The 55,927-nt window shown below is 69.8% G+C and carries 55 protein-coding genes, 2 tRNA genes and 1 other RNA gene (2 of these 58 only partly in view); 32 read left to right on the plus strand and 26 right to left on the minus strand.

What is annotated here, in order from left to right; translation table 11 throughout:
- The 7 genes from ABH940_RS00495 to ABH940_RS00525 form a co-directional block, all read right to left on the minus strand.
- Positions 1 to 775: the 5' portion of an AAA domain-containing protein gene (locus ABH940_RS00495; RefSeq protein ID WP_370103864.1), read on the minus strand. Its footprint begins 3,818 nt before the window's first position; the window shows 775 of its 4,593 coding nt (coding positions 1-775); its start codon is at positions 773 to 775; the stop codon falls past the left edge of the window.
- Between the two features lie 491 nt (positions 776 to 1,266).
- A complete protein-coding gene (gene ligA, locus ABH940_RS00500) occupies positions 1,267 to 3,369 on the minus strand; it encodes an NAD-dependent DNA ligase LigA (RefSeq protein ID WP_370103866.1) in 2,103 nt (700 codons plus the stop codon).
- Positions 3,370 to 3,422: 53 nt separating this feature from the next.
- The gene (locus ABH940_RS00505) at positions 3,423 to 4,793 is read right to left on the minus strand and encodes a D-arabinono-1,4-lactone oxidase (protein ID WP_370103868.1); all 1,371 of its coding nucleotides are present in this window, start codon (positions 4,791 to 4,793) and stop codon (positions 3,423 to 3,425) included.
- 104 nt (positions 4,794 to 4,897) lie between these two features.
- On the minus strand, positions 4,898 to 5,845 hold the full coding sequence (locus tag ABH940_RS00510; RefSeq protein WP_370103870.1) for a hypothetical protein: 948 nt from the start codon (positions 5,843 to 5,845) through the stop codon (positions 4,898 to 4,900).
- Complete coding sequence (locus tag ABH940_RS00515) at positions 5,842 to 6,669, minus strand: phytanoyl-CoA dioxygenase family protein (protein WP_370103872.1); 828 nt, start codon at positions 6,667 to 6,669, stop codon at positions 5,842 to 5,844. Before ABH940_RS00515 ends, ABH940_RS00510 begins: the two co-directional genes overlap by 4 nt.
- Entirely contained in the window at positions 6,666 to 7,184 is a 519-nt protein-coding gene (locus tag ABH940_RS00520; protein WP_370103874.1) for an HIT family protein, read from the minus strand. Before ABH940_RS00520 ends, ABH940_RS00515 begins: the two co-directional genes overlap by 4 nt.
- Before the next feature lie 148 nt (positions 7,185 to 7,332).
- A complete protein-coding gene (locus ABH940_RS00525; RefSeq protein ID WP_370103875.1) occupies positions 7,333 to 7,824 on the minus strand; it encodes an ATP-binding protein in 492 nt (163 codons plus the stop codon).
- Positions 7,825 to 8,215: 391 nt separating this feature from the next.
- Between ABH940_RS00525 and ABH940_RS00530 the strand changes: the two genes are divergently transcribed.
- The 4 genes from ABH940_RS00530 (at position 8,216) to ABH940_RS00545 (ending at position 12,741) form a co-directional block, all read left to right on the plus strand.
- Positions 8,216 to 9,835: a helix-turn-helix domain-containing protein gene (locus ABH940_RS00530; protein ID WP_370103877.1), complete on the plus strand. Its 1,620-nt coding sequence runs from the start codon at positions 8,216 to 8,218 to the stop codon at positions 9,833 to 9,835.
- A gap of 50 nt (positions 9,836 to 9,885) precedes the next feature.
- Positions 9,886 to 11,067 carry an XRE family transcriptional regulator gene (locus ABH940_RS00535; RefSeq protein ID WP_370103878.1) on the plus strand — a complete coding sequence of 394 codons (1,182 nt, stop codon included), beginning with the start codon at positions 9,886 to 9,888 and terminating at the stop codon, positions 11,065 to 11,067.
- Between the two features lie 367 nt (positions 11,068 to 11,434).
- On the plus strand, positions 11,435 to 11,695 hold the full coding sequence (locus tag ABH940_RS00540) for a DUF397 domain-containing protein (RefSeq protein ID WP_370103879.1): 261 nt from the start codon (positions 11,435 to 11,437) through the stop codon (positions 11,693 to 11,695).
- A gap of 89 nt (positions 11,696 to 11,784) precedes the next feature.
- Positions 11,785 to 12,741 carry a helix-turn-helix transcriptional regulator gene (locus ABH940_RS00545; protein WP_370103881.1) on the plus strand — a complete coding sequence of 319 codons (957 nt, stop codon included), beginning with the start codon at positions 11,785 to 11,787 and terminating at the stop codon, positions 12,739 to 12,741.
- Between the two features lie 12 nt (positions 12,742 to 12,753).
- Here the strand turns inward: ABH940_RS00545 and ABH940_RS00550 are convergent, their stop codons facing one another.
- From ABH940_RS00550 to ABH940_RS00580, 7 genes are all read right to left on the minus strand, one after another.
- Entirely contained in the window at positions 12,754 to 13,536 is a 783-nt protein-coding gene (locus ABH940_RS00550) for an SAM-dependent methyltransferase (RefSeq protein ID WP_370103883.1), read from the minus strand.
- 195 nt (positions 13,537 to 13,731) lie between these two features.
- A complete protein-coding gene (locus tag ABH940_RS00555; protein ID WP_370103885.1) occupies positions 13,732 to 14,235 on the minus strand; it encodes a hypothetical protein in 504 nt (167 codons plus the stop codon).
- 147 nt (positions 14,236 to 14,382) lie between these two features.
- Positions 14,383 to 14,568 (minus strand): hypothetical protein, encoded by a 186-nt coding sequence (locus ABH940_RS00560; protein ID WP_370103886.1) that lies wholly within the window; start codon positions 14,566 to 14,568, stop codon positions 14,383 to 14,385.
- A 407-nt stretch (positions 14,569 to 14,975) separates the two neighbouring features.
- On the minus strand, positions 14,976 to 16,742 hold the full coding sequence (locus ABH940_RS00565) for a mobilization protein (protein ID WP_370103888.1): 1,767 nt from the start codon (positions 16,740 to 16,742) through the stop codon (positions 14,976 to 14,978).
- Entirely contained in the window at positions 16,732 to 17,316 is a 585-nt protein-coding gene (mobC, locus tag ABH940_RS00570; protein WP_370103889.1) for a plasmid mobilization relaxosome protein MobC, read from the minus strand. The genes ABH940_RS00565 and mobC overlap by 11 nt, the downstream gene beginning before the upstream one ends.
- A 403-nt stretch (positions 17,317 to 17,719) precedes the next feature.
- Positions 17,720 to 18,619 carry a DUF2637 domain-containing protein gene (locus tag ABH940_RS00575; protein WP_370103891.1) on the minus strand — a complete coding sequence of 300 codons (900 nt, stop codon included), beginning with the start codon at positions 18,617 to 18,619 and terminating at the stop codon, positions 17,720 to 17,722.
- A 628-nt stretch (positions 18,620 to 19,247) separates the two neighbouring features.
- Positions 19,248 to 20,429, minus strand: a complete 1,182-nt coding sequence (locus tag ABH940_RS00580; protein WP_370103893.1) for a DUF3631 domain-containing protein — start codon at positions 20,427 to 20,429, stop codon at positions 19,248 to 19,250.
- Positions 20,430 to 20,820: 391 nt separating this feature from the next.
- Between ABH940_RS00580 and ABH940_RS00585 the strand changes: the two genes are divergently transcribed.
- The 4 genes from ABH940_RS00585 (at position 20,821) to ABH940_RS00600 (ending at position 23,756) form a co-directional block, all read left to right on the plus strand.
- The gene (locus tag ABH940_RS00585) at positions 20,821 to 21,330 is read left to right on the plus strand and encodes a helix-turn-helix domain-containing protein (RefSeq protein ID WP_370103895.1); all 510 of its coding nucleotides are present in this window, start codon (positions 20,821 to 20,823) and stop codon (positions 21,328 to 21,330) included.
- A gap of 132 nt (positions 21,331 to 21,462) precedes the next feature.
- The gene (locus ABH940_RS00590; RefSeq protein WP_370103897.1) at positions 21,463 to 21,756 is read left to right on the plus strand and encodes a helix-turn-helix domain-containing protein; all 294 of its coding nucleotides are present in this window, start codon (positions 21,463 to 21,465) and stop codon (positions 21,754 to 21,756) included.
- Between the two features lie 11 nt (positions 21,757 to 21,767).
- Positions 21,768 to 23,006 (plus strand): tyrosine-type recombinase/integrase, encoded by a 1,239-nt coding sequence (locus tag ABH940_RS00595; RefSeq protein WP_370103898.1) that lies wholly within the window; start codon positions 21,768 to 21,770, stop codon positions 23,004 to 23,006.
- 204 nt (positions 23,007 to 23,210) lie between these two features.
- Positions 23,211 to 23,756, plus strand: coding sequence for a hypothetical protein (locus tag ABH940_RS00600; RefSeq protein WP_370103900.1), 546 nt, complete (start codon positions 23,211 to 23,213; stop codon positions 23,754 to 23,756).
- Positions 23,757 to 23,840: 84 nt separating this feature from the next.
- Here the strand turns inward: ABH940_RS00600 and ABH940_RS00605 are convergent, their stop codons facing one another.
- On the minus strand, positions 23,841 to 24,365 hold the full coding sequence (locus ABH940_RS00605) for a YrhB domain-containing protein (RefSeq protein WP_370103902.1): 525 nt from the start codon (positions 24,363 to 24,365) through the stop codon (positions 23,841 to 23,843).
- A 190-nt stretch (positions 24,366 to 24,555) separates the two neighbouring features.
- Positions 24,556 to 24,640, minus strand: a tRNA-Ser gene (locus ABH940_RS00610).
- A 123-nt stretch (positions 24,641 to 24,763) separates the two neighbouring features.
- Here ABH940_RS00610 and ffs point away from each other — a divergent pair.
- From ffs to ABH940_RS00660, 10 genes are all read left to right on the plus strand, one after another.
- Positions 24,764 to 24,854: signal recognition particle sRNA small type (gene ffs / locus ABH940_RS00615), an RNA gene on the plus strand.
- A 48-nt stretch (positions 24,855 to 24,902) separates the two neighbouring features.
- Positions 24,903 to 27,140, plus strand: coding sequence for a DNA polymerase III subunit gamma and tau (locus tag ABH940_RS00620; RefSeq protein WP_370103904.1), 2,238 nt, complete (start codon positions 24,903 to 24,905; stop codon positions 27,138 to 27,140).
- Between the two features lie 182 nt (positions 27,141 to 27,322).
- A complete protein-coding gene (locus ABH940_RS00625; RefSeq protein ID WP_196195902.1) occupies positions 27,323 to 27,664 on the plus strand; it encodes a YbaB/EbfC family nucleoid-associated protein in 342 nt (113 codons plus the stop codon).
- A 270-nt stretch (positions 27,665 to 27,934) separates the two neighbouring features.
- Positions 27,935 to 28,534 (plus strand): recombination mediator RecR, encoded by a 600-nt coding sequence (gene recR / locus ABH940_RS00630; RefSeq protein ID WP_370065333.1) that lies wholly within the window; start codon positions 27,935 to 27,937, stop codon positions 28,532 to 28,534.
- Positions 28,527 to 29,231, plus strand: a complete 705-nt coding sequence (locus tag ABH940_RS00635; protein WP_370065331.1) for a DUF5063 domain-containing protein — start codon at positions 28,527 to 28,529, stop codon at positions 29,229 to 29,231. Before recR ends, ABH940_RS00635 begins: the two co-directional genes overlap by 8 nt.
- A 485-nt stretch (positions 29,232 to 29,716) precedes the next feature.
- Positions 29,717 to 31,003, plus strand: a complete 1,287-nt coding sequence (locus ABH940_RS00640) for an aspartate kinase (protein WP_370065329.1) — start codon at positions 29,717 to 29,719, stop codon at positions 31,001 to 31,003.
- Complete coding sequence (locus ABH940_RS00645) at positions 31,000 to 32,085, plus strand: aspartate-semialdehyde dehydrogenase (RefSeq protein ID WP_370065327.1); 1,086 nt, start codon at positions 31,000 to 31,002, stop codon at positions 32,083 to 32,085. Before ABH940_RS00640 ends, ABH940_RS00645 begins: the two co-directional genes overlap by 4 nt.
- Positions 32,086 to 32,397: 312 nt before the next feature.
- A complete protein-coding gene (locus ABH940_RS00650; RefSeq protein WP_370065325.1) occupies positions 32,398 to 33,003 on the plus strand; it encodes a SigE family RNA polymerase sigma factor in 606 nt (201 codons plus the stop codon).
- Positions 33,000 to 34,508 (plus strand): hypothetical protein, encoded by a 1,509-nt coding sequence (locus ABH940_RS00655; protein WP_370065323.1) that lies wholly within the window; start codon positions 33,000 to 33,002, stop codon positions 34,506 to 34,508. The genes ABH940_RS00650 and ABH940_RS00655 overlap by 4 nt, the downstream gene beginning before the upstream one ends.
- Positions 34,509 to 34,528: 20 nt before the next feature.
- On the plus strand, positions 34,529 to 35,329 hold the full coding sequence (locus ABH940_RS00660; protein WP_370103906.1) for an SURF1 family protein: 801 nt from the start codon (positions 34,529 to 34,531) through the stop codon (positions 35,327 to 35,329).
- Positions 35,330 to 35,398: 69 nt separating this feature from the next.
- On the opposite strand, the gene ABH940_RS00665 is transcribed toward ABH940_RS00660, so the two are convergent.
- A complete protein-coding gene (locus ABH940_RS00665) occupies positions 35,399 to 37,267 on the minus strand; it encodes a prolyl oligopeptidase family serine peptidase (protein WP_370103908.1) in 1,869 nt (622 codons plus the stop codon).
- A 265-nt stretch (positions 37,268 to 37,532) separates the two neighbouring features.
- Positions 37,533 to 38,984 (minus strand): MFS transporter, encoded by a 1,452-nt coding sequence (locus ABH940_RS00670; RefSeq protein ID WP_370065317.1) that lies wholly within the window; start codon positions 38,982 to 38,984, stop codon positions 37,533 to 37,535.
- A 185-nt stretch (positions 38,985 to 39,169) separates the two neighbouring features.
- Between ABH940_RS00670 and ABH940_RS00675 the strand changes: the two genes are divergently transcribed.
- From ABH940_RS00675 to ABH940_RS00690, 4 genes are all read left to right on the plus strand, one after another.
- Positions 39,170 to 39,394 carry a hypothetical protein gene (locus ABH940_RS00675; protein WP_370065315.1) on the plus strand — a complete coding sequence of 75 codons (225 nt, stop codon included), beginning with the start codon at positions 39,170 to 39,172 and terminating at the stop codon, positions 39,392 to 39,394.
- Positions 39,395 to 39,546: 152 nt separating this feature from the next.
- Positions 39,547 to 40,734: a hypothetical protein gene (locus tag ABH940_RS00680; protein WP_370103910.1), complete on the plus strand. Its 1,188-nt coding sequence runs from the start codon at positions 39,547 to 39,549 to the stop codon at positions 40,732 to 40,734.
- 15 nt (positions 40,735 to 40,749) lie between these two features.
- Positions 40,750 to 41,046, plus strand: a complete 297-nt coding sequence (locus ABH940_RS00685; RefSeq protein WP_030253738.1) for a type II toxin-antitoxin system VapB family antitoxin — start codon at positions 40,750 to 40,752, stop codon at positions 41,044 to 41,046.
- Between the two features lie 128 nt (positions 41,047 to 41,174).
- Positions 41,175 to 41,915, plus strand: coding sequence for a LytR C-terminal domain-containing protein (locus ABH940_RS00690; RefSeq protein WP_370103912.1), 741 nt, complete (start codon positions 41,175 to 41,177; stop codon positions 41,913 to 41,915).
- 84 nt (positions 41,916 to 41,999) lie between these two features.
- Here ABH940_RS00690 and upp read toward each other — a convergent pair whose 3' ends face one another.
- A complete protein-coding gene (upp, locus tag ABH940_RS00695) occupies positions 42,000 to 42,638 on the minus strand; it encodes a uracil phosphoribosyltransferase (RefSeq protein WP_370065309.1) in 639 nt (212 codons plus the stop codon).
- 115 nt (positions 42,639 to 42,753) lie between these two features.
- Between upp and ABH940_RS00700 the strand changes: the two genes are divergently transcribed.
- The 4 genes from ABH940_RS00700 to ABH940_RS00715 all read left to right on the plus strand — a co-directional run bounded on the left by ABH940_RS00700 (position 42,754) and on the right by ABH940_RS00715 (position 44,711).
- Positions 42,754 to 43,068 carry a hypothetical protein gene (locus ABH940_RS00700; RefSeq protein WP_370065539.1) on the plus strand — a complete coding sequence of 105 codons (315 nt, stop codon included), beginning with the start codon at positions 42,754 to 42,756 and terminating at the stop codon, positions 43,066 to 43,068.
- 148 nt (positions 43,069 to 43,216) lie between these two features.
- Positions 43,217 to 43,867 (plus strand): hypothetical protein, encoded by a 651-nt coding sequence (locus ABH940_RS00705; RefSeq protein WP_370065307.1) that lies wholly within the window; start codon positions 43,217 to 43,219, stop codon positions 43,865 to 43,867.
- 78 nt (positions 43,868 to 43,945) lie between these two features.
- Positions 43,946 to 44,551, plus strand: coding sequence for a nucleoside deaminase (locus ABH940_RS00710; protein ID WP_370065305.1), 606 nt, complete (start codon positions 43,946 to 43,948; stop codon positions 44,549 to 44,551).
- 73 nt (positions 44,552 to 44,624) lie between these two features.
- Positions 44,625 to 44,711, plus strand: a tRNA-Ser gene (locus ABH940_RS00715).
- Positions 44,712 to 44,892: 181 nt separating this feature from the next.
- Here the strand turns inward: ABH940_RS00715 and ABH940_RS00720 are convergent.
- The 3 genes from ABH940_RS00720 to ABH940_RS00730 form a co-directional block, all read right to left on the minus strand.
- The gene (locus ABH940_RS00720; protein WP_370103914.1) at positions 44,893 to 45,135 is read right to left on the minus strand and encodes a hypothetical protein; all 243 of its coding nucleotides are present in this window, start codon (positions 45,133 to 45,135) and stop codon (positions 44,893 to 44,895) included.
- Between the two features lie 415 nt (positions 45,136 to 45,550).
- The gene (locus ABH940_RS00725) at positions 45,551 to 46,879 is read right to left on the minus strand and encodes an acyltransferase family protein (protein ID WP_370065301.1); all 1,329 of its coding nucleotides are present in this window, start codon (positions 46,877 to 46,879) and stop codon (positions 45,551 to 45,553) included.
- A gap of 43 nt (positions 46,880 to 46,922) precedes the next feature.
- On the minus strand, positions 46,923 to 47,822 hold the full coding sequence (locus ABH940_RS00730) for a pentapeptide repeat-containing protein (RefSeq protein ID WP_370103916.1): 900 nt from the start codon (positions 47,820 to 47,822) through the stop codon (positions 46,923 to 46,925).
- 550 nt (positions 47,823 to 48,372) lie between these two features.
- Here ABH940_RS00730 and ABH940_RS00735 point away from each other — a divergent pair.
- From ABH940_RS00735 to ABH940_RS00750, 4 genes are all read left to right on the plus strand, one after another.
- Entirely contained in the window at positions 48,373 to 48,537 is a 165-nt protein-coding gene (locus ABH940_RS00735) for a hypothetical protein (protein WP_370065297.1), read from the plus strand.
- A gap of 133 nt (positions 48,538 to 48,670) precedes the next feature.
- On the plus strand, positions 48,671 to 48,964 hold the full coding sequence (locus ABH940_RS00740; RefSeq protein ID WP_370065295.1) for a Dabb family protein: 294 nt from the start codon (positions 48,671 to 48,673) through the stop codon (positions 48,962 to 48,964).
- Between the two features lie 199 nt (positions 48,965 to 49,163).
- Positions 49,164 to 50,003: an RNA polymerase sigma factor SigF gene (locus tag ABH940_RS00745; protein ID WP_370065537.1), complete on the plus strand. Its 840-nt coding sequence runs from the start codon at positions 49,164 to 49,166 to the stop codon at positions 50,001 to 50,003.
- Positions 50,004 to 50,285: 282 nt separating this feature from the next.
- On the plus strand, positions 50,286 to 51,089 hold the full coding sequence (locus ABH940_RS00750) for an RNA polymerase sigma factor SigF (protein ID WP_370104038.1): 804 nt from the start codon (positions 50,286 to 50,288) through the stop codon (positions 51,087 to 51,089).
- Positions 51,090 to 51,163: 74 nt separating this feature from the next.
- Here the strand turns inward: ABH940_RS00750 and ABH940_RS00755 are convergent, their stop codons facing one another.
- Both ABH940_RS00755 and ABH940_RS00760 read right to left on the minus strand, forming a co-directional pair.
- A complete protein-coding gene (locus ABH940_RS00755) occupies positions 51,164 to 51,982 on the minus strand; it encodes an alpha/beta fold hydrolase (protein WP_370065293.1) in 819 nt (272 codons plus the stop codon).
- A 193-nt stretch (positions 51,983 to 52,175) separates the two neighbouring features.
- The gene (locus ABH940_RS00760; protein WP_370065291.1) at positions 52,176 to 52,841 is read right to left on the minus strand and encodes a DUF4097 family beta strand repeat-containing protein; all 666 of its coding nucleotides are present in this window, start codon (positions 52,839 to 52,841) and stop codon (positions 52,176 to 52,178) included.
- Positions 52,842 to 53,084: 243 nt separating this feature from the next.
- Between ABH940_RS00760 and ABH940_RS00765 the strand changes: the two genes are divergently transcribed.
- Positions 53,085 to 53,816 (plus strand): helix-turn-helix domain-containing protein, encoded by a 732-nt coding sequence (locus ABH940_RS00765; RefSeq protein WP_370065289.1) that lies wholly within the window; start codon positions 53,085 to 53,087, stop codon positions 53,814 to 53,816.
- Positions 53,817 to 53,860: 44 nt separating this feature from the next.
- Here the strand turns inward: ABH940_RS00765 and ABH940_RS00770 are convergent, their stop codons facing one another.
- Positions 53,861 to 54,703: a tyrosine-protein phosphatase gene (locus ABH940_RS00770; RefSeq protein WP_370065287.1), complete on the minus strand. Its 843-nt coding sequence runs from the start codon at positions 54,701 to 54,703 to the stop codon at positions 53,861 to 53,863.
- Between the two features lie 169 nt (positions 54,704 to 54,872).
- Between ABH940_RS00770 and ABH940_RS00775 the strand changes: the two genes are divergently transcribed.
- Positions 54,873 to 55,646 carry a hypothetical protein gene (locus ABH940_RS00775; protein WP_370065285.1) on the plus strand — a complete coding sequence of 258 codons (774 nt, stop codon included), beginning with the start codon at positions 54,873 to 54,875 and terminating at the stop codon, positions 55,644 to 55,646.
- An 87-nt stretch (positions 55,647 to 55,733) separates the two neighbouring features.
- Here the strand turns inward: ABH940_RS00775 and ABH940_RS00780 are convergent, their stop codons facing one another.
- On the minus strand, positions 55,734 to 55,927 hold the 3' portion of the coding sequence (locus tag ABH940_RS00780; protein WP_370065283.1) for a hypothetical protein. Its footprint extends 4 nt past the window's final position; 194 of the gene's 198 nt are visible here — the last part of the coding sequence; its start codon lies beyond the right edge, outside the window; it ends in the stop codon at positions 55,734 to 55,736.

Below are 55,927 nucleotides of genomic sequence, written 5' to 3' on the forward strand. Positions count from 1 at the left end.
AGGTGTCTTCCTCGACCCGGGACCGCAGCGCGTTCAGCAACTGCGCGGTGTAGCCGTGGGTCTCGTCCAGGAAATCCCCGTCCTCCAGCCTCGGGCTGTCACCGTCCGACAGCGAGACGGTGATGTGAACCGTCGTCGGGTCCACAGCCAGCACCAAGGGGACCGTCAGAACATGCCTGTGCACCCGCTCTCTCTTGCTCCCACGGTCCAAGGTCAACAGTCCAGTACTCAGGACTGCCTCGAAGACCTCTCCCTCTCGCTGGATCTGGGTCGCCATGCGGTAGAGGCGGCGGTGTAGCTGCCGATACGGCTCTTCCGCCTGCTCACGCTGCGCCCAGCGCCTCCACTCGGGAAGCCAGCGGCTGTAGGCGTTCAGCACGTCCAGGGCGTCTTCCCTGGCGATCTCGTCGATCTCGTAGGTGTTGCCGTCCTCGTCCTCCGCATAGCCGCGGCCGGGTCCGACCTCAGCCAGAAGCGGGTCCCCGGTTGTCGCGGAGGCCACGTCCTGCGGCTCGATCCAGCCTTGCAACACGTCGGGAACCGTCGGCGCGGGCCGTACCGGATAGTGCTTGACCTTGAACAGCACCCCACTGGCTGCCAGCTTCGCGGGTGCGAACTCGTCGGGGCATTCGGCAAGCCAGAGCACCTGCTTGTACTTCGAACAGTCGCGCACCGGCTTGTAGGAACTGCGCACGAACTCCCGTAGGAACTCGACCAGGTCACGCGTGTGCCTGACAATCTGCGGATCATCCGCGCGCAGCGCTGGCTGCTTCAAGGCTTACCCCTCCAACTGTCGCCTGTAGAAAGCCTTTCAGGATCCGTGGAAGCCGGCCACAGGGCAAACATCGCAAGCTGTCGGCATATGGATCCAGCCATGATCGCGGTGGTGGACTCGGCAGGTAATTGTCCGACCTGACCTTCGGTAGCTTCCTGGACGCACCGAGAAACTTGGGAAGTGCTCGCCACGTCAAGCACCGATCCGCTTGTCCGGGAAGCATCCGACTCATCCAGGTTGTCTGAAGATCGCCCGATGAGAACTCTTGCGACTGCCGGGAACCCCCGAAAATGCCCCCGGGACAGCACGAGACCACGGGTGCACGAGCCTGCCCGTTGACAGGCCCGGCCCTCAATGGGTGCGGTGGAGCGGTTTGCTGGCCGGGTGCTGAGCGGCCCTGGACGGGGGTGAATGCAACCAAGACTGCAGCCAGAGATGACCGGCTTCGCGCTGGGGTCGCCGCTACGTCGGGGAACCGATGATTGTGCCGCTCACGTCAGATGTGCGCCGAGCCGCTCCGCGAGTTCCTCAGCTGAGATGGTCTCAATGCCCAGGGCAAGGGCCTTGTCGAGCTTGCTGCCGGCGTTCTCTCCTGCGACGACAAGGTGGGTGCGTGCGGAGACGCTGGAGGACGCGCGTCCCCCGGCCCTGGTGATGAGTTCGGTCATCTCGGTGCGGGAGCGGCCCGCGAGTGGCCCGGTCATTGTGCCGGTGACGACGACGGTCATCCCGGCCAGCGGCGGTTCACTCGCCGTGCTCTTCGTGTCGGTCTCGTCCGCAGCCCCGGTATTCGTGGGAACCGGCGGGACGAAGCCGGGTTGATCCATGTTCACGCCTGCAGCGATGAGCTTGTCGATGAGCGGCGCGAGGTCCGCGAGTTCCGCCACGATCACCGGGGCCTTCTCGCTGCCGATGCCGTCGACTTGCTCCAGGGCTACGGCGTCGGCGTCGCGGATGGCCTGCATGGAGCCGAAGTGCGCGGCGATGCGCAGCGACATGGAGCGGCCGGTGCCCAGGACGCCGAGGGCGCAGAAGACGCGGTTCAGCGGCTTGGTCTTGGCCGTCTCGATGGCGGCCATGAGGTTGTCGGCGCTCTTCTCGCCCATGCGGTCCAGGGTGAGTAGTTGGTCGCGGGTTAGGGTGAACAGGTCAGCGAAGTCCTCGATCAGGCCCTTGTCGACGAGTTGGACGACGATCTTCTCGCCGAGGCCGTCGATGTCGAGGGCATCGCGGGCGACGGCATATCGGATCGCTTCGATCTGGCCGCAGGCGCGTCCGCGCTCGCAGCGCCACCGTTCCTGGCTGCGGTCGATGCCGGCGCCGCATCGCGGGCAGATCTCGGGGAAGACGATGGGCTGCTCGTCACCGGTGCGCAGGCTCGCGACCGCGCCTTCGACGCGGGGAATGACTTCACCGGCGCGGTAGACGATGACGTGGTCACCGAGCATCAGGCCGCGGCGGGCGATGTCGGCCGGGTTGTGCAGGGTGGCGTAGGTGATCGTGGTGCCCGCGACGTCGACCGGGTCGAGGACGGCGCGCGGGGCGATCACGCCCGTGCGGCCCACGCTCCACTCCACGGCGCGCAGCACGGTGATCTTCTGCGCAGCGGGGAACTTGAAGGCGGTGGCCCAGTGCGGCGTGCGGGAGCCCATCCCGGCGCGGTTCTGGTCGGCGGGGCTGTCTGCCTTAATGACGGCGCCGTCGAGTTCGAAGTCGAGCTCTGCGCGCAAGGCGCCGATCTCCCGCACCCGGTCCATGACTTGGTCAAGGGTCGCGCATGCCGTCGTGGCAACAGGCGTGTCGGCTGTAGTGCCCAGCCCGAGGGCGGCGAGGCGGGCGATGAGCTGGGTGTGGGTGAGCTCGGCGAGGGTCGGGGCGGTGGTGTGCTCGGAGCTGGTCAGTGCGGCGTAAGCCAGGAAGGTCTGCCCGATCCGGTAGGCGCGGTCCTTGGCGCGCAGTGAGCCCGAGGAAGCGTTGCGGCGGTTGGCGAAAGCCGTGGCCCCGTGGGCGGTCCGCAGCTCGTTCGCGGCGGCGAACTGGTCCTCTGTCATGAGGACTTCGCCCCGGACCTCGATCGTGACCGGTTCGGTCAGGGTCGCGGGAAGGCCGGTGATGTCGTTGATGGCGTGGGAGACGTCCTCGCCGGTCGTCCCGTCGCCTCGGGTAACGAGTTGGACCAGGCGGCCGTCGCGGTAGCGGGCGGCCAGGGCCACGCCGTCGAGCTTGGGCTCTACCGCCCAGCCCGCCACCGCCTCCCCGCCAAGTCGCCTCTCCACGGAGGCGGCCCAGGCTGTTAGTTCCGCGTCGGAGAAGACGTTGCCCAGGCTGAGCATCGGCACCGTGTGCTCGACGTCGCCCGTGGTGACGCCTGCCGCGACCTGCTGGGACGGGGAGTCGGCCGCGATCTGCCCGGGGTGGGCGTCCTCCCAAGCTGTGATGCCGCGCAGCAGCCGGTCGTAGGTGTCGTCGTCCAGGTCTGACTCACCAGACCCGTAGTACGCGTCGGCTGCCTTGCGTGCCTGGCTGACGGCTTCGAGGTAGGCGGCCTCGTCAGCAAGGTCGACAGCGGGCGCAGCAGCGGATGGCTTCGTCATGCTGCTCATTCTGGGGATCGCCACTGACAGCGCGGCGGTGGCGCTGCCGTGTGTCACCCGTGGTTCCACGTAGGGACGACCACGCGAGCGCCCATCCGCGGGCGTGGCAGGTGAGGGGCGCGCTGTTGGGGCGTGAGCCCGAGGGTGCGGTAGAAGGTGTCGTTCGTGAAGCGCCGGTGCGGATCGAACCTGCCCACGGCTCCGCAGAAGGCGGGGAAGCCTTCGGTGTTGGTGATAGGCAGGAGTTCCGGGGTGAAGTACTTGCCCCAGTGCGGCCTGCCGCCCAGGCCGTAGAGCAGGCGCTGGATGTCGTCGAACAGCGGGCGGGCGGCGGTGATCTTCCCGTCGGCGGTCATGTAGGAGACGAAGCCGAAGTAGGTGACCGGCCGTGCCTGCGCAGGACTTAGGTGGCCGCGGGCCGGGCCGGTGGTGCGCAGGATGACGGGGTAGTGCAGCTTGTACGCGGAGGCGTGGAGAAGTTCCTTGAGGCCGGCGTATGCCTCGGGGACGGCGTCGAGGGGGACGGCGATCTCCATGTTCAGCTGCGGGGCCGGGATGCCGTTCTTGTAGATCTCGTGGAGTGTCCCCTTGGTGTCTGCTGCGCCGAGGAACTTCTCCAGGGTCTGTGCGGCCGGCGTCAGTCCGTCTCCCTCGCCGATGTCGGCCAGCAGCTGGCTGCGGGTGCGAGTCACGATGCCGTCCAGATCGGTCGGCCTCTCAGCGGCGGAATCCGGGGGCGTCCAGGTGTCGTCGTGGGTGACCCAGGTATGCGCGACCTGGTGCTCGGTGAACCACCAGCTCTTGGCGGCCACGGAGCCGTGGTTCCATGCGGTGTAGTGCTCGGGCAGGTCTTCCTCGGTGACGGTGAAGCGGGTGCAACGCAGGTCGGTTGCTGGTCGGCCGCGCAGTTCCAGGCCGACGACCACGCCGAGGAGGCCGAGGTTCAGGACAGCGGCGTCGAAGTCGGCGTCAGCGGGGGTCAGTCGGTGGAGGGTGCCTGTCCCGTCCATGAGGTCGATGGCGGTCACGCAGTCGGAGAAGGTGCCGCCCGTCAGGCCCTGGGCGTGGGTTCCGGTAGCCAGCGCACCGGCGGCTGTCTGACGTGTGATTACGGGCGGGCAGGCGTCCGGCTCCAGTCCGTGGGTGTCGAACGCGCGCCACACGTCTTCGAGCAGGGTGTCCCCGGTGACGTAGAGGTGCTCGCCGCGCAGCTCTCCGGTGCCACGGCCTGGGAGGTCGAGGACGATGCCGTGAGTCCCGTCCGGGCAGTGCAGTTGGGTCGGGTAAGTGTACCGGGAGCCGAAGACGCGGACCTTGCCGTCCTCGCGCTTCAGCAGTGATTCCAGCTGCGCCAGAGATGTGATGCGGGTCCAGCTGTCGCGGGCGGCGATGGTGATGTTGCCGCTCCAGTTGGTGAGCGTCATGGGAGAAGTCCTCAACGGTCTTGGTCTGCACTGCGGGCACAGAGGGGCGGGGCGGCGCGGGCACTGCGCGTGTCCCGCGCCGCCGTTGGGCCTGCCTGAGCTCCTCAGGCGGCGCCGAACATGTGCTGCTTCGGCGGGTGCGGGTGAGGGCACGCGGCGAAGGCGGGGCCGAAGCAGCAGTCGTGGGTCGCCGTCCAGGTCTGCAGGTCGGTGGTGGGTCGCCCCAGGAGCTGCTCGGCGGTGTTGGTCGCGGCGACGTCGCCTTCGGCGCCGATCCGTTCCCACAGGCCGAGGACCTGCTCGGCGGCCCGCCGGCGCATCCCGTACTTGGCGAGGCTGGTCACGAAGTGCTCGTCCGACTGCCGCACGAAGGTGATCGGCCGCCCGCAGACCTCGGCAAGGGCCGTCGCCCACCGGGCGCAGGTCACCTGCGTGTGATGGCTCATCAGAGCGTCGCTCAGGTCCACGGAGTCCGGGGCCAGGATCTTGTGGCAGAACAGCTCGGCGGCGTCGTCGCAGGTGATGTAGGAGAACGGCTGGTCGGCGTCGACGGGGAAGGTGAACGCGCCCGTCTCGGCGATCGACTGGCACTGGTAGAGGACGTTCTCCAGGAACATGGGAAGTTGGACGATGTCGAACGCGATCCCGGACTTCTCCAGGAGCCTCTCCAGCTCCGCCGCCTCGTCGGCCATCGCGCACTGCCCTGCGGCGAACTGGATGCCCAGGCAGACGATCTGTTGCACGCCCGCCTTCTGCGCCGCCCGCAGGTACATGCCGCCGACCTCGACGCGCCGGTCGATCGGCGGCACCATCAGCATGGTGTCCGTCCCGGCCAGCACGTCCGCGAGCGAAACCGGGTCCGCCGGATTCCAGTCCCGCAATTGCACGGCGATGTCGCTCACGGCCTGCCCCGCGAGGTGGGCTTCGGGGATAGCCAGTCGCAGCGTGAGCTGTGGTGCGTCGGCGGCAAGTCGGCGCAGGGTGTAGTGGCCGACCTTGAAGAAGTTGCGGGTCGCTCCGAGCACGGTGACGACGTTCGTCGGGTTCGTCATCGCGCGCACCAGCTCTCGGTGCTGGTCGGGTCCTTGTACAGGTCGACCGGGTTGACCTCGGCCGGGTGGTAGCCCAGCAGCTGTCGACTGTAGGGGGAGAGGTGGTCGGCTGCGGCGGCCGGGTCGCCGAGGTGGTCGTAGGGGCGCAGCCACGCCTGTCCGAAGCGGAGGATCGCGCTGCGTCGCTCCTGCGTCCGGTTGGGCAGCACGGCGTGCCACATGGTGTTGCCGAAGACGACCGCGTCGCCTGGCTCTGCGTGGATGCTCACCGCGCCCTCGGGGAGTACGGCGTGAGCGAGGGCGTTGTTGGCCGTCGTCCAGTAAGCGTCGTCCCTGTGGTTGGCCGGCCAGCGGTGTGAGCCGGGGATCAGCACGAGGTTGCCGCTCTCCTTCTGCCTCGTGTCGGTGAAGAACACCTGTGCCTTCAAATGCAGCGGCCCGTTGCGCTCGTCGTACGGGCGCTCCAGGTAGGGCCCGGAGTCGCGATGCCAGCGCTCGTGAGCCTGCTGGTAGACCTCCCTGCGCAGTACTTCGGTGCCAAGGACCTGGAGCGAGCCGCCCAGGATCCGGTGCGGGACGGACATCAGGTCGGCGCACTCGAAGAGCAGTTGGTACTCGGCGATGACGTTCGCGGCGTCGCGCACGTGGGTGAGGGCCGGGTTGGTGTTGAACGAGCTGTGCGTCAGGTCGGGACCGCGGTCGTCGGTGAGCTTGCGGACGGCCGCGTCCAGGGTGCTGATGATGCTGTCGGGGACGGCCTGCTTGAGGAGCACGTAGCCCTGGTCGGTGAACTGGGCTACGGCGTGGTCGGGTGAAGTCGTCATGGCTGGCTGCTTTCTGCTTCGGCCTGGGACGGGAGCGGGTCGGTGAGGAGGGCCGTGCGCAGGCGCTGTGCGACCTCGTGCTTGCGGGCCGGATCGGCCAGCCGAGGGAAGACGACGATCGAGTCGCCGTCGTAGCGCGGCACGACGTGGACGTGGAAGTGGAAGACGGTCTGGTGGGCGGCCTGGCCGGTGGCGTGGATCAGGTTGATTCCGGACGCGCCGCAGGAGTCCCGCAGGGCGTCCGCCACCTGCTTCGCGGTCGCCATGACCTGCTGGAACGACTCCTCGGGGATGTCGAACAGGTCCTGGCAGTGCTGCTTGGGGACGACGAGGACGTGCCCGTAGGTCGCCGGGAGGTGGTCCAGGAAGCACACGGTGTCCGCTGTCTCGGCGATGACGTGGGCGTCCAACTCGCCGCTGGCAATGGCGCAGAAGACGCAGGGCGACTCCGCGCCGCTGGCCGGCTCCTGCGCTGGATATCGGGACAACCACTGGGGATCAAAGGCCAGGGTCATGGAGTCATAGCTCCTTCGTGGGGCAGCTGGGCATGGCGGCATGGCCCGAGGGCGCGGGCGGCGCTTCGGACGGTGCCGGGGATGGTGGGCTGGTCGGCGGTCCCCGACGTTGGGGAGCTCATAGAAGGGCCGCCGCCAACCGGTCGGCTCAGGTGGCGAAGTTGAAGACCAGGGGGCTGGGCCTGGCTGCCCGGATCCGTTGGTGCAGGTCCTGGCTCTGCGCGGCGCTCCGCTGGGTGGGCAGCATCAACGTGGCCAGGACCCGCTTTCCGTGCTCGGTCGCCTCCGAGGCCCAGCAGCCCTCGGTGAGGAGGTCGACGATGAACATGCCGCGTCCGTGCTCGGCATCGTCGTCGGGGATGCGGAGTTCAGGGTGGTCGCTGCTTCCGTCGAGCACGTCGAGCGTCAACGTGTGCTCACTGCGGCTCGCGTACAGGCCGAGGGTGACGGGTTTGCCGTTACCGTGAGTGAACGCGTTGGTGAGCAACTCGCTGACCAACAGGGCCGCGTCGTCGGCGCGGTCGCCCAGCTCGAAGCCCCACAACCGAAGCGTGGCGAGCACGAGCCTGCGCGCGAAGCCCACCGCACCGTCGAACGGCGACAGCGGCCAGGCCACTCCCAGGACGTCGTCGTCGGTCATGACTCGTCACCCCTTGGGCTGTCGGCAGTGCCAGCCGCCTGCTCGGGCTCGTCGGCGTCGGGCCATGCCTGCCAGTCGCCGGTGGTCTCGTGCCGGGCTCTGGCTTCGCGAACACGATCGGCGCGGATGCGCCTGGGCAGAGGTGAAAGGACCGAATCGGGGGGATACACCGGATGCCTCCTGCGGATTCGAGGACCGTAGCCCTGATCGAGCTGCCGGGAACCTGCGAACCCGGTCCGATGTGCTGGGCTACCGACTCTCCCCGTGCACCGGGACACCATCCATGCCAGGAAGCGTTCGGTCGTATACGTGAGATGCATAGATCTCCGGACCAGCGGCCTGTGCGGTGACTATGCTTCAGATCACTCTTGGCGGCCTGGTAGGAGGCGTCGTGCCCGACTCCCTCTCGATCTCCGTGGGGCAGTGCCGACTTTGCGGCACGACCCTCGCCGCCGACAATCGATCCGGGCTGTGCTCCCCCTGTCAGCACAAGTCCGGAGCCAGCTCCGCACCCGAGGTGCCCAGCGATTTCTGGGACGCTGAACCACTGCGGAAGGCATTGGCAGACCGTCACATTGGGCAGGTCATCCGGGCCTACCGCCAACATCCCTTCCACCGGGCCAATTTCGGACGGCGGGGTATCCCGCAGAGCAGCGTCGGCGACTGGCTCGTCCTCACACAGGCCCAGGTCAGCCGGATCGAGTCCGGCAGCGCGCCACGGAATCTCGACACCCTCATCCACATCGCCCGCACCTTACGCATCCCATCCGACCTGCTCTGGTTCACGCTGCCTCAGGACAAGTCGACCGCGACCGAAGCCCGGCACCTGCCCCGTCAGGACGGGCATCCCGACCCGGCAGTGCGAGCCAGCCAGGATGCCTGGCGAGCCGTGCGTCGCCGATTGAACACGGACCGCGCGGTGCTAGCCGATGCCGCTGTCCAGCTCTACGACCCAGACCTGCGCGTCGAGTCGACCGCGCTGCTTGCTTCACCCGCGTGGTTGGCACCCGAGCCGGTCCCGCTGGAACGGGTGAGCCTGCGATGGGATAGCGCGCCGGTCGCTCCGATCCTCGATGGCACGGCGCACGAGGGCCTCGCGACTCGGCCCCTCCGGCTCCCTGACCAGCGCTTCGACCGATACACCCTGGCCGTGCGATATCTCGACTCGCCGACACTGTTCGAGAACCGGCCCAGCTACCGTCTCACCGGCGTCCGCTGGGATGACGACGGAACCGGAGAGCTGCGCTTCTCCCTGGCCACCTACTTTGACAAGCTCGACCTGTGCGAGGGGATCGGCCACGAGTTCGCCGCCGCAGCCGAACTGGGCTCCGCTCGCCCACGCTGGGGCCAATTGGCACTGCGGCGAGCCGTCGGCGACCCCTTTGATCTGCGCATCCGCCCGATGGTCCCTGCCATCACCACATTGCTCCTGCGCAGGCGGGCGGACGGTGACTCAACGTTCTTCCTGCACTGGCGCGACCCGGGTCGCGTCGCGACCGCAGGTGGTCTCTACGACGCCATCCCTGCAGGCGAGTTCCAACCCAGCAGCGTCCTCGCAACCCCGGACGGCCCCGACTTCGACCTCTGGCGCAACATTGTCCGCGAGCTCAACGAAGAACTCCTCGGGGCACCGGAGTTCGACGGAAGCGCCGGCCAACCACTCGACTACGACCGCTGGCCCCTGTACCGCGCACTCCAGCGCGGCCGGGAGACCGGTGCCGTTCGCGCGTACTGCTTCGGGGTCGGATGCGACGCCCTGACCCTCGCCGCCACCATTCCGAGCGTCCTAGTCATCGACGACGCCGTCTTCGACGAGCTGTTTGGAGACATCGCCCTCCACAACGCCGAGGGCATCACCGTGGCCGCCTTGTCCGAGCAGCAACCGGCAACAGGTATCCCCTTCACCGAACAAAATGTCACACGCTTCCTCAGAAGCGAGCCCGTCGCCCCGCCCGGCGCGGCATGCTTGGCCCTGGCCTGGAAACACCGCCGCCTGCTGCTCACCCCCTAGGCGAGGCCCATGCGAGCAGCAGCGGCCGAGCACACGCAAGGAGCACCGTGGTGGCGACCGCAGGACCGACGAGCACCGGGGAAGACCCTGCTGCCAGCCGCGAAGCCTGGCTGCGCACCCGCACTTACCTCAACGCCCATCGGCACGAACTGACCGACGCCGCGCTGCACGACTTCAAGTCCGAGGACTTCATCCCCGGCACGCGCCTGCTGGCCCGCCCTAGCTGGATCCCCGACCACCCCGTGCGGCTGGAGGATGTCCAAGTCGACTGGGCAGCCCAGGTACCAACCGCTCCGATCAACGGCGACGCCGCCGAGCTAGCGCACATCCGACCGATCGGCGACGACGGCACGCCCTACCCGCGCTACTCCGACGCCGTCGAGCATCTGGCCCGTCCGCGCCTCTTCGAGAACCGTGCCTGCTACCGGCTCCTGGACGTGGCCCGCGGCACAGACCGCCCCAGACTGACCTTCGGCTTGGGCACGTACTTCGACGTGATGGACATCTGCGAGGCCGCCGCCCACGAGTTCACCGTCTCACGCCTCAACGGCCACGCCGCCGAGGCTGCGACAACGCCATTTCGGACCGCCGTCGGCGACCCAACTGACCTGGCCCGGCGGCCCGTCATGGCCGCCACCAGCACCATGACGATCCGACTCGACCGGGCAACCGGCGACGCCGAGTTCGTCCTCCACTGGCGCGACCCGGCCAAGGTAGCCAGCGGCGGCGGCCTCTACCAGGTGATGCCAGTCGGCATGTTCCAGCCCTCCCACGACGCCGCCTGGAACCGCGGCAACGACTTCGACCTCTGGCGTTCCATCACCCGCGAGCTCAGCGAGGAACTCCTCGGCAGCACCGAGGACTACGGAAGCGGCACCGCTCCGATCGACTACGACGCCTGGGACTTCTACCGCGGTCTCGGACATGCCAGGGAGGAGGGCCGACTCCGCGTCTTCTGGCTCGGCCTGGGCATGGACCCCCTCACCTACGTCACCGACATGCTCACCGTCGCTGTCTTCGACGCCGACCTCTTCGACCAGACCTTCCGACGGCTGGTCACCACCAACGACGAGGGCCACCGCGTCGAACTCGAAGACGGGACAGGACGCGCCTCCGGTATCCCCTTCCGCGCCGACCACGTCATGCGACTCACTCACGACGAGCCAATGCAGCCAGCTGGGGCAGCGCTCCTCCACCTGGCCTGGAAGCACCGCGCCCAGCTACTGCGCTGACCTCGGCCGTCTTCCGAGCGCTCCTCCTGACGCCACGTAGACCAGGTCATCCGTCGTCCCTGCCAGGGTGCTCAGCCACACCGGGCGCCCCCTGTGCTCCGCCGCCATACCGCCACTCGCCATTACACAGTTCATCGAGGCTGATCCGGATCGGCACACGGAACCACGAGAAGCACACGGAGCAACAACAAATACAATATGCAGACCCCATATAACTCTTGCAATTCACTCGAAAAGAGGGGGTCACTGTTCGAATTCAAGCATCTAGTATCGGTGCGAAGCACTCCTGCAATTGCAGGTGAGATTGCAGGAGAGAGCTGACCTGCGGTTTTCTGCCTGCACATCGCGCAGAAGACCTTCACTTCGCATGGACGACAGATGGGACGAGAACATGGCTGGGTACAGCAACGGCGTTTCCGCAGCGGACCTCGATGCGAAGTGGATCAAGGCCCGTGCTAGCAATGCCAATGGACAGTGCGTGGAGCTGGCCTTGCTGAACGGAGGGCAAGTCGCCGTTCGCAACAGCACCGACCCGAGCGGCCCGGCCCTGATCTTTACGCCGGGCGAAATCGAAGCATTCCTGGACGGTGCGCGGCGCCACGAATTCGATCAGATGGTTGCATTGTAACCTCTAGTTTGATAGTACGACTGCACGCGCACGTAATCCGCCTCGCTATGGAAGACTCATCCCCATGAAGCTCTTCTGGGGAGGCGCGCGTGTCCGCTGAGCATGCCGAGTCGGGCGACGTCGGAAATGTGTTCCAATTCTGCAGGCCTGGAGCGAACCCTGCGGAGAACCCGACAGCTGCAGGCCTGTTGCTAGGCCTGCAGCTGCGCCGGCTCCGAGGTGACCACACGTTGCAGAAGGTGAGCACCCGGGCCGGCTTCTCCATCGCCAAGCTGAGCCGGCTGGAGCGTGGCGAGAGTCCCCCGAAGATGCGCGACGTCCAAAAGCTGCTCGAGATCTACGAGGCGACCGGCGAGGACGCAGCCACCGCCGTACAACTGGCCCACCACGCAACCCAGCCATACTGGCTACACGCCTACCGCGACGTTGCCAGCGACTGGTTGGAACGTCTCATTGCGCTGGAGTCCGCAGCCAGCGTTCTGATGACTTACGAGGCCAAGGTCGTGCCTGGCCTCGTGCAGACCCAAGACTACGCACGCGAGCTGTTCCGCGGAGATCTGCCCGCTCATCTTCGGTGCGAAGTGGAGCGCAGGGTGGACTTGCGCATGGAACGCCAGCGGCGGTTCCTGGATGCCCCGCCGCGGTCAGTGTTCTTCCTTGAGCAGGGGACCTTGTACCGCAAGGTGGGGTCAGCACGGGTGATGGTCGACCAGCTCCAACGACTGATCGACCTAACCCGGACTCCGTACATCGGGGTCCGCATCATCACGTTCGACCACACCTTCGCCTCGTCGGTGTCGTCATTGACCCGACTGATGTTCGACAGCGGTGGCCTGCCCGAGTTGATCTACAACGAACGCCACGACGGCGCGGACTATCTCACCCCCGCCCCCGATGAGCGGGCACGCAAGGGGGATCCGCAGAAGGTCTCCGAGATGGAGGTCTACAAGGAGTTGCTGCTGGGTCTGATGAATATCGGCACAGAACGCCAGGAGAGCCGCCAACTGCTCTTGGCAGCCCGGGAGCACTTCAGGGGGCAGTTGTAGGTCGGCTTCCGGTCAGCCGAGCCGAGCCAGGCCGCCATACTCGATCCACTCATGGCTCTTCTGGCGGGGCACAACCTCGGAGTCCGGGCGCCAGTAGGTGACGTCGACGAGGCCTGGCAGCTGGATGTCGAGGCCCTCGAAGTAGGCCTGGACCTCCTCCTGGGTACGCACTCGACCCCAGTTCCCATGAGTCTGCTCAGCCATGAGGTCGGTGACTGCCTTGCGGATCGCTGGGTCTTCACTGACGAGTTGGCAGATGACCATCACACTGCCCGGTGCCAAGCGCTGGGCAGTCTTGCGGATCATCGCAGCGGGGTCCCTGTGGTCGGGGATGCAGTGGAGCACCGAGACGAACAGGGCTGCCACCGGCTGGGTGAAGTCGATGAGTTGGTTCAGCCTCGGGTGATCAAGAACGGCCTCGGTGTCGGCCATGTCCTCTCTGATGATGGCGATGTTGTCGTTTTCGTCCAGCAGCGCGCGACCGTGTGCGAGCACGATGGGGTCGTTGTCGACGTAGACGACCTTGCTGGAGGGATCAACACGCTGGGCGACTTGGTGGACGTTGTCCTGGGTGGGCAGACCGGAACCGTGGTCGATGAACTGGCGGATCCCGAAGTCCTGGGCGATGGTGTGCACCACCCGCCGTAGGAAGGCCCGGTTGTTCAGTGCCAGTTCTCGGGTACTGGGGGCAGTCTTGAGCAAGTCCTCGCATGCGAGCCGGTCAGCAAGGTAGTTGTTGGCTCCCCCCAAGAGCCAGTCGTACATGCGCGCCGCACTGGGAATGCTGACGTCCACTTGCACATGCTGCCCAGTCTCGCCCACGAGGTCCCCTCCCGCGTTGGCAACCCCGGTCTATTCCAGGGAAGTTGATCCCCCAGCATCGTATGTGGGCAACGCGGAAGCCACCACCACCCTGAAGGGTGAAAGTGGCGCAAGGCTGGCGCACGGGATGGCGAAAAGGTGGCGCGACGACTCGCTGCCCAGCACGCATCACGTCCCGAGGGATAAGCCTGACTGGGATGCCCCTTCCCCTGCCGTGGTGACGGTGGGGGCCTCGGCAAGGCGCTGGATCACGAGAAGGCTTGCCTGGATCTCGGACACCTCAGTACCCATGAGTTCAGCGACCCGGGACATCGACATGCCCAACTGGTGGTGAAGCAGCGCTGCGTCCGCCACTACGTCCGGAAGACCCGAAGCCGGCAGATCAACGGACACTCCAGCACTGGAACGGGCGCGGTCGACGGCAGCGCGCAGGACCAGCCAGACGCTTGCATTGGGGCACCTCTGCCGAACTATGGCCCGCCAACCCTGTTCGGTGCGCCGAAGTGCCTGGTCCACCGCGACTCGGCTTGCCAGCGGATCGCGCAACCGGGCATGGGCATACAGCAGGAAGTCGCCCTCATACAGTTGGACGAAGGCGCGGAAGCCAGCCCAACGGACCTTGTCAGCCCCCACGTCGGAACTTTCTGTCTCCGTGTCTTGGATTCGCGGCATTTGGACTCCTCGCGTCAACTCGCCGCCATCCGCCCCCTCGTACGGGGCAGGCCATCTAGCGCTTCGGCTCACGGCCCCGTGAGGCTGTCCATCGCAAAGGCGAGGAACAGCCTCACGGGCGGCCCGAATGCCGGGCGATGTGTGTGTCTAGCGGCGCCTGCGGCGCTGGCGGCGAGTGCGATGCCAGGTGCCGTCAGCGGACTGGCCGTAGTGCATGAGCACCAGGAGAAGCGACGCCTTCCCCGGCCCGATCGGTGCTCCGCTGACCACCACCCAGGCGGTCAGGAGCGCAGGCAGCACCAGGGCGGCCTGCTGGGCGATTCCACGGGTCAAGGGCGCACACAGGCCCTCGCGGAGCCTGCCAGCACTGCTAAGTTTGGAGGTCTTCAAGGGACGCGAAATGCGCCCCTTGAGGGGTCGGTCATGCATTGGTGGCTACCTCTGTGATCGATCGAAAGCCTCGGGCGGTGGTTGCACACCGTCCGAGGCAGCCCCACTCGGAACTGAGGAAACGGTACCCCCGCCACGGGTCCCAAATTGCTCTCAACTGCCGTGCTGCAAAACCACTTTGACGAATTTCTGAACCGGTCAACCCCGTGGTCATTTCGTCACATCAACCGGTCAAAAGTGGTCGCTCCGTGACGCGAGGACCGTCCCGAAGCAGGAATCGGCGGACGGCAGGTTCGCGAACAGCCCGTCCGCCTCGTCCCAAGTGGTGCGCTGGCACCCGCTGTCGTGGGTCAGCGGGCGCGGCTCCGGTGATCCATGTCAGCTGGGCGTACTCGGCCAGACGAACTGCTGATGCCAGGTGCGGCGGTCATGCCACTGGCCCCCACGCGCATGGTCGCGGCCTGGGTGCGCTGCGCGAGGCGGTTGGCATTCTGGTTGCGGAGGCGCCAGATGAGGACTTCGGCCGGATGGTCAGCGCTGGTGAGTTCGCGTTGCCCGGCCAAGTCAGCAAGAGCACGACGGGGCGGGGTTCCGGCGGACTCGGCTTGTGCGAGCACGGTGGCAAGCGCGGGCCAGGCGGGGTCTGCGAGGATCCGCTGGGCGTGTTCGGGAACCGTGGCCTGCACTGCGGCGGCGAGCCTGTTCTGCACTTCTCGACTGGGGGCGCGCTCGGCGAGCCGGGCGAGTTGGGGGCGGGCGGCCTGCTGCTGAGCGGTCCGGAGGTGGGCGAGTGAATCGCGGGCGGCTGCGGCCTGCTGCTCGTGGCCGCGCTGGGCGTGCCACTCCCCCAAAGCGACGAGTAGGTACACCGCGGAGACGAGTGCGGCGGTGACGAAGTCGCCTTCCTTGCTGCCCGACACGGCGAACAGCGCCTTCCCGGCCTGACGCAGGGCGTCGGCGGCGCGGTGTTCGGCGCGGATGGCTGAGCGGTTGGCGCGGTTGAACGTGCTTGCTGCCGCGCGTAGTTCGGCACGGAGCTGGCGCGGTGCCGCGGCGGCGGTGTTGTGAAGTAGTTCGGCGAACGCCGCCGCCTGCGCCTGGACCTGCGCGTCCGTCTGCTCTCCCACCGGTGCGTCCGTCGCCTTGGCTACGAGTGCGAACGCGGTGCGCAGCTCGGTGTCCGCGCGCCGCCAGGTGCTGCCCGCATCGGCTTGACGGTCGATGCGCACCGCCGACACCGTCTGTTCGCTGCCCTCCTCGGCGGGGGTGAAGCGTTCGCGGAGCCGGTTCAGGGAGAGGTCGGGTGCGAGTTCGGAGCCGCCGTAGAAGATCGGGTTCCCTTCGCTGTTGGTGTCGCCGGGGGCCGCGAGGCTGTAGCCGGTGACCTCGCCTGTCACGGGGCCGAGGCGGGGTCGGACCTGAACGCCGAGCGAGGTGAGGACGGCGAAGAAGTCGTCCTCGTCCTGTGAGGCTGCGGCTGCGGCGTACGCCTGCTCGCGCAACCACACTCGTGCCGGGTTCTTGCGGCCTTGGCGTTCGGCCTTGGCCCGCTCGGCGCTGGTCGGGGTCTTGGGAGCGGTGCCGTCACCGGACTTGAGGCGGCGCAGTCCGAGCGCTTCCTCGATCCGCCGGCATTCGGCCTGGGCACGGCGGCCGTCTCCCTTGTTGCGGGGGCGGCGGCCGTCCTCGCGGACGCTGGTGGCCATGATGTGGATGTGGTCCTCCGCATGGCGCACGGCGATCCACCGGCAGGCGGCGTCGTCGCCGTGCTCGGCGATGCCGGTGGCGTGCACGATGCGGCGGGCGACCTCTGCCCATTCGGCGTCGGTCAGGTAGCGGTCGCCGGGCGCGGTGCGGACGGGGCAGTGCCACACGTGCTGCGGCACCTTCTTGCCCAGCCGCTGCTCACGCAGGCGCACGGGCTGGTCGAGGTAGTCGGCCAACTCCGAGAGGGCGGCCTGGTGCTGGTCGAGCGGGACGCGGCCCGGGTCAACTAGTCCGGGCATGGCGAAGGCCGCGACGATGTGCGGGTCGGTGTGCTCGTCTCGGCGGCCGGGGCCGAAGAGGTAGGAGAGCAGGCCGCGGCTGCGGTCGCCGGTGGAGACGTCAGGCACCATGGCGGCCACCTCCGTCCAGGGTCTGCTGCAACAGCAGACGGGCCAGCCGCGCGACCCGGTGTAGCTCGTCGAGGGTCTCCTCGGCGCGGTCGGGCAAGACACCTGTGTGGACCGCGCGCATGAGCTGGTTGAGGTTGGTCCCGATGCGGCCGAACTCCCGGATCAGCTTTCCGAACAGGACCATCAGGTCCTGGGTTGCCTGCGGCGACGGCAGGGCCGCGACGCCCTCGGGGCGCTGGTCCGAAAGGTAGCCGTGGGCAAAGGTGAGGGCACAGTCCATCAGGAACATGGAGCGGGACCGCTTCGCCTTGCGGGCCGCGAGGTCGATGAAGTCGCGCTCCGCCGGTTCGGCCGAGCACGTCAGCTGCACAGTCCGCTTGGCTCCGGAGCGCGGCCGGTAGAGCGCCTCGCTCAGGTGCCGACGGCGCTCGGCACCGGGTGCGTCGGGATGCTCGGGCGCGGGCACGTCATTAGCGGCGACACCGCGGTAGACGAACGCGTCAGCGGTGATGGTCGGCGCGAAGCGCGCGTGCTCATCGGGCTGGTCCTGGTGGTGGCCGCGCTCGGCCTCCACCCCCGCCTCCGCTCCGGTCCTGCCCCCGTGGGCCGGGCCGGTGCCCGCCCCCGCTGGGGCGGGCACAAGCGCGAAGTCCGCATCGCCGTCAGGCGATGTGGACTTCGCCCCAGCTTGCTCCGCTGTCGTGGGGAGGCAGTCCCTGCTGTCGCGACGGTCAGGTGTCGGGGGTCGCCCCGAGGAGCGACTGCTGGTCTGCACGTGCCTGGCGGGGCGCGTCTTGCGGGAGAAGGGGTTGAAACTCACAGCTGTTGGGGCTCCTGTCGTGCTCACCACGGGCGCGAGGGGCGAGTATCCGGGAGTTCGGCGGTTTGGCACGGCCGGACTCTTCGGGTAATGCGGCAAGGAAGAGGGCGCTGCCCGGAACCAGATTCGTCCCGGGCAGCGCATCTCCAAGGCCGTGTCAGTTGTCTGGGTGCTGACGGGCTTCGTCGGACTGCTTCACCAGCGCGAGTGCCGCGGTGAGCCGGTCGGTACTGGCACCAAACCCGGCATCGGTCACGGCCTTCCGGGCACTGGCTCGGGTCAGCCCGGAACCCTCTGGGTGAGCGGCCCTGATCGCCTCGGCCAGCTCGGCGATCGACGCCTTCGGGGGACGCCCGCCCGCATTCGTGACCGGCGGCGGACCGGAACCCTTCTCAGGCTCCTGGCCTGCATGGACCTGCTCGATCCGATCCTTGTCGTCGTGCTCGTCTGGATCTCCGTGCCCGGCCAAGGGCTGGGTTCCGACGACCAAGGCAGCACGGGTGGCGACGTTCGGAACCTCGGCGGACCGCTCGGGTACCGGTTGTGGACGGTCCTGAACTCCGGCCCGTGTCCCGGACCGTGGCACCGCGGCGGACTCCGTGGTGCCGCCGTAACGGGTAATCAGGATGTGCAGGTGGGTCGCCCCGGCCAGTGCGAGCGGCGCGATCGAGGACAGGACGGTGACCGTGGTGTCGTCCAGGTGCAGGGCGACCGTGCCGGGCCGGTTCAGATCCAGGGCGTGCAGGCCGTTTGCCCAGATGCTCGCGGCAGTGGCCGCGATGAAGAGCGTCCACGCGTACAGCCGCGCCGGGCGCGGGGCTTCACGCAGCACCAGAAGCGCTCGCACCCCGTAGGCGATGAAACCATCGATGACGACCGGGAAGAGGTAGGTCAGGGTGGGGCGGACGTGGACAGCGGTGGCCATCTGCCGCAGCGAGTCGTAGGAGAGAGAGCACGCGGCGACGCCGAGCAGGACGATGGCCAACCGGTCCCACCAGGTGGCGCGGTGACGGCCCGTAGAAGCAGGCGGCTGGGCGGATATGACGTGGTCGGACATGGGAGTTGATGCCTCTTCGGAGGTGGATCTGGTGATGGTGTGCGGTGATCCGTCTTGGCCGTCTTGCCGTTGACGTCGCAGGTCAGCGCAGGGACGGCAGCGGCACGGTGATACGTCTTCGCGGGCTCCGGGACGCGTATCGGCCAGCCCGCGCGGCGCGACGGTAGGGCCGTTGACGGACCTGCGAGGACGGATCACTATCCGTCTTGGGACGCTGTGCCGTCCCAGCCAATGTGGCTTTGACCTGCAGTGATACGGCTGGGACGGCAGGGACGCCACGAGACGGCGTATGGACCAGGCGGCTTCCAGTCGCTGTTCCCTGAGGGAACACAGCCGGGATGGCGGGCACAGCTACAGGCGGCACTCCCCGCAGCGGGTTTTCCGGGAAAATCCGCGGGCCTTTTCTGGTGAAAGGGCTCGCGATTTTCCGGGAAAATCCCGAGCGGGAGGCTGGGCCTTGCCTCGGCAATCGCCGTCCACAGGGCTGTGGATGGCGAGGCCACGCGGGTTCGGTCGACCTCGCCCAGGTTCGGGCTCGCTGTTCACCGGGTGAACGCCGGCGCTGTTCATCGCGTGAACAGGGCCCGTGTTCACTGTGTGAACGTCGCGTGGCTCGCGCCGGATCGGGTCAGGTTGTGTGTGTTCTGCCGTCTGCTGCGCTGTCGCCGGTCGGGTGGACGGTGGGGCAGTAGCGCTTCCAGGCGTCGGTGAACTTGGTGCGCAGGTAGCCCTTGAGCTGGGTCTGGTCGGGCATGCGGACGTTGCCGGAGCGGATGCCGTACTCGCGCAGCATCCCGGCCAGGCCGCGCGGGTTCAGCCCACCGCGACCGGCTTCGGCCCAGGGCGCTTCGGGGTCGCTGTTGAGCCGGTAGAGCAGGGCGTCGGTGGACATGCTCTCCGGGTCTCCCGCTGCGGCGAAGGCGCGGCGGATGTCGGCGAGGATCCGCGCGTTGCTGGGGTTGTCCTCCTCGGCCTGGGCCTCGGCGGCGACCATCTGCGCGCACGCGGCTCGGGCACGCTCGGGCCAGGTCTCTCCGGCGAGGTCGGCGACGATGACCAGGGGCTCCCAGGTGTCGGCGGCCCGGTCCTCGACAGGCATGACCGGTTCCAGGTGCAGAGCGCGCTCCGCCAGCGGCTTCGTCCAGCGCGTCAGCCGGGCGCGCAGGGAGTGCAGGGCGGGACTGTCGCGCTTGGTCCGGTAGGGGCTGACGTGCTCGCCCTCCGCGCGGCGGCGCATCCGGATCACGACCGACCGGTCCATGATCGTGTCGGGCAGATCGCCGATGCCCGCGAGCGCGGCCATCGCGAAGGTGGCGAACGAGTGCGGAGCGTGCTCCTTCCCGACCACACGCAGGACGGGGCGTCCGCGCTGGTGACCGGCGTTGAGCAGGCCGCGCATCTCCTCGTTCTTCTCGGCGACCTTGGGGCTGCCGAAGATGGTGTCGGCCTCGTCGACCAGCAGGGTGGGCGGTTCCTCGCCGATGGAGCGGAAGATCGCCGCCGCCGTGGAGTTGACCGTGATGACGGGGTTGTGGACCGTCTCGGTCAGCAGGTCGAGCAGGCGGGACTTGCCGCAGCGCTTCGCGGGTCCGACCACCGCGAGGCGCGGGGCGTGCTGCCACACCGGCTGCAGGTGGGTGGCCGCGATCCACAGCACGGTCGCGTCCAGGGCCTGCTCGCTGGGCAGGATCACGAACCGGGCCAGGGTCGCCCGCAGCTCGTCCAGCAGGGCCGCACCATCGGCCGACGGGGTGGGCGGGTTGGCCGACGGCGCTGCTGCCGTATGGCCTGGGGCGGTAGTCTCGTTCATGGAGATCCTCACTCAGCGGCTCCGGGGGGCAACCCGGTCCGCTGTAGGTGACTGTCCTGGGATGGGCGGTGGCGAGGTTTCCACTTGAGCCCCCGGTGTTCGTAGCGCCGGGGGTTTCGTGTTCCTCAGGGGCGGGCGGTCACGCCTCAACCCCGATCGGACTAACTTTTCGAGCCTCTCATGGCATGACTATGGCCCGAGCGTGCGCCGGAGTCAAACCGCAAGCAGCATTCAGCCTTCAGTCGCTATGCGCATATCAGCAGGTCAATAGAGTAGTGATCCAGGTCACATGCACGGCTATTCGCTTGCAGGTTGAGCTTCTGATGCTGCTAGGGTCTACGACTGTGGGTCCCGTGGACCCCTCGTCCGCCCGAGAGAGGAGGTAGAAGAAGTGGACGACAGCAAGCCCGCGCGCTGGGCCCCGCCGGAGGGCGAGGCTCTGGTGGCGCACAACCTGAAGGTCCTGCGAAAGACCGCGCGCCTCTCGCAGGAGGACATGGCCGAGCGCATGCGACGCCTCGGCTACAAGCTGCATCAGACCCAGATCGCCAAGATCGAGAACGGCACGCGGAGCGTCAGTTTCGACGAGGTCATCGGGCTCGCCAAGGCACTTAGCGTCCCCGCCGCGAACTTCATGCTCGAAGCCGTGGCCGGCCCCGACGACCCGCACTGGGAGCTCCAGGAAGCTGGCTTCGCCATCCAGAAGGCCGAGCAGGAGCACCAGGTGGCGCAGGATCTCGCCGACGCGGCCAAGGCGAGACTCGACGCGGCCGAGGCGAGATACGACGAGATCGCCGCGCGCCTCGGTGTCGAGGAGGAGGCGGAGCCGATCGTCTTCTACCCGGCTCCCAACTCCCCCGGCGACCCTCTGCGCGGTCCCGTCGAACCCTCCGCCGAATAGTCGGCGCACCGTCCGCCCAGTCCCTCGGCGCTACGAACGCCGAGGGCCAGAGCGCGGTCCCCTCTTCACTCACCGCCCATCCCGAACAGTCCAGCGGTCACGTTGCCCTCGTGACCGCCGAAAGGCATTTCCGTGTCCACCTCCCTGTCCCTCATCGCCCGTGCCCTCGGCGTCACCGAGCACCAGCTCGCCGCCGCCATCCAGGAGCACTCGGCCCCCGTGCCCGATGCCACCCTCGTCGCACTCACTGTCGAAGAAGCCGCCCGCCGCCTCGGCATCGGACGCACGACCATGTACGCGCTGATCGCCTCAGGCGAGGTTCAGTCGGTCCAGATCGGCCGCTTGCGCCGCATACCCGCCGACGCACTCGACGCATACATCGTGTCCCGCTCCCAGGCCGTCACCCCGGCCGCCCTCGCGGCCTGAGGGGAAGGGACATGGCTAAGTCCCGTCAGCCCAACGGCGCTTCCTCGATCTTCCTTGGCAAGGATGGCTACTGGCACGGCTACGTGACCGTCGGCGTGAAGGACAACGGCAATCCCGACCGCCGCCACGTGAAGCGCAAGAACCGCGCCGACACGACCAAGGCGGTTCGCGAGTTGGAAAGGAAGCGAGACTCCGGCACCGTCGGCAAGGCTGGTCAGACTTGGACGGTCGAGTCCTGGCTGACCCACTGGGTCGAGAACATCGCTGCACCGCACGTCGGCGAGAACACCATCGACGGCTACCGCGTCGCGGTCAACCACCACCTGATCCCCGGCCTTGGCGCGCACCGCCTCGCCAAACTGGAGCCCGAGCACCTGGAGCGCTTCTACCAAAAAATGCTGAAGGCCGGCAGCGCCGCCGGTACCGCGCACCAGGTCCACCGCACCGTCCGCACCGCGCTGAACGAGGCGGTGCGTCGAGGCCACCTCACGGTCAACCCGGCTTCGATCGCCAAGGCTCCACGCCTCGAAGAGGAAGAGGTCGAGCCCTACACCGTCGAGGAGGTGCAGCGACTCCTCGACCTGGCCAACAAGCAGCGGCACCCAGCCCGTTGGGTCATCTCCCTGGCGCTCGGCCTGCGCCAAGGCGAGGTGCTCGGTCTCAAGTGGACGGATGTCGACTTCGAGCTCCGTGTCCTGACGGTCCATCGGAACCGGCTGCGGCCCCGATACGAGCACGGCTGTGCCGGCCACCCCTGCGGGCGCAAGCCCGGCTACTGCCCACAGAAGGTCAACATCCGACGCGAGACCAAGGACACGAAGTCCCGCGCGGGACGCCGACCGATCGGCATCCCCGACCCGCTGCTCCAACTCCTTCTCCGGCACCACACGGAGCAGGAGCGTGAACGACGAATCGCAGGAGACCTCTGGATAGAGAAGGGATACGTCTTCACCTCGCCGACCGGCGAACCGCTCAACCCGAACACCGACCACCATGAGTGGAAGGACCTGCTCAAGGCGGCGGGCCTGCGGGCGGGCCGACTCCATGACGCTCGCCACACGGCAGCAACGGTCCTGCTCATCCTCGGCGTCCCGGACACTGTCGTCGACGCGCTCATGGGCTGGGAGCCCGGCAAGTCCGCCCGGATGCGCCGCCGCTACCAGCACCTCACCAACCGGGTGCTCACAGACACCGCTAACAAGATCGGCGGCCTGCTCTGGCCCCTGCCCGAGGAACCTCCCGCCGCCTGACACAACCACACATCGCCACGCGGCCGTCGACCGAACTGCAGAGATTCAGGTCGACGGCCGCGCGCCATTCCTGACCTGCCGCTGGCGCTTCGATCGAGTTCCACCGACCTCCTTGATCACACCAGAGCATCCTGACGCACGCTATATCGTGCTGACCTCTCGGAGCCGCACGGGGCCTGAAACGACGAGAGGCTGGGATCTGGGGTGCCTCTGATCATCAATGAGACCGAACGGGCGCACTGGCGGTATGACCCGCTTGTGAGCGTCGGACCGCTGCGCTTCGGGATGAGCCACGAACAGGCTTCGGAGGCGATGGAAGTCGAAGGCTTCATCTGCGACGCGATTCAAACCGGGCTGGGACATGGCCGACTTGACCGGCGGGCGGAGTTCAGGAGGCCGGAAGCGTTGGGCGGGGCAGCCCCCGTCATCACCTACTTCCTCGACGAGGACACCCTGGCCGTTGTTGCCGTGGACGGGCTGTGCGGGCCACAAGTTCGGCTTGGCGAGCTGCGGCTGGCGGGTCAATTGCCGTCCGAGCTCACTGAGCGGGTTTGGGATTACGTGACTGAGCGTGGCATGGACCGCACGCTGTCTGTCGAGGGCGAGGTGTCCTCAGAACATCTCGGCTTCTTGGTTCGTGCCCAGGAGGCAGGCGAGGTACGGCTGTCCCGTCCGATCTTCGTGAACTGCAACGGCTGGGCCCACACGGTGCACGACTGCATTCCCGTCCCGGAGTGGAACGTGCGGTAACAGGCGGAGCGACCTCAGAGGCTAGGCCGTAATCCCGCGTGGCCGTAGTCAACGGGCGTCGGACGCACGCTACTTCCGTGCCACTCACGCCGAGCGGATGGTCTCCACCTTGAGCACTGGATTGAGGGGCTCGACAAGTTCCCGGGTCGCAACGGCGACGAGACGGGCTGGTGGATCGCCACCGGCCAGAGCCCTCATGTACTCGAATGCCTCCGCAGGGGACAGCACAGGTAGCCGACGGCGCAACTCGCGGACAGCGGCCATGCGGCCTTCAGCGGCACCGATTCGACCGATCTCATCGTGCAGGTCGTCCACTGCCGTTCGGACCGGCAGCCCGCGGATACGGGACCTGTAGTCAACCTCCCACGTGCCTTGTACCTCCGACACGACGCCGATCCGGTGCAGCCCTCCGTCGACGCGGTCGACCAGGTACGGCCCGTTGCCTGCGAGCGCAGCTTCCCAGTTCCGCGTCAGAACGAACTCTTCGGACTGGTAGTAGACGATCCAGACGAGCTCGTGCTCCTCGGCACCGGTCACGAGAAGGCGCATGGTGAAGGAACGGTCCAGCTCATCCTGGACCATACGGAGTGCGGCCTCGCGTTCGATCACGGGTGAAGGATCCCCCACAGTCGCAACACGGGCCAGCGGATTACAGAGCGGGATCACGCACCACCTCGGAACAGGCGAGCGCCGACCACCAGTGCCTGGTCCACAACTGCAACCCAAACTGCAACCCCCGAAACGACGAGGACCCGGACGCAGAAGCGTCCGGGTCCTCGTCTGCCCAGCTGGGCGGGTGCGGAGGATACGAGATTCGAACTCGTGAGGGGTTGCCCCCAACACGCTTTCCAAGCGTGCGCCCTAGGCCACTAGGCGAATCCTCCGTGGGAGAGCTTACTAGATGTTTGGGGGTGCTCGTGCACACGGTCGACGCAGGTGGGAGGTCGGCCCGACGTGGTGCCGAGGGGCGGTGAAGAGTGGGGCCGGGATCCGGTACTGTGGGGGTCAGCCCCTCGTGTGGCGCTATCTCGCTGAACCCCCCCAGGGCCGGAAGGCAGCAAGGGTAGGTGAGCTCTGGCGGGTGCACGGGGGGTCCTTGCGTTGTAGGCCACCGATTTGTCGGTGGGGACCGTTAGGGTCGGTGTCGTGTCGCTCGCTCTTTATCGCCGGTATCGACCCGAGACCTTCGCCGAGGTCATCGGGCAGGAGCACGTGACCGGGCCGCTGCAGCAGGCGCTGCGGAACAACCGGGTCAACCACGCCTACCTCTTCAGTGGGCCGCGCGGCTGCGGCAAGACGACGAGTGCGCGCATCCTCGCCCGGTGCCTGAACTGTGAGCAGGGTCCCACCCCGACGCCCTGTGGCGAGTGCCGGTCCTGTGTCGACCTGGCCCGTGGCGGGCCCGGGTCGATCGACGTGATCGAGATCGACGCCGCCTCGCACGGTGGCGTGGACGATACTCGTGACCTGCGGGAGAAGGCGTTCTTCGCGCCCGCCTCCAGCCGCTACAAGATCTACATCATCGACGAGGCCCACATGGTCTCCACGGCCGGCTTCAACGCCCTGCTGAAGGTCGTCGAGGAGCCGCCGGAGCATCTGAAGTTCATCTTCGCCACCACCGAGCCCGAGAAGGTCATCGGGACGATCCGCTCCCGCACGCACCACTACCCCTTCCGGTTGGTGCCACCGGGCGTGCTGCGCGACTACCTCACCGACGTCTGCGGTCGGGAGCACATCCAGGTCGAGGACTCCGTCTACCCGCTGGTTGTTCGCGCGGGCGCGGGTTCCGTGCGTGACTCGATGTCCGTCATGGACCAGCTGCTCGCCGGGGCTGACGAGCGCGGCGTGACGTATGCCATGGCCACGGCCCTGCTCGGCTACACCGACGCCACGTTGCTCGACGAGATCGTCGACGCCTTCGCCCAGCAGGACGGCGCCACCGTCTTCGGCATCGTCGACCGGGTGATCGAGGGCGGCCACGACCCGCGGCGTTTCGTCGCCGACCTGCTGGAGCGGCTGCGGGATCTGGTGATCCTCTCCGCCGTGCCGGACGCGGGCGAGAAGGGCCTGATCGACGCGCCCGCGGACCGGGTCGCGCTGCTGGAGCAGCAGGCGCAGCGCTTCGGCGCGACCGAGTTGAGCCGGGCCGCGGACATCGTCAACACCGGTCTCACCGAGATGCGCGGCGCGACCTCACCCCGGCTGCAGCTCGAACTGATCTGCGCACGGGTGATGTTGCCGAGCGCGTTCACGGACGAGACGTCGACGCAGGCCCGGCTGGAGAAGCTGGAGCGGCGTGCCACGCTGCCGGCCGGAGTTGCGGGAATGGCGGGAACGGCTGGTACGACTCCCGCTCCCGTGTTCACCGAGGCGGCCGTGCCGACGCCAGCTCCCGCATCCACGCCCGCGCCGGTGGCTCCCCCTGTCGCTGCACCTGCACCGGTCGCCCCCGCTGTCCCTGCCGCTCCGGCCGCCGCCGCGTCCGGCCACACGCCCGGTGCCTGGCCCGTGACGCCGAGCTTCGGCCAGTCGACTCAGCAGCAGACCCCTGCTCCCGCCGCCGCACCCGTTCCGACGCCGGCGCCCACGCCTGCTCCCGCTCCCGTTCCTGCCGCGCCCTCCCCCGAGGCCTCCGGCGCGAGCGCTGCGCAGATCCGGCAGCAGATGTGGCCGCAGATCCTGGACGCGGTGAAGGGTCGTCGCCGGGTCACCTGGATGCTGCTGCAGCAGGCCCAGGTCGCAGGCTTCGACGGCGGCGCGCTGCAACTCTCCTTCGAACACGCGGGCACCCGGGACGGCTTCGTCAACGGCGGCCACGACGAGATCCTGCGCCAGGCGCTGCAGGACACCTTCAGCGTGAACTGGAAGGTCGAGTGCCTGATCGGCCCGACCAACGGCGGTTCAGGCGGCAGTGCCGCAGGCAACGGCGGCTTCGGCGGTGGGGGTGGGGGCGGGGTTCCGCCGCGCGCCGGGGGCGGCGGGGCGTCGTTCCCGCCCGCCGCCGCGCAGGCCGCGCGCCCCGCCTCCCCCGCGCCGTTCGGCGCAGGTCAGAGCCAGGGCTCAGGCGCGCCCGCACCCTCGACGTCGGCACCCCAGCCGAACGCGCAGGCGCAGGCGCAACCGCAGCCATACGCGCAGGCGCCGGTGCAGCCCCAGGCTCAACGGCCGAGCGCCCCCGCCCAGACGGCGCCGTCGGCGCCCCCCGTGCCCGTGCCCTCCGCTCCACCGCCGTACGACGGTCCGGACGACGACGACATGCCGCCGCCCCCGTTCGATCCGGAGGAGGACATCCCGGAGCACGACACCACGTCCGTCTCCGGCCATGACCTGATCATCCGTGAGCTCGGCGCGACGGTGATCGAGGAGATCGAACGGAACCGCTGACACACGACCGCTGACGCACAGCCCGCTGAGATCGACCGCAGGCATCCGCGCGACTGACGCAGATCCGACACGGCGACCACGTAGGCTCGCCCTGGAGCGGTCCCGCTCCGCAAAACAGCGAACGTGCAGCAACGCCCGAGCAACACAGCAGCAAGCCAGACAGATGCAGGACAGGAGCGCCCATGTTCCCCGGTGGTGGCCAGCCCGACATGCAGGCCCTGCTTCAGCAGGCCCAGCAGATGCAGCAGCAGCTCGCCCGAGCCCAGGCCGACCTGGCCGCGGCGGTGTTCGACGGTTCGGCGGGCGGCGGCCTGGTCAAGGCGTCGGTCAGCGGTGCCGGCGAGCTCAAGGCCCTGGTCATCGACCCGAAGGCGGTCGACCCCGAGGACACCGAGACCTTGTCCGACCTGGTCCTGGCCGCCGTTCGTGACGCCACGGCCGCCGCGCAGCGCGCCGCCGCCGAGAAGCTCGGCCCGCTGGCACAGGGGCTGGGCGGCGGCGGAATCCCGGGCCTGCCGTTCTGACCCGCGTCCTGACCCGCGTCCTGACCCGCGTCCGACCTTTCTGACCAGCGTCCGACCCGCGTCCGACCCGCAAGCTCCGCGACGCGAGCGCGCAGGCGCCGCGCCCGAAGTGAGCGTGTCGGGACGGTGTGACAGCGGTCCGATCCGGAGGATGATGGGCCCCGAAAAGGCAGAAAGCGCGAAGCGCAGTGCGAAGAGCGAAGAGCGAGAGCGCAGAAGCGCACACGAGCAGCAGCAGCGACGAGAGCAAGAGAGCAGAGGTAGCGCGGCGTGTACGAGGGCGTGGTCCAGGACCTGATCGACGAGTTGGGCAGACTGCCCGGCGTCGGGCCCAAGAGCGCGCAGCGGATCGCCTTCCACATCCTGCAGGCCGATCCGGTGGACGTGCGCAGGCTTGCGCACGCCCTGGCCGAGGTCAAGGAGAAGGTGCGGTTCTGCACCGCCTGCGGCAACGTCTCGGAGTCCGAGCTGTGCCGCGTCTGCCAGGATCCGCGTCGTGACCCGTCGCTGATCTGCGTCGTCGAGGAGCCGAAGGACGTCGTCGCGGTCGAGCGGACCCGCGAGTTCCGTGGCCGCTACCACGTGCTCGGTGGGGCGATCAGCCCGATCGAGGGCGTCGGGCCCGACGACCTGCGGATCCGCGAACTGATGACCCGGCTCGCGGACGGAACCGTCACCGAGCTGATCCTGGCCACCGACCCCAACCTGGAGGGGGAGGCCACCGCCACCTATCTGGCCCGGCTGCTCAAGCCGATGGGTCTCAAGGTGACCCGGCTGGCCAGCGGCCTGCCGGTAGGGGGAGACCTGGAGTACGCCGATGAGGTCACCCTCGGGCGGGCCTTCGAAGGGAGACGACTTCTCGATGTCTGACGCCAGCGCCACGCCGCCCTCGTCATTGCCGTCGCCGCAGGCGGCGCAGTCGCCGACGGCGCACGACGACGCGTTGCCCATCGACGCCCTGCCCGACGAGTTCGCGGTGCAGATCGCGGACTCGGTGCAGAGCTTCCTGCTCTCCGTCCCGGAGATCGCCAAGGGCGACGAGCCCGGCAGCGCGATCAGTCTGCTGCTGCTGGAGGTCTCCCAGCTGCTGCTGACCGGCGGACGCCTGGGCGCCATCGAGGACGTGCTCCCCGAGGACCGCTACGAGCCGGACACCGAACCCGACGCGGACGAGGACGAGCTACGCCAGCGGCTGGCCCAGTTGCTCGCGCCCATCGACGTCTACCACGAGATCTTCGACCCGTACGGACCGCCGGACAAGCCGGTCCCGTGCCGGATCTCGGACGACCTGGCCGAGGTGGTCACCGAGCTGCGGCACGGCATGGTGCACTACCGCGAGGGCCGGATCTCCGAGGCGCTGTGGTGGTGGCAGTTCTCGTACCTCGCCAACTGGGGGTCCACGGCCACCAGCGTGCTGCGCGCGCTGCAGTCGCTGGTCGCGCACGTCCGGATGGACAGTCCGATCTCCGCGCCGGTGGACGGTACGGACACCGACCACGACGGCCTGACGGACGAACAGCTGGAGCAGCAGGCAGGCGACCTCATGGCCGCCGAGCTCGGCCTCTGACCAGCAGTCACACGCACTACTCCAGCCGACCCCGGCCAGGAACCGCCGCCGCTGCAGCGACCTGAGCCGGGGTCAGCTGCGTCCCAGCCGCGTCTCCGCCGAGCCGCGTGCCGACGACCGCACGCGCCCCGTCCGCGCCTCACCGCAACCCGTCCCGCCCCCAGCCGCATCCCACCCGAACCCCACCCCGGCCCCACCCCGGCCACCGAACCCACAGAATGTGTCCAAGGCCACAGCCACCCGCCCCGTGACCTGCCCCGTCCGCAAATCCGGCAGATGCCTCCCCCGCCACCGGAAAATCTTCCGCCGCGGCCCGCATCACCCCGGACGCACCCCGAGCCCACGATGATCGCACTGTGATACGGCAGTATCAGCGTTCGGACACACCCCTTTCCCACCATCGCGCTCGCTAGACTGACGAGCGACCACAGGCCCACCGCGGAACGCCTCGCCCGGGCCCGGACCACAAGAGTCGAGGAGCGCACGTGGGCCTTGTCGTGCAGAAGTACGGCGGCTCATCCGTAGCGGATGCCGAGGGCATCAAGCGGGTCGCCAGGCGGATCGTCGACACCAAGAAGGCCGGCCATGAGGTCGTCGTCGTGGTGTCCGCCATGGGCGACACCACGGACGAGCTCATCGATCTCGCAGAGCAGGTCTCGCCCTTCCCGGCCGGCCGCGAGCTCGACATGCTGCTGACCTCCGGAGAGCGCATCTCCATGGCCCTGCTGGCGATGGCGATCAAAACGCTGGGCCACGAGGCACAGTCGTTCACCGGCAGCCAGGCCGGCGTCATCACCGACTCGGTCCACAACAAGGCCCGCATCATCGACGTGACGCCCGGCCGGATCCGGGCCGCGCTCGACCACGGCAACATCGCCATCGTGGCCGGTTTCCAGGGTGTCTCCCAGGACTCCAAGGACATCACCACGCTCGGCCGCGGCGGCTCCGACACCACCGCCGTCGCGCTGGCCGCCGCCCTGGACGCGGAGGTCTGCGAGATCTACACCGACGTGGACGGCGTGTTCACCGCCGACCCGCGCGTGGTGAAGAAGGCTCGCAAGATCGACTGGATCGCCTTCGACGACATGTTGGAGCTCGCCTCGTCCGGCTCCAAGGTGCTGCTTGCGCGCTGCGTCGAGTACGCGCGACGCTACGACATGCCGATCCACGTCCGCTCGTCCTTCTCCGGGCTGACCGGCACCTGGGTCTCCAACAAGCAGCTGACCAAGCCCGAAGGGGGCGAATCCGACATGGAGCAGGCCATCATCTCCGGTGTGGCCCACGACACCTCCGAGGCGAAGGTCACGGTCGTCGGCGTCCCGGACAAGCCGGGCGAGGCCGCCCGGATCTTCCGCGCCGTCGCGGACGCCGAGATCAACATCGACATGGTGGTCCAGAACGTCTCCGCCGCGTCGACCGGCCTGACCGACATCTCCTTCACCGCGCCCAAGAACGAGGGCCGCAAGGCGATCGAGGCGCTGGAGCGGGTTCAGGAGGGCATCGGCTTCGAGTCGCTGCGCTACGACGACCAGATCGGCAAGATCTCCCTGGTCGGCGCAGGCATGCGCTCGCACCCGGGCGTCACCGCGACGTTCTTCGAGGCGCTGTCGGCCTCCGGCGTCAACATCGAGCTGATCTCCACCTCCGAGATCCGCATCTCCGTGGTCACCCGCGCCGAGGACGTCACCGCCGCCGTGCAGGCGGTGCACAGCGCCTTCGGTCTGGACAGCGAGAACGACGAGGCAGTCGTCTACGGGGGCACCGGCCGATGAGCGCGTCCGGACGACGGCCCACGCTGGCCGTCGTCGGCGCCACCGGCGCCGTCGGGCGGGTCCTGGTGAACCTGCTCGCCACCCGAGCCGACGTCTGGGGCGAGGTGCGACTGTTCGCCTCGCCCGACGGGGTCGGCACCACCATCCCGGTGCTCGGCCGCGACGAGCCGGTGCGCGCGCTCGAACCGGGCTGCTTCGACGGCATCGACGTGGCCCTGTTCGAGGCGCCCGAGGACGTCGTCAAGATCTGGGCCCCGCTCGCGGTCGAGTCGGGCGCGGTCGCCGTCGACGGTTCGGCGGCGTTCCGGCTCAACGCGGACGTGCCGCTGGTCGTGCCGGAGATCAACCCTGCCGCGACGCGGATGCGCCGCCTCGGCATCGTCGCCGCGCCGCGCTGCTCGACGCTGGTCCTGACGGTCGCGCTGGCCGCGCTGCACGCCGAGTTCGGCCTGCGCGAGCTCGTCGTCACCGCGGCGCTGGCGGCGTCCGGCCGCGGCCGGATCGGCATCGACACCCTGCGTCGCCAGACGTCGGAGGTCGCCGGAGACCCGACCGTCGGTTCCCGCACCGGCGATCTGCGCCGCGCGGTCTCCGAGCAGGACGACGACCCGTTCGAGGCCCCACTGGCGCTCAACCTGCTGCCCTGGGCCGGCGACGCCGGCGAGGACGGTTGGTCGAGCGAGGAGCTGGGCCTGCGCAACGAGACCCGCAAGATCCTGGGCCTGCCCGAGCTGCGGATCTCGGCGACCTGCCTGCGCGTCCCGGTCGTCAGCGGCCACTCGCTGACCGTCCACGCGGTCTTCGACAACGAGCCGGACGTGGCCCGGATCCGGGAGATCCTGGACTCCTCTGCCGGCGTCATCGTCTACGACGACCCGGCGAAGGGCGAGTACCCGACCCCGGCGGACGTCGTCGGCTCCGACCCGACCTGGGTCGGCCGGGTCCGCCGCTCGCTGGACGACCCGCACGCGCTGGAGCTGTTCCTATGCGGGGACAACCTGCGCAAGGGCGCTGCGCTCAACTGCGTGCAGATCGCCGAGCTGATCGCCCAGGAACCGGCGGAGTCGACCGAGCACGCCTGAGCCCGCCTGACCTCGGACGGGACGTCACACCGCCTCGGGGGCGCGTGCCCCTGAGGCGGTGGCGGTTCAAACGCCGTGACCTCGCACGCAGCGGCCTCGAACCCCGTGGCCTCGAACGCCGTGACGAGGTTGCGTGCAGCGTTCGCCCGAATAAGGGGGAGTTCGTGCAGACCCCGGAACCGGCTTCCGTGCCGGTTGGACGCCCCGTACCGTAGAGCCCCTGAACACGGTGTCACGGAGGGGCCAGGTGACGTACAACCCTCGGGGCGGGTCATGCGTCCAACTGGCGTGCCGCAAAGCCTGGTGCTTCCGATGACCGCACCGTTCACACACACGCGTGCCGGTCGTACACAGGACGTCCTGCCGGCCGGCGAGTCGACGGCGGTCGCCGTCGGTGCCTCCGTCGACCACCTGACCGAGACGTACCAGGCCCACTACGCGTCCCTCCTCCGCCTCGCCGCCCTGCTGCTGGACGACACCGCGTCCTGCGAGGACGTCGTGCAGGAGGCGTTCATCCGGGTCCACTCCGCCAGGCGGCGGCTGCGCGATCCGGACAAGACCTTGGCGTACCTGCGGCAGACCGTGGTCAACCTCTCCCGGTCCACGCTGCGCCGCCGCATCATCGGTCTGCGCCTGCTGCAGAAGCCGATGCCGGACATGGCCTCCGCCGAGGAGGGCGCCTACGACGCGCTGGAACGGGACGAGTTGATCGTCGCCCTGCGCGGGCTGCAGCGTCGCCAACGCGAGGTGCTGGTGCTGCGCTACTTCTCCGACATGACGGAGGCTCAGGTCGCGGACACCCTCGGCATTTCCGTAGGCTCGGTCAAGGCCTACGGCTCGAGGGGGCTGGCCGCACTGCGAATCACGATGGACGCCGGGAACGAGATGCCGGACACCGGCGAGGGGAGGCAGTCGTGAGCGCGGACAGGCGCTCGCGCTACCTGCGCGTGGTTCGACCCGGGGCCGGCGGTCAGACCGTCGGCGCCACGGGTCCGGACGACGCATCCGTCGCGTCGGCAGAGACGACGCCGCCGGTTCCGGTCGCGCCCCCACGAGCTACCCCTCTCTGGCTCCACCGTCCGCTCGGGCAGCTCCGTCCGCTCGGGCAGCTCCGTCCGCTCGGACCGCTCCGCCCGCACGGGTCGTCCGGCCCGCTCAAGGCGTCCAGATCGCCCCTGCCGTCCGGGTCGGCCGGGGCCACCGGGTCGACCGATGCGGCGGGTTCGCCCGGGCCGTCCGGTTCACCTGGTTCGTCCGGTTCACCCGGTTCACCCGCCTTCGGCGACGTCGACGACGAGCTGTTCGACCTCGACAGAGGCCTGCTCGAACTGGACGAGGACCCCTTCGGCGGCGCGCTGCGCAGCCGCCTGCACGGGGCGGTGGGCGAGCTGCGCCCGGCCCCCGGCTCGTTGGAGCAGTTGCGGCGCGCGGTCCCCCAGCGTCGCGCCCTGCGCAGGCGCGCCTACGGCGGTGCGGCTGTGGCCGCTTCGCTCGCGCTGTTCGGGCTGACCGCGATGCACTCGATCGGTGTCGACAACGTCACCACCGCCCAGTCGTCCGCGTCCGGCGGCCTGGCCTCCGGCTCCGCGGCCCCGAGCCCGAGCAACGGCCGGACCGGCCGTCCCTCCTCCGGCACGTCCGGCGGCGCGACGACCGGTGGCTCGGTGGTCGCCACGCTGCTGCCGGGGCAGACGCCCGGCGGCGTGCTGGTGCCACTGCCCTCCGGCGGGGTGACCTCCGTCGCGACGGACGGCTCCACGCACCCCCAGACCGGCGGCGGAACGCTGCCGGTCTGCGCCCGCTCCCAGCTCGGCCAGGGCGCGGCGGGTCTGGCGCAGCCGGACTCCTCCGGCGTGGTCTACGGCTCGTTCGCGGTCAGCAACACGTCCAGCAGCGCGTGCCAGGTCGGCGAGCCCGGCGTGATCGACGTGCAGGACGCCGTCGGCACGCAGACGTCGCGGTTCAACGTGCAGCCGCACACCGCGGCCGACCCGGCCACCGGCCTTCCGGCACCGGACCCGCAGCATCCCCCGGTCAGCCTGCAGCCCGGCCAGTCCTACGTGATCGACTTCGCCTGGGTTCCGGCCTCCTGCGCGGGGCCCGACCCGAGCGTGGCCTCCGGCACCCCGAGCGTCAGCCCGACCCCGGACACCGCCTCCACCACCAGCGGCACGTCCGGCGGCACGGGCAGCACCGGTGGATCCGGCGGCACGGGCGGCAGCGGCGGCCCGACGGGCACGCCCACGAGCACCGACACCGGCGGTACGGGCGGCAGCGGGGGCCCGAGCGGGACCCCGGGCAGCCCCAGCGTGGTCCTCGCGCTGATGCCGACGGGGAGCGGCCAGGTGGCGGCCAGCACAACCCTGTCAGGGGCCTGTGCGGGCACCGTCTACCGCACGGACCCGCTCGCCGCGCCGCGATAGCGAGTGGTTACCGTAGTCGGGTGTACCGGTTCCTTCTGACCCCGCGCTGGCTCGGCCTCACGCTGCTGGCGCTCGTCGCCGTGCCGGTGTGCATCGTCCTCGGGCTGTGGCAGTTCAGCCGCTTCGAGCTGCACAGCCACGCGCAGAAGCAGCAGACCGCGCTCGCCTCGGCGGACGCGGCACCCTCGGCCCTGGCCCCGATGATCGCCTCCGGCGACCGGAACGGCGTCGGAGGCGACGCCGGGCTCCGGGTCTCGTTCACGGGCACGTACGACGGGGCGCACCAGTTCGTCGTCCCACAGCGCCAGCTGAACGGGCGCAACGGCTCGCTGATCCTCACCCCGCTGAAGCTGGACGCCTCCGGCGCGGGCTCGGCCACGTACGTGCCCGTGGTGCGCGGGTGGTTGCCCGGCACGCCCGCGCACGCGCCCGCGGCGCCCACCGGCACGGTCTCGGTGACGGGCCGGCTGCAGGCGGCGGAGACCGAGGACTCGACGGGCGTCATCTCCAGCGGGACCCTGCCGAGCGGTGAGCTCGGCATGATCTCCCCGACCACCCTGGTGAACGTCCTGCCGTACACCGTCTGGAACGGCTGGGTCTCCCTGGACGCGGGCGCGTCCGGCACGGTCGGACTGACCGCGCTCCCCGTCTCCCAGACCGCCGCTTCGGACAGCGGGACCAGCCTCAGCCTGTCGGCGATCCAGAACCTGGGCTACGTGGCCCAGTGGTTCGTCTTCGCGGGGTTCGTGGTCTTCATGTGGTTCCGCTTCGTCCGCAGGGAGGCGGAGCAGGTCCGCGACCGCGAGCTCGGCCTCTCCTGAGGCCTTCTGCAGGCGGGGCGGCTGCACTATTCAGGGGCGCGGGGCTCTGCCCCGCGCCCCTGGCCGGCCTTACGGCAGGTGCCGCGCGACGAAGTCGAGCTCCAACCTGAGCTGCTTGACCCGCTCCTCGACTTCCAGCGAGCCGTGCCCGGCGTCGTAGCGGTAGATCTCGAACCGCTTGCCCAGCTTCTCCAGCTCGGTGACGTAGTTCTCGATCTGCCGGATCGGGCAGCGCGGGTCGTTCACGCCCGCGCTGAGGTAGACCGGCGCCTTCAGGTCCGCCGCGTACGTCAGCGGCGACGATGCCGCATAGCGGGCCGGGACCTCCTCCGGCGTGCCGCCGACCAGTGTGCGGTCCATCGCCTTCAGGGCCTCCATCTCGTCGTGGTACGCCGTGACGTAGTCCGCGACCGGGACGGCAGCCAGGCCCAGCGCCCAGGCGTCCGGCTGGGTGCCGAGGCCGAGGAGGGTGAGGTAGCCGCCCCAGCTGCCGCCGGAGAGGATGATCCGCTCCGGGTCGGCCAGGCCGGAGGAGACCGCCCACTCGCGGACCGCGCCGATGTCCTCCAGCTCGATCAGGCCGACGCGGTGTCGCAGCGCGTCCGTCCAGGCGCGGCCGTAGCCCGTGGAGCCGCGGTAGTTGACGCGGACCACCGCGTAGCCGTGGTCGACCCAGGCCGCCGGACCCGCCGCGAACGCGTCGCTGTCGTGCCAGGTGGGGCCGCCGTGGATCTCGAAGACGCACGGCAGCGGACCGGCCGGGGCGTCGGCCGGGCGCTGGACCAGGGCGTGGACGGGACCGCCGGGCCCGTCGACCCAGACGTCCTCGACCTGGACCGACGGTGGCGCCTGCGGGCCGGGCGCGGCCAGCACGACCTCTCCGGTCGTGCTCCGCACCACCGGGGGCTGCTCGGAGGAGGACCAGAGGAACTCCACCGTCCCGTCCGGGCGGGCGGAGGCGCCGGAGACCGTGCCGGGCAGGGTGGGGAGCGGGGTGAGCTCACCCGACGCGAGGTCGTAGCGGTGGAGCTCGCTGCGGGCGCGGTAGGTGTGCTCGATCAGCAGCGCGCCGGCGTCCGGGTACCACTCGGCGGTGACGTCGCCGGGGAGCTCGAGCACGATCTCCTCCTCCGCACCGGTCGCGGTGTCCCAGATCAGCGGCTCCCAGCGACCCCGGCGCTGGTGGGCGACGAGCATCCGGGCGTCCCCGGGCAGCGGCGCGAAGCCGAGGCAGGACAGGCCCAGCGCCTCCTCGCGTCCGGTCGCGTCGTCCAGTTCGGCCACAACCGTGACCTGGTCGCCGTCGACCCGCAGCACCCGCAGCGCGGAGTGCATGGCGTCGCCGTGCTCGGTGTGGTCGACGGCGATCAGCGTGCCGTCGTGGGAGAGGTCGCCGACGCCGGCGGACTCGCGGTGCCGGTAGATCTCCAGCGGTTGCTGGCCCGCGCGGACCAGGTGGAGCGTCGAACCCTCCTCGTCCGTGGAACGGCCGACGACGGCCTCGCCGCGACGACCCAGGGCCAGACCGGCCGGATAGGAGGGGGCGAGACCGGGCACGGCCTCCTCGTCCCGCGCGGGTGCGGTGACGTTCGGGGCGCTGCCCGCGAAGGGCTGACAGCGCCAGACGCCGAACTCGTCGCCGTCGGTGTCGTCGAACCACCAGATCCACTCACCGTCGGGGGTGAGCGTCGCCTCGGTGGTGCCGTGGGGACGGTCGGTCACCCGGCGCTGGGCGCCGTCGACGCGGTTCCAGGCGTAGATCTCGTAGGTGCCGGTCGCGTTGGAGACGAACAGGGACCGCTCGGGAGCGTCCTCGGCCCACTCCGGCAGACCGACTCTCGCGGCACGGAAGCGCTGCTCCCACGGAGGGAGGGACTCGAACGCCGCCGTCGCGGCCGCGTTGCTCTGCTTCACGTCGCTGCTCACGTCGCTGCTCATGCCGACCATCATCGGGCACAGGCCGCCGACGTCACCCCCCGCATCGAAGCTTTGCCTCCCGCTCGGCCGCGTGCGCCTAGGCCGTGTCGTCAAACTCGCGTCGGATCAGCCCGGGTTGTCTGGTGCGGCCAGCTGCAAGGCGGAGGGTCGCCCTCTTGGGCCGTACTTGGGCGATCCGACAACGCAGCGTGGGGGTCCCCCCGGCCGAAGGCTGGGGGAGGGCGTGCCAGACGAGCCGGGCCCGGCGGGAGTTTGACGACAGGGCCTATGTGCCCGGCTTCCCGCCGACCCGGCCGGCCGGGATCATCAGCAGGCCGAAGGCCAGCAGCACCGCGGCCGCCGCGCGTTCGCCCGACATCCCGGGGACCACGTGCAGCATCAGCGTCACCGCGGCCACACCGAGCGCGGTGCCGAGGCCGCGGCCCATGTTGACCATGCCGCCGCCGGTGCCCGCCGACTCGGTCGGGATCGCGCCCATCACCAGGGTGTTGTTGGCGGGTGTGAAGACCCCGAGACCCAGGCCCAGCAGGACCAGGACGAGCGGCAGCACCGTCGTGGTCATGGGCAGAACGGTCAGCAGCGCCAGCGCGACGACGGTCAGCGCGGTGCCGAGGAAGGCCCGGCGGTGGTCGTCGAGGCCGCGCGGCAGCACCCGGTCGGCGGTGGTCGCGGCGAGCGCGAAGCCCAGCGGCAGCGCGGTCAGCACCACCCCGGACGTCATCACGCCGACACCCTGCCGGGACAACACCACCGGCACCAGCACCAGTGGGCCGAAGAGGACGAGGTACCCGCAGAGCCCGCTGAGCAGGCCGAGGCCGATGCCCGGCCGTCCGGGCCGGGAGCGCAGCAGCGAGAGGTCGACCAGCGGCTGGGCCCCGCGCTGCTGACGACGGATCAGCAGCCAGCCCGCGACCACGGTGGCGACGGCCAGCGCGGCGGCGGACCAGAGCGGCCAGCCCAGCCCGGAGAAGACCGACAGGCCGAGCATCAGGCTGGTGCTGGTCAGCGCCAGCAGCAGCACGCCGACGCCGTCGACCCGCGTGCCGGTCCGGCGCTGCCGGGTGCGCGGGAGCAGGTAGTGCCCCGCGACCAGGGAGACGATCCCGACCGGCACGTTGACCAGGAAGACCCAGCGCCAGCCGAGCGTGGCGACCAGCGCGCCGCCGACGGTCGGGCCGAGCGCCAGGCCGATGGCCTGACCCGCCGCCTGCATGCCGAGGGCGGTCCGCATCCGCGCGCGCGGGGCGCTGGTGGTGACCAGTGCGACGCTGTTGGCCTGCATCAGCGCCGCGCCGACCGCCTGGACCACGCGGAAGACGACCAGCGCGGCGAGGGTGGGGGCGAGTCCGCAGGCGGCCGAGGCGAGGGTGAAGACCCCGAAGCCGTAGAGGTACATCAGCTTCCGGCCGTGCGCGTCGGAGAACCGACCGACCGGGACCAGCAGTGCGACCAGGGTCAGCAGGTAGGCCAGCGACACCCACTCGACCGCGGCGGGCGCGGCGTGGAACTGCTGTCCGAGCGCCTGGTAGGTGAGCGTGACGATGCTGGCGTCGAGCTGGCCCATGAAGGCGCCGAAGCAGACGGTCGCCACTGCGAGCCGCCAGGCCCACGCGTGGTCGCGTATGCGCTCGGGTCGCGGGCGCTCGTGGGTCAGCAGCGCCCACCCGCGCGGCATCACCCGCGGGAGCGGGAGCTGGGACGTCTCGCTGGGGGCCATATCCACAGTTTATCTCTGCAGCAGACATATTCGGAAGGGGAGGCAACCGTCCACCTGCTGGGACGGCTTGCCCCGCGCCCGCCTCCGACGCCGTGACCTGGGGCGCCGTAGCGCAGCTGTGACCGATGCCGCACGGAACCGCAAGCTCGGCGCGGGAGCCTGGTCACCATGGAGGCCAGACGCAGATGAACGAGAGCCGAACCAAGGCCGGAACCGACACCGGCACGACGCACACCGCACGCCACGTACTCAGCCCCCGCACGCGTCGCCGGGCGGGCGTCGCCGCGGCCGTGCTGCTGACCGCGGGCCTCGCCGCCGCCACGGCACTGCTGCCCAGTCCGGCCCAGGCCCAGGAGCGGACCGGCGTCCCCTCGACGCACGCCACGACCGCGATCACCATGCAGGTCTAGACCAACCACCGTCCCGCTCGCTAGCGTGGGGCCGTCCGCCCGCACCGCGCGGTGACCGCCGCGCCGGCCGCGCCGCGTCCCGCCGCGCGACGCACCGCCGCGTCCCGGACGCTGGAACCCTGGAACGCCGCCGGAACGCTGGGAGCACCGCCGTGGAGTCGTCCGTCCTCGCCTTCGCCACCGACCTGCTGGACGAGGGGCCCGACGCCTTCTTCGGCAACCTGGCCGACCGTGCCGGCGTCGGCGCAGTGACTCTGGCCTCGGTCTACCACGAGGCCCGCGACGTCTTCCCGCACAACCCGCGCCGGGTGCTGCGCTACCTCGAGCCCGGCGCCGCCTACTTCCGCCCGGACCCGGCCGCCTGGGCCGGACGACGACTGCGGCCCACCCCGTCCACGGCACTCGACGACGCGGGCGCCACCGGTGACGGCGCGGACCCGTTCGCGCTCGCCGCCGCCGAGACGCAGGCGCGCGGAATGAAGCTGCACGCCTGGACCGTCTTCCTGCACAACGACCGGCTCGGCTTCCAGCACCCCGACTGCGCACCCGAGAACGCCTTCGGCGACCGCCACCTCACCGAGCTCTGCCCGGCCAATCCGGAGGTGCGCGAGTACGTGACGACGCTCGTCGCCGAACACGCCCGCTACGGAGTGGACGCGATCCGGGCGGAGTCGCTGCACTTCCACGGACTGCGTCACGGTTACCACCACGAACGTTATTTCGAGCATCTCGGCCCGGTCGCCGAGGCCTTGCTCGGCCTCTGCTTCTGCACCCACTGCCGTACCGCCGCGCAGGCCGCGGGAGTTCCCGCCGACTCGGTGCGCGAGCGGGTGCGCGCCGAGATCCGCGTCCGGTTGACCGACGAGCGGGCCGCCGCCGAACCGTGCCGACTGGACGAGCTCGCCGACGGCGCGGTCGCCGCCTACATCGACGCCTCGACCGCGACCGTCACCTCGCTCGCGCGGGAGGCGGCCGAGACCGCCGCCGGGCTCGGCATGCGCCTGACCTTCATGGACGGCGACGGCCCGGGGAAGGGCTGGCTGTCCGGGATCGACCTTCCGTCACTGGCGGCCGCAGTCCCGCAGGTGGAGACACTCGGCTACGCACCGACGCCGGAACAGGTACGGGAGAAGGTCGCCGCGTTCGCGCTGCACGGCGTGAAGCCCGGCGCGCTGGCCGTGATCCTGCGCCCCATGGCGGAGGACTGCGACAGCGCCGAGAACCTGGCCGCCAAGGTCGCGATCCTGCGCGACCTTGGCGTACCGGAGGTCGAGTTCTACCACTACGGACTGATGCGGCTGTCCTCACTGGACCGGATCGGCGCGGCGCTTGGCCTTTAACGGTAGGCTTTCCGTGTGATCTTCAAGCGCATCGGCAACGGGCGGCCGTACCCCGACCACGGCCGGGTCAGCACCCGCCAGTGGGCGGACGTCGCACCGCGTCCGGTCCGCCTGGACCAACTGGTCACCACCAAGGGCCAGCTCGACCTGGAGACCCTCCTCGCGGAGGACTCGACCTTCTACGGCGACCTCTTCGCCCACGTGGTCAAGTGGCAGGGAGACCTGTACCTCGAGGACGGCCTCCACCGCGCGGTCCGCGCGGCCCTGCAACAGCGTCAGGTCCTGCACGCGCGCGTGCTGGAAATGGACTGAACGGGTTCACTGATCATCCGTTAGTACTCCTGCGCAGGCCAAGAGCCGGTCACGCGGTCTACTGTGGGCTCAACACCCGTACGACGGCAATCACAGCCCAGCGCACAAGGGGGCCACCCGCTGTGAGCATGTTGACTCCCCCAGGCCTCAAGGGAAAGCAGTACCGCATCAGCGGTAAGGCCTACCCCCGGCTGTCCCGTCCGGGCCAGAAGCGCCGCAGGGTGCTGCAGATCGTCGCGGCGGTCGTCGCGGTGGCCCTGGTCGGCTGGGGCACGGTCCAGTTGGTCACGGTCTTCGGCGCGAAGAAGAAACCGGAGGCCGCAGGCAGCAACTGCACGCACGCCAACACCGCTGCGGCGGCAGGCGGCGACGACGCGGCCAAGCCGGGCGCGTCGGCGTCCGCGCACCCCTCGGCCGGCGGTGCGGCGAGCCCGGGCGCGAGTGCGTCGGGCGCGGCGAGCGCGTCGGCCTCGGCCGTCCCGATCGTGGTGCCGAACGGCTTCCCGCAGCTGACCGCGTTCACGGTGAACGTCTACAACGCCACCGGCCACGCGGGTCTGGCAGCACAGACGGCCGCCTCCCTCAAGCAGCGCGGCTTCACCATCGGCAAGGTCTCCAACGCTCCGGCCGCACTGGAGAACAAGATCACCGGTTCCGCGCAGATCACCGGCGGCACCGGCGGCAAGAACGCGATGACCCTGCTCGGCACCGAGGTCTCCGGCGCGACGTCGACGCACGACACCCGCACCGACGGCAGCGTCGACCTCTACATCGGCAACGGCTTCACCGCGCTGCTGACCCCGGCTCAGGCCGCCCAGGCCCTCGCGGTCGCCGCCTCCCCGTCCCCGACGGCGGGCTCGCACTGCTGATCGCCCAGTTCTCGTGACAGTGAGGGCCGGTCCGAACGGACCGGCCCTCACTGCTTTCGCACGTGCATTCGCGCGTGGTGCGGATCAGTCCCCGGCGGTGCCGTAGAGGCGGTCGCCCGCGTCGCCCAGGCCCGGGACGATGTAGCCGTGCTCGTTCAGGTGGTCGTCGACCGCCGCGGTGACGATGGTCACCGGCAGTCCGGCCAGCTCCTTCTCCAGCACCGCCACGCCCTCAGGCGCGGCCAACAGACAGATGGCGGTGACGTCGGTCGCGCCGCGCTCGATCAGCAACCGGATCGCCGCGACCAGGGTGCCGCCGGTGGCCAGCATCGGGTCCAGCACGTACACCTGGCGCCCCGACAGGTCCTCGGGCATCCGGGTGGCGTAGGTGGACGCCTCCAGCGTCTGCTCGTTGCGCACCATGCCGAGGAAGCCGACCTCGGCGGTGGGCAGCAGCCGGGTCATCCCGTCCAGCATGCCGAGCCCGGCACGCAGGATCGGCACGACCAGGGGGCGCGGATAGCTGAGCCTGACGCCGGTGGTGACGGCGACCGGGGTGGTGATCTCCACCTGCTCGGTCCGCACGTCCCGGGTGGCCTCGTAGGCCAGCAGCGTCACCAGCTCGTCCGTCAGACGGCGGAAGGTCGGCGAGTCGGTGCGCTCGTCGCGCAGCGTGGACAGCTTGTGCGCGACCAGGGGGTGTTCCAGGACATGAATCCGCATAGACAGGACATTATCCCGAGCGGCGGGGGCCCGGCGACGGACTGGTGTAGGCCAGACCGGCGAGGGAGAGTAGGTGGGGACGATCTCCCCGAGCGACCCGAGGGGCCGACCGACGATGGCCAAGCCGAAGCGCTCCGCCGAGACGGAGCAGCAGCGCGCCCGCCCGACGCGCAAGCGGCGTGCCACGGCTGCCTCGGACGCCCCGTCAGGCTCGCCAGCGTCGTCGGGCTCGTCAGCCTCTCGGCGGACGGACGACGACACGCCTGAGCCCGAGCCGAAGTCGGAGACCCCGGCCGAGCGCCGCCGGCGTCGGGCGGTCTTCCTCCGCGAGCTGGCCGAGGCGCGTGAGCTGCGCGAGCGGGTGCACCCGCGTCGGACCAAAGCGGCGCGGATGCGGCAAGCCGCTCGGATGCGCACGTTCCGTTTCTGACCCGTTACGGACCGCTACCCGGTGGTAAAGAGACCTTCCACCAACAGCGAGTACGACTCGGATCTTCGTCACAAGTTCCCAACTCCTCGACACGACCAGCGAAGACGCGCACCCGAACACTCCCCGCGCGGCGCTCCTTTCTGTCACGATGCCGATAGGGCGTCCCTTCCTGGTCGCCCCGGACCGCTTGCCGGTCCTGACGGCCAATGACCTGGGAGAGTCGCTGGTGGCGTACTTCGCTGCATTGCTCGCTCGCACCGAGGACGGGTGGGACGTGAGCGAGACCGATCTCGACGACGTCGAAACCCTCGCCGACCTGGCCGACCTGGCACGCGGGGCCGCCGGGGACGCGGAGACCGTGCTGGTCTTCATCGAACAGGAGGATGCCTGGTTCGCCGTCGTCCGCGTGGACGGCGAGGAGGACCCCCGCGTCTTCGTCTCCGACGCGGCCGCCGCCTCACGCAGCGCCTACGGGGAACTCATCCTGACGGAGGAGCTGTTGGGCCGGGAGGGCGACGACGACCTCGACGACCTGGACCACCTGGTGGTGGACCTGGACGACGAGGACGCCGCGACCGACTCCGCCGAGGACGGCGACGAGGACGAGGACGACGACGCCTCCGCCGATCGCGAGGCCATCCCGAACGCCCCGCTGGGCGACGTGGGCCTGCTGATCGAGTTCGGCGTCGGCGCCAAGGAGCTGATGGACCTGGCCGCCGAGGGCTCGGTGCCGGGCGACGCCCTCACCGAGATCGCCGACGCCCTGGGCTGCGGCGAGGTCCTGGAGGCGGTCCGGTAAGGCCGGCGGTTCAGTAGCACCGGCGGTCCGGTAAGGCAGGCGGTTCGGCGAGACGGGTGGTTCGGCGAGACTGGTCGTATGCCCGGTCAGTCGCAGCCGCCCGTCTCCGTCCCGCTCATCCCGCCGTCGCCGTGGTCGGCGGTGCCCTCGGCATCGCCGCGCCACCGGCCCGACCCGGTCCGGGACCGCTGGGAACCGGCGATGCGCCTCGCCCTCGACGAGGCCGCGCTGGCCCCGGCGACCGGCGACGTCCCGGTCGGCGCGCTGGTCCTCGACCCTTCGGGGGCGATCATCGGCCGCGGCCACAACGCCCGCGAGGCCGTCGGCGACCCGACGGCCCATGCGGAGGTCCTCGCCATCCGCGAGGCCGCAGCAGCCCGCCAGGCCGCGGCGCGCAGCGGGGCACCAGAGGGCGGAGAGTCGGGCGAGGACAGCTGGCGCCTCTCCGGCTGCACGCTGGTGGTCACCCTGGAGCCCTGCACGATGTGCGCGGGCGCGATCGTCCTCTCCCGGCTCGACCGCGTCGTCTACGGAGCCCCCGACCCCAAGGCCGGCGCCGCGGGCTCCCTCTGGGACGTGATCCGCGACCGCCGCCTCAACCACCGCCCCGAGGTCATCCCGGACGTCCTCGCCGCCGCCTGCTCCGCACAGCTCCGCGCCTTCTTCGAGACCCACCGCGAGTGACCTGCGTCACTCGCCTGTGCACGGCCCGAAACCCGTTTAGGAGCACGACGCGACGTCCGGTAGGCTGTCCCACGGTAGCGTGTCCGAGCGGCCAAAGGAGCACGCCTCGAAAGCGTGTGTGGGGGCAACTTCACCGTGGGTTCGAATCCCACCGCTACCGCTCTGAGCAGCAAGAACGAAGGGCCCCGACCTTAGCGGTCGGGGCCCTTCGTCGTCGTGGTCTCAGTTTTGGTCTCAAAGGCCTTTCGGCGTGCGTTTCTGAGGCTGCCTCAAAGGGTCCGCTCCTCATCAAGGCTGGGCCTGTACTCCTAAGGAGCGTGGTCCCAACCATGCGAGCGGGCTCAGTCGCCGGTCGGCTCGGACAGCAGCAGGGCGAGGGCCGCACCCAGGAAGGGGATCGGGCAGAGGGCGAGGAGGACGCCTGGGGGGCCGTGGGCGTCGGCGATGAGGCCGAGGAAGGGGGCTACCAGGCCACCGACGCTGACTGCGAGGCCGCGGGTGACGCTGGCTGCCGTACCGGGGCGGTCGGGGAGGTAGTCCTGACCCAGCTTTCCCGGCCGGGGTCCCGCACGCGCACGAGGCACACGGGCCGACCCGGATGTGGACGCTGTCGTTCCCCGCGTCCGTGAACCCGCTGCGGGTCGACCAGCCGACCATGCTGGCCGTCGGGGCCGCTGCTGCGGGAGGTCGTCATCACCCTCACCGAAGGGGTGCCGGACGCCAACGACCTCTCCCCCCGACGAGCGCGCCAACCTCCTCCGGGTCGCCCTGGACCGCCTGCGGCGCGTGGACACACTGCCGCTGCACCTGCCCACGCCGAGCGACGCCCGGCTGCGCGACGACGCGGCGCTCCTCCACCGCAATCCGTCGGAGGACCTCACCCTCGCCGAGCTGGGTGCGGAGGTCGGGACCTGCGAGCGCACCCTGAGTCGACTCTGCTGGCAGCAGACGGGCATGACGTTCCCTCAGTGGCGAACCCAACTGCGGCTGCAGCACTCACTAACCCGCCGCGCCCGCGCGCTCCTCGTCTCCGGCCGGGATCTGGACCGGGATGCGGGGGCCGCCAGGGTCGTCGGGCGGCGTCGGGGACCGACCGAGGCGGCCGTGGGCGACGCGGCGGCCGAGCTTCTGCATCGGGAGCTCGACGTAGCGGTAGGTGAGCTGGCTGAGCGTCAGCAGCACCACGAAGAAGCCGACCATCCAGAGCAGCTGCTGCACCGTCCCGACCGGGCGCGCGGTGTGGGCGATCACCAGCCACATCGCCGCGATCAGGGGAACGTGCAGCAGATAGGTGGAGTAGCTGATCCGGCCGAGCCAGGTCAGCGCGGCCGGCATCCGGCGCCTGCGCAGCAGCATCGCGATGCCGAAGGTGAGCCACGCGGCGACGAACGCCAGGTACCAGGCCATCGGACCGTAGGTCCAGGTCCGCCAGGTAGTGCGGCCGGTGTTGAACAGGGCGGCGGTGACCACGCCCGCGACCAGCACGGTGACCGCCGCGGTCCAGGCCCAGCGGGGGCGGATCTGACCCTGCTCGGCGCGGTAGATCGCGGTGCCGCAGAACATCGTCCCCAGTATCAGCAGCGTCTCCCAGCCGGTGGAGCGGCTGTTGAGGAAGACCAGCAGCAGCGCCTGGACCGCCAGCAGCACCGCCGCGGCCCGCATCAACCGGCGACGTCCGCTCAGCAGCCCGGCGAGGCCGATCACCATGACCACCACGGCGACCGACGTCAGCGCCGTCGCACCGTACGCGTGCAGCAGGAGATAGCCGGGCAGCACGGGGCCGAGAACGAGCGCGGTCAGCCCCAGCCCGGTCGCAATCGGCGCGCTGCGCCGTTCCCACCCGAACACGAAGAGAGCCGTGACCAGGTAGTAGAAGATCATCTCGTAGGTGAGCGTCCACATCACCGACAGGCCGTTGTAGCTGCCGAGCAGGTCCTCCAGCATCGTCGCGTTGCCGAACGAGGTGAGCACCGGGTGCGAGTAGACCGCCGGCGCGACGCCTCCGGCGTGGAGCGGTCCCAGCACGGCGATCGCGCCCACGTAGACGAGGATGCAGACCGGGTAGAGCCGGAACAGCCGACCGATCCAGAAGCCGCGCACGTCCCCCCGCCGCTCCAGCGAGGCGGGCACGATATAGCCGCTGACCAGGAAGAACGCCACCACACCGTAGAGGCCGAGATCGAGGTGCCGGTGAACGACGTCGAACGGTCTGTGCAGCAGCGTGGACGTCAGGTGCTGGAAGACCACGCTGATCGCCGCGATCCCACGGACGACGTCGAGCCAGCCCAGGCGGGCTCCGGGCTTCGTCTGTTCTCCGGCGTTCCTCACATCGGGAACCTATCCCGGACACCCCGAACTACGGCAAACCCGATCACTCCGCCCGGCCTCGGCCCGCTGCGGGCCGCTCCGGGCCGCTGCTCCCCGCACCAGCCTGCCCGGGCGCGGGCCAGTGCGTCGGGCGGTTCAGACCCGCCGGGATGCGGGTGCTCGCGTCGCCGCGGGCCGCGTCCAGCTGAGGCTGGGTCAGGAAGAGCGCGTCGGTGAGATCCGCGCCCCGCAGGTCGGCGTTGCGGAGGTCCGCGCCGACGAGGTCGGCCGAGCGCAGGTCGGCACGGCGCAGATCCGCCGCGATCAGACAGGCACCGCGCAGGTTCGCACCCCGCAGGTTCGCGGCAGCCAGCTTCGCGCCGATCAGGTCCGCGCCGCGGTGGCTGCGCTTCCGGCCCGGTACGCGGGCGCGAACCAGTTCGCTCACCTCCAGCAGCAGCTCGCTCACGCCCCCGCGCACGGCCGCGACGTCCAGCGCGGCCAGCGCCGTCGCGTCCCCGCGCGTGAGCGCGTCGACGTCGTCGTAGGCCCGGCGCACGCGCGGCTGCAGCGGGGTCGCGGCCGAAAGGGCGAGCGCCTCCCGCAGGTGGCGCAGGAGCTCGTGGAGCTGCCGCATGACTGGGAAAGCCGTGAACATCGCGGGCGCGGAGTCGGGTTCCCGCCGCCAGTCCACCCCGCCGAAAGTGAGTTGGGAGACCTTCTGTCCCGCCCCGAAGCAGTCGAAGACCGTGCAGCCCGGGTAGCCGGAGTCGCGCAGCCGCGCGTGAATGCCGCAGCCGAAGTCGTCGCGCAGGTTGGCGCACGGCGTCCCGGCGCGCTTGTCGACGGCGAAGTCCGCGGACTTGGCGAAGGGCAGCGCGACGCAGCAGAGACCGAAGCAACTGCCGCAGTCCGAGCGCAGCGGGTCGGCGGCGAGCGTGGTGAATGGCGGTTCGGCGGGCATACGGACGATTTTTCCAGAGAGAGGAATCCCCAGGCCTCGAATATTCCGACCTCGTGCAGACGAGGTGGAGGAAAGCCCTGCTCGGACGAACGGCCCTGCTCGGACGAACGGCCCTGCTCGGACGAACGGCCCTGCTCGCGGGCGTTGACCACCCATGGCCACCCATGTACGCGAGCAGGGCCTCCACGAAGAGGGGGAGCAGCAAGGGGGACTGCCGCTCCCCCGGCGGAGCCCCACAATCAGCGACGCGCCGGGGGAGACACGTCGACCGATCCCACAGCGGGGGCTCCGGATCCACGTACCGGCCGGTTCCTGCCAGACCTGCCCGGTACGTCTTCCACTCTGCTCCGGATCGCGGCCGGGCGCAGGCAGCGTTGGACCTGTTGTGAAGGGACCTTGGTCCTTTCGCGTTGACGCGGCAATTAGGAGGCGCAACCCGGCCGGGGCCGTCGACAGCGCTAGGCTTCGGCCATAAGAGTGAATGTCCATCAGGTGTGCGCAGGCACAGGATCGGCGAGAGCAAGGCATCGGCACGGGAGGGCGGGGCACCATGGGACAGGCCAGGAGGATCATCACCTGGGCCTTGGTGATCTTCGTGTTCTACACGATCATCACTTCGCCGACGCGTGCCGCCGATCTGGTCCAGATCGGTTTCACCGGCATCTCCAACGCGGCGAAGGCCGTCGGCACGTTCATGACCAGCCTGATCAAGTGAGCCGGTCCGCCCGCTGGACCACCGGACGGGGCCCCTGCTCGGCCACCTGCTCGACCACCTGCCGAGTGGCCCGGTCGGGCAATACCGCAGGTGAAGTACCCTCGGGGCACTCAAACCCACAAGGAGTGCCGCGATGATCCGCCACCTGGTCCTGTTCAAGCTGAACGACGGCGTCACCAAGGACGATCCGCGCGTCCCGGCCGCGGTCGCCGCCTTCGAGAAGGTCGGCGAGAGCGTGAAGGAGCTGCGCGAGTGGCAGCTCGGCTGGAACATCACCGACCGCGACATCGCCTACGACTTCGCCATCAACAGCCTGGTCGACGACCGCGAGGCGCTGCAGGCCTACCTGGCCCACCCCGACCACCAGACCGCCGCCGGGCTGTGGCGCGAGTTCGCCACCTGGGTGATCGCCGACTTCGAGGTCTGAGCCCGCATCGAGGCCTGATCCGACGTCACCACCCGCGCCGGTTCCCTCTGGTGGCTTAGCGGAATCATTTATTCCACCAACACGCGTAAGGCCGGTGCTTGCCCGCGTACGTACCGGCTTGTGATGCTATGACCAGTTTTGCCAGATATGGGACTGGCACCGGACTGGCTCGCAGGAGCACACGAGGGGCGGCGTGGCGATGCAGGCACAGGGCACGCAGGGCAGTTCGCCCGAACCGCCCGGGGAGCCACTGACGCTGCCCAACGCGATCGAGCAGTCCCGGGTGGACGTGCGCGCACTCACCCGGGTCCTGTTCGAGCGGCTGGCCGAACTCCCGGCCGGTTCACCGGAGCACGAGCGGGTGCGCGCGGCGCTGATCGAGGTCAACCTGCCGCTGGTCCGCTACGCGGCGGCGCGCTTCCGCGGCCGGAACGAGCCGATGGAGGACGTCGTCCAGGTCGGCACCATCGGGCTGATCAACGCCATCGACCGGTTCGACCTCGGCCGCGGCGTCCAGTTCCCCACCTACGCGCTGCCGACCATCCTCGGCGAGATCAAGCGCTACTTCCGCGACAACGTCCGCACCATGCACGTGCCGCGGCGGCTGCAGGAGTTGTGGGTCCAGGTCAGCGGCGCCATGGAGGAGCTCACGGTCGTCCACGGCCGCCAGCCCAAGGTGCCGGAGATCGCCGCGTCGCTGCGGATCCCCGAGGAGGACGTGCGCGCCTGCCTGGACGCCGGCCGCGCCTACAACGCCACCTCGCTGGAGGCGCAGCAGGAGCACGACGGCGGACTGGCCCTGCTCGACCGGCTCGGCTACGAGGACTCCGCCCTCACCCATGTGGAGCATCGGGACATGGTCCGACATCTGCTGGTCCAGCTCCCGGACCGGGAGCGACAGATCGTGATGTTGCGCTTCTTCGGCAACCTGACGCAGTCGCAGATCTCCACCGAGCTCGGCATGTCGCAGATGCACGTCTCCCGTTTGCTCGCACGGATCTTCGCCCGTCTGCGGAGCGGCAACCACTGGGAGATCTGAGCCGACGGGCCGTCAACGGCCCGGTCGCTGTGTGTAATCGACGGTCCGTCAATTGCACTAATTGTCGGACAAATCAAAGCATCCGCTTGCTCGTGACAGCGGGTTTCCACTCCGTGACATCTGGCCCTCGCGGGGTTTGCCGGGGTTGCTGCGCCGGTATCCCAGTGGAGGTACGGAGTCGTCGCCATGTCGACTCATCGATGGCAGGTACGCCGAGCTGCATTGCGAGTCGGCTGAGCTGAAGGGGGTACGAGCGTGTCTGATGCTCGCGTCCACAGCGCTGTGGTCCTCCCCGCCCCACGGGCGGCCGGCGCGGAGGAGGACGGGCTCGACACCCGCACCCTCTCGCGCTCACTCTTTCTGCGGTTCGCGGAACTGGACCCGGGGCACCCGGACTACGCCTACGTCCGCAACACGCTGATCGAGCTGAACCTGCCGCTCGTCCGCTATGCGGCCGCGCGCTTTCGCAGCCGCAACGAGCCCATGGAGGACATCGTCCAGGTCGGCACCATCGGCCTGATCAAGGCGATCGACCGCTTCGACTCCGAACGCGGCGTGGAGTTCCCGACCTTCGCGATGCCGACGATCATCGGCGAGATCAAGCGCTTCTTCCGCGACACCAGCTGGTCGGTCCGCGTCCCGCGCCGTCTGCAGGAGCTGCGGCTGGCGCTGACCAAGGCGGGCGACGAGCTCTCCCAGCGGCTGGACCGCTCCCCCACCGTCGCCGAGCTGGCCCAGTGCCTCGGCGTCAGCGAGGAGGACGTCGTCGAGGGCCTGGCCGTCGGCAACGCCTACACGGCGTCCTCCCTGGACAGCGCGCCCGCCGAGGAGGACGGCGAGGGCCCGCTGGCCGAGCGCCTGGGCTACGAGGACGCGGCGATGGAGGGCGTCGAGTACCGCGAGTCCCTCAAGCCCCTGCTGGCCCGGCTGCCCGCCCGGGAGCGGCGGATCATCATGCTCCGGTTCTTCGGGAACATGACGCAGTCCCAGATCGGCGAGGAGATCGGCATCTCGCAGATGCACGTCTCCCGGCTTCTGACGCGGACGCTGTCCACCCTCCGGGAGGGCCTGATCTCGGAGGGCTAGGCGCATGGTCCGGGGGGCGCGGAGGCCCTGGGGCGCGAGGTTTTGGGGGCGGGAGGCTCTGGGGGAGTGCGACTTCACCCTCGGCTGAACGCAGTGACCTCGCGTACCGCGTCGGCGACGGCCGGGTAGTCCTTCTTGAGGATGGCGCCGTGGTTGCTGGCGACCTTCGTGGTGGTGATGTTCGGGTTGCGGGTGGTCACCGCGTCGAGGCCGGTGCGGATGCGTTCCTGCTCGTCGCCCTTGCTGCCGAAGGACGAGCCCGAGGCGATGACGTAGCGCGCGGGGACGGTGATGTCGTCGAGTACCGGGCCGAGTTCGCGGGTGCGGGAGAGCCGGCCGAGCTCGATGTTGCTCTCCGCCTGCTGTGCGGCGGTCATCCGCGGGGTCAGGCCGGTGGGGCGCAGCAGGGGGGTGAACCAGCCCATGCGCCGGAAGAGCTTACGGATCCGCTGCTCCATGGCCTCGTCCAGCCAGTCGTAGGGGTAGGCGCCGTCGACCATGACGGCCCCCAGGGCCCGGTCGGGGTTGCGGTGGGCCCAGTGGGCGGCGACGAGCGCGCCGTAGGACCAGCCCACGACCACCGCGCGGTCCACGCCTCGGGCGGCGAGGACCGCGTCGACGTCGCGGACCGCGGCCTCGAAGGAGTAGTCGGCGGAGCGCTGCGACTTCTTGCCGCGGGCCCGCTCGTCGAAGGTGATGTGCCGCCACCCGGTGCCCAGTTCGGCGAGGACGCTCCGCCAGTAGCCCTGCGTGGCGAACTGGCCGTTGAGGTAGACCACCGGAATGCCGGGGCCACCGGTGTCGGTGACCGCCAGGGCCGTGTCGTCGACCGGCACCATGCCGGTCCACGGCGAGGCGGCGGAGGTGTTCTGGGGCGTGCTGTTCGCAGTCATGTGGTCCCCCTTGGGCACGTCGGACAAGTCGGTCCGGGCGGTTGAGCTGGGCGGTTGAGCTGGGCGGTTGAGGCGAGCGGTTGAGCTGAGCGGGTTGAGGTGGGCGGGCGGCCGGGTCAGTGGCGACGTCGAGGTTCGCTGTCGCGACCGACCCGGCCGGACGGCCCTGGTTGTGCTCTTCGGTGCCGTGGGATCACAGGCTGCGGGCGGTGATGTCGCCGTGGCCGGTGGTGGCACGGATGTCGAGCTCGGTGGTGCCGGTGTTCTTGAGGGCGTTGCCGACGCGGCCGTGACCGGTGCGGGCGTCCAGGGAGGCGGAGACGCCGGCCGCGGCGTTGACGGTGATGTCACCCATCTGCGTGGTGAGCTGGACCGTGCCGCGCAGGGCCTCACCGATCGTCACGTCTCCCCGGTTGGTGCTGATCTGCGCCGGGCCGCCCAGGCGGCCGACCTCGACGTCGCCGTCGACCGCGGTCAGGCGCACGCTCGCCGCCTCGTCGATCTTGATCTGCCGGTAGGCGCCCTCGAAGACCACGTCGCCCAGGCGGCCGACGCCGCGCAGCTCGCAGGAGCCGGTCTTGGCCTCGATGCGGGAGCCGGTGGGCAGTTGGACGGTGACCTCGACGGATCCGGAGGGGCCGAAGTACTGGTTCTTGGGTTCCGCGGTGCGGATCCGCAGGACGCCGTCGGCGTACTCGACCGTGGTCTGCTCGGCCGCCTTGACGTCGCGGCTCTTGTCGGGGTTGGCGGGCCGGACCTCGACGGTGGTGTCGGTGCGGTCGGCGGCGATGAGCTGGATGCGGCCGGCGGCGATCTCCAGGACGGTGTCGACCGGGGCTGCGGTGGCGAACTTCTGCATCGTTCTCTCCTGTGTGTTTGCTGCGCTGCTTGTTTCTTACATCGAGAACGCTACGTTGCGTTCATAGATATGGCAACAAGGAAGTTGCGTACTATCCGTGTTCCTGCTGGCAGTTGGCACTATTTCGTTGCAGCGAGCCAATATCTAACGCAATGACAGGCGCGGCTGATCGTTGCATTGGATGAAGAGTGAACGCTATGCTGACGGCGTCGGACATCGACGCAGCAGAGAGGGAGGTCCCGCATGTCGGGAGGCAGGCTCACCCAGCAGGAACGCCAGCAGATCGCGCTGGGCCTGGCCGACGACCTCCCCTACGCGGAGATCGCCCGACGCCTGGACCGCCCCACCTCGACCATCACCCGCGAGGTCGACCGCAACGGCGGCCCCACCGCCTACCGCGCCGACCTGGCCCACCGCGCCACCGAACACCGCGCCCGCCGCCGCAAGCCCACCGCGCCCCAGGGACACGGAGCGCAGACCCACGGGCGCGACGACCAAGCGCTGCGCGAGTACGAGGAGACCTTCACCACCCTGATGATGAGTCAGGGTCTGCCGAAGATGACGGCCCGCGTGCTGACCTGCCTGTTCATCGCCGACACCGGCAGTCTGACCGCGTCCGAACTCGCCCAGCGGCTCCAGGTCAGCCCAGGCTCCGTCTCCAAGGCCGTCGCGTTCCTCGAAGGCCAGGGCCTCATCCGCCGCGAACGCGACGAACGCCGCCGCGAGCGCTACACCGTCGACGAGGACGTCTGGTACCAGTCCACGATCGCGGGCGCCCACGGCATCGCCCAGGTCGCCCGCACCGCACGCCAGGGCGTCACCGTCCTGGGCCGCGACACCCCCGCCGCCGCCCGCCTGGAGAACATCGCCCGCTTCAGCGACTACATCAGCGAGACCATGCTCCGCGCCGCCGAACAGGTCCGCGACATCCTCCACACCAAACCAGAGGCAACCGCTGAGGATCGGCCGGCCTGACTTCCTCGCGCGCTCGCGTGCTCCCGCCCTCGCGCGCGAAACGCTCAGGCGAGGAGGTTCTTCCGCAGGCCCTCGAGGTCCGCCTCGGTGAGGCCCAGCCCCTCGGCAAGGAACTCGCCGAAGCTCGGCCAGCCCGCCTCGACGGCGGCGAACGACGCGTCGAGGTAGCGGCGGTCCGCGCGCATGATCGGGAGCATCAGCTCGGGCTCGCGCATGATCCCCTGGGTTCCCATGGTGACGAGGATCCGGTCGATCAGCTCCGCCGTGCGTGCGTTCGTCAGCAGGTAGTCCTCGTAGACCGCCTCCCGGTCCACCCCGAGTGCGGTGAGCACGATGGCCGCCGTCCAGCCGGTGCGGTCCTTGCCCGCCGTGCAGTGGAAGAAGACCGGTACCCGCTCCGGGTGGCACAGCGCCTTGACCGTGGCGGCGAAGCGCGCCCGGATCTCCGGCTCGTCGACGAACCAGCGGTACATGTCGATCATCAGGCGCTCCGCGCCGCCGTCCGCCAGCAGCGCGTGCTGCTGCTCCGCGTTCTTGCCGGCCAGGCTGTCCCGGAGGGCGCCGTAGATGTCGTGGTCGGTCGCGTAGACCGGCTGGGGCTCGAGCTCCGCACCGGAGGGGATGCGGTCGGCGCCGTTCTCGGCGACCTCGTTGCCGCCGCGAAGGTCGATCACCGTGCGGACGCCGAGCGACTCCAGGACGGCTATGTCCTCGTCCGTCGCGCGGTGCAGCGCGTCGCCGCGCAGGGCGACGCCGGAGCGGACCGTGCGGCCCTCGGCGGTGCGGTATCCGCCCAGGTCACGGGCGTTCACCGCCCCCTGCAGGCCCAGGCTGCGACCGGGAGCGCGGTCGGGAGTGCGGTCAGCGACGCGGTCCTGGTCGATCACGTGGGCTCCTCAGCGCGGTCTCGGGCGGGCTCGGACGTGCGTTCGCCAGTCTAGGCCGGTGCCGAGCAGGGCCAACGGTGACTCTTCTCATCTGATGACCCATCAGTAAACTGGGCCATCGGACGGACCCGGACTCCTGGGGCCGGACTCCAGGGGAGGGTGACCGACGATGGCGCGTCCCGTGACCGGCCTGCTCGTCGGCCGCATACTCGTCGGCGGGCTGCTGGGAGCCTCCCTGCTGGGGCTCACCGCCTGCGCCGCCGACCGAGGCGGCAGCATCGCCGTCGGAGGCGGCGCGCCCGCACCGGTCGCGTCCACGCCGTCCGGCAAGGGTGTGCTGTTCGTGCCCCTGGACCCGTCGACGTCCCCGGGCGGCACCACCGGCAACGGCGCAGGCACCACTCAGTCCGGCGACGGCACGGGCGGCACGTCGAACAGCAGCTCCGGCGGCACCACGGGAGGCGCCGGAACCACGGGGGCCACCGGCGCACCAGGCACGTCGGGCTCGCCCGACGGCGCAGTGCCGACGACCGTCCCACCCGCCGGTGGCGGCTCGGGCAACGGACGTTCGGGCGGGAGCACGCCACCGCCCGGCGGCACGCCGTCCGCGCCGCCCCCCTCGTCCACGCCGCAGACGCCGGCCAGCCTCGCGGTCACCAAGCTGACCACCGCGGCGACCGCCGACCGGTGGTGCCAGCAGGTGACCCTGCAGCTGGTGAACAGCGGCGGCCGGACCGCACCCGTGTCTGGCACGACGGTCACGTTCGCCACCCACGTCATCGGCCTGCTGGGGATCGACTGGTGGACCTACCAGACCAGCCAGGCGCTGTCCGCGCCCGTCCCCGGGCACGCCACGGTCAACGAGACCTGGACCGTCTGCCTGGACTCGTGGCGCGTCCCGGCCGGCATGCACCTGGACACCGAGGCGGCCACGCTCAGCTGACCTCGTAGTGACGTCGCAGTGACGTCGAAGCCGGTCGACCTCGAAGTCGGTCGACCTGGCGGACGACTGATCCGCTCGTGCGGGTGACTACTTCATCGCCAAGTAGACGACACCGGCCACGACGACCAGAGCGATGATCACGGTCAGCGTGATCACGCCGGTACGACGGCCCTCGCTCGGCGCCGTCGGCGGCTGCACGGCGGGCTCGTCGACGAAGGCGCGGAACATCTGCGTGCTCGCGGCGCTGTCCTCGTTGGCAGGCGGGAAGTTCTGGTAGTTCG

This window comes from Streptacidiphilus sp. BW17 (assembly GCF_041262485.1).
In the GTDB taxonomy this organism is placed as follows: Bacteria; Actinomycetota; Actinomycetes; order Streptomycetales; family Streptomycetaceae; genus Streptacidiphilus.

Coding starts and splice junctions, on each gene's coding strand:
- ligA (WP_370103866.1), bottom strand. CDS start 3,369: ATGACGAAGCCATCCGCTGCTGCGCCCGCTGTCGACCTTGCTGACGAG.
- ABH940_RS00505 (WP_370103868.1), bottom strand. CDS start 4,793: ATGACGCTCACCAACTGGAGCGGCAACATCACCATCGCCGCCCGCGAC.
- ABH940_RS00510 (WP_370103870.1), bottom strand. CDS start 5,845: ATGACGAACCCGACGAACGTCGTCACCGTGCTCGGAGCGACCCGCAAC.
- ABH940_RS00515 (WP_370103872.1), bottom strand. CDS start 6,669: ATGACGACTTCACCCGACCACGCCGTAGCCCAGTTCACCGACCAGGGC.
- ABH940_RS00520 (WP_370103874.1), bottom strand. CDS start 7,184: ATGACCCTGGCCTTTGATCCCCAGTGGTTGTCCCGATATCCAGCGCAG.
- ABH940_RS00525 (WP_370103875.1), bottom strand. CDS start 7,824: ATGACCGACGACGACGTCCTGGGAGTGGCCTGGCCGCTGTCGCCGTTC.
- ABH940_RS00540 (WP_370103879.1), top strand. CDS start 11,435: ATGGACGACAGATGGGACGAGAACATGGCTGGGTACAGCAACGGCGTT.
- ABH940_RS00555 (WP_370103885.1), bottom strand. CDS start 14,235: ATGCCGCGAATCCAAGACACGGAGACAGAAAGTTCCGACGTGGGGGCT.
- ABH940_RS00565 (WP_370103888.1), bottom strand. CDS start 16,742: ATGGTGCCTGACGTCTCCACCGGCGACCGCAGCCGCGGCCTGCTCTCC.
- ABH940_RS00575 (WP_370103891.1), bottom strand. CDS start 18,619: ATGTCCGACCACGTCATATCCGCCCAGCCGCCTGCTTCTACGGGCCGT.
- ABH940_RS00580 (WP_370103893.1), bottom strand. CDS start 20,429: ATGAACGAGACTACCGCCCCAGGCCATACGGCAGCAGCGCCGTCGGCC.
- ABH940_RS00595 (WP_370103898.1), top strand. CDS start 21,768: ATGGCTAAGTCCCGTCAGCCCAACGGCGCTTCCTCGATCTTCCTTGGC.
- ABH940_RS00625 (WP_196195902.1), top strand. CDS start 27,323: ATGTTCCCCGGTGGTGGCCAGCCCGACATGCAGGCCCTGCTTCAGCAG.
- ABH940_RS00635 (WP_370065331.1), top strand. CDS start 28,527: ATGTCTGACGCCAGCGCCACGCCGCCCTCGTCATTGCCGTCGCCGCAG.
- ABH940_RS00645 (WP_370065327.1), top strand. CDS start 31,000: ATGAGCGCGTCCGGACGACGGCCCACGCTGGCCGTCGTCGGCGCCACC.
- ABH940_RS00650 (WP_370065325.1), top strand. CDS start 32,398: ATGACCGCACCGTTCACACACACGCGTGCCGGTCGTACACAGGACGTC.
- ABH940_RS00665 (WP_370103908.1), bottom strand. CDS start 37,267: ATGAGCAGCGACGTGAGCAGCGACGTGAAGCAGAGCAACGCGGCCGCG.
- ABH940_RS00670 (WP_370065317.1), bottom strand. CDS start 38,984: ATGGCCCCCAGCGAGACGTCCCAGCTCCCGCTCCCGCGGGTGATGCCG.
- ABH940_RS00675 (WP_370065315.1), top strand. CDS start 39,170: ATGAACGAGAGCCGAACCAAGGCCGGAACCGACACCGGCACGACGCAC.
- ABH940_RS00690 (WP_370103912.1), top strand. CDS start 41,175: ATGTTGACTCCCCCAGGCCTCAAGGGAAAGCAGTACCGCATCAGCGGT.
- upp (WP_370065309.1), bottom strand. CDS start 42,638: ATGCGGATTCATGTCCTGGAACACCCCCTGGTCGCGCACAAGCTGTCC.
- ABH940_RS00700 (WP_370065539.1), top strand. CDS start 42,754: ATGGCCAAGCCGAAGCGCTCCGCCGAGACGGAGCAGCAGCGCGCCCGC.
- ABH940_RS00705 (WP_370065307.1), top strand. CDS start 43,217: ATGCCGATAGGGCGTCCCTTCCTGGTCGCCCCGGACCGCTTGCCGGTC.
- ABH940_RS00710 (WP_370065305.1), top strand. CDS start 43,946: ATGCCCGGTCAGTCGCAGCCGCCCGTCTCCGTCCCGCTCATCCCGCCG.
- ABH940_RS00730 (WP_370103916.1), bottom strand. CDS start 47,822: ATGCCCGCCGAACCGCCATTCACCACGCTCGCCGCCGACCCGCTGCGC.
- ABH940_RS00735 (WP_370065297.1), top strand. CDS start 48,373: ATGGGACAGGCCAGGAGGATCATCACCTGGGCCTTGGTGATCTTCGTG.
- ABH940_RS00740 (WP_370065295.1), top strand. CDS start 48,671: ATGATCCGCCACCTGGTCCTGTTCAAGCTGAACGACGGCGTCACCAAG.
- ABH940_RS00745 (WP_370065537.1), top strand. CDS start 49,164: ATGCAGGCACAGGGCACGCAGGGCAGTTCGCCCGAACCGCCCGGGGAG.
- ABH940_RS00755 (WP_370065293.1), bottom strand. CDS start 51,982: ATGACTGCGAACAGCACGCCCCAGAACACCTCCGCCGCCTCGCCGTGG.
- ABH940_RS00760 (WP_370065291.1), bottom strand. CDS start 52,841: ATGCAGAAGTTCGCCACCGCAGCCCCGGTCGACACCGTCCTGGAGATC.
- ABH940_RS00765 (WP_370065289.1), top strand. CDS start 53,085: ATGTCGGGAGGCAGGCTCACCCAGCAGGAACGCCAGCAGATCGCGCTG.
- ABH940_RS00775 (WP_370065285.1), top strand. CDS start 54,873: ATGGCGCGTCCCGTGACCGGCCTGCTCGTCGGCCGCATACTCGTCGGC.